The sequence below is a fragment of the Winogradskyella sp. 3972H.M.0a.05 genome (assembly GCF_040493455.1).
Taxonomy (GTDB): domain Bacteria; phylum Bacteroidota; class Bacteroidia; order Flavobacteriales; family Flavobacteriaceae; genus Microcosmobacter.
In genome coordinates, this window is sequence record NZ_JANFDA010000002.1 from 589,281 (window position 1) to 646,951 (window position 57,671).

Annotated in this window: 62 protein-coding genes (2 of these 62 cut by a window edge); 24 read left to right on the forward strand and 38 right to left on the reverse strand. The window is 34.8% G+C overall.

The genetic code is table 11. The features are described from left to right. From NCE97_RS06180 to NCE97_RS06195, 4 genes are all read right to left on the reverse strand, one after another. A protein-coding gene (locus NCE97_RS06180; protein ID WP_353778084.1) for a hypothetical protein crosses the window boundary here: on the reverse strand, positions 1-760 show its beginning. 1,625 nt of this gene lie to the left of the window's left edge; 760 of the gene's 2,385 nt are visible here — the first part of the coding sequence; it begins with the start codon at positions 758-760; the stop codon falls past the left edge of the window. A 148-nt stretch (positions 761-908) separates the two neighbouring features. Further along, the gene (locus NCE97_RS06185; RefSeq protein WP_353778085.1) at positions 909-2,633 is read right to left on the reverse strand and encodes a TonB-dependent receptor; all 1,725 of its coding nucleotides are present in this window, start codon (positions 2,631-2,633) and stop codon (positions 909-911) included. A gap of 23 nt (positions 2,634-2,656) precedes the next feature. Further along, positions 2,657-3,184: a T9SS type B sorting domain-containing protein gene (locus NCE97_RS06190; RefSeq protein ID WP_353778086.1), complete on the reverse strand. Its 528-nt coding sequence runs from the start codon at positions 3,182-3,184 to the stop codon at positions 2,657-2,659. A gap of 60 nt (positions 3,185-3,244) precedes the next feature. Continuing rightward, on the reverse strand, positions 3,245-6,265 hold the full coding sequence (locus NCE97_RS06195; RefSeq protein WP_353778087.1) for a tetratricopeptide repeat protein: 3,021 nt from the start codon (positions 6,263-6,265) through the stop codon (positions 3,245-3,247). Between the two features lie 222 nt (positions 6,266-6,487). Between NCE97_RS06195 and NCE97_RS06200 the strand changes: the two genes are divergently transcribed. Then, positions 6,488-7,186, forward strand: coding sequence for a cell division ATP-binding protein FtsE (locus tag NCE97_RS06200; RefSeq protein ID WP_353778088.1), 699 nt, complete (start codon positions 6,488-6,490; stop codon positions 7,184-7,186). Here the strand turns inward: NCE97_RS06200 and NCE97_RS06205 are convergent. Then, entirely contained in the window at positions 7,167-8,735 is a 1,569-nt protein-coding gene (locus NCE97_RS06205; protein WP_353778089.1) for a right-handed parallel beta-helix repeat-containing protein, read from the reverse strand. The genes NCE97_RS06200 and NCE97_RS06205 overlap by 20 nt on opposite strands. A gap of 78 nt (positions 8,736-8,813) precedes the next feature. On the opposite strand from NCE97_RS06205, the gene NCE97_RS06210 reads away from it, so the two are divergent. After that, positions 8,814-9,707 (forward strand): glycosyltransferase family 2 protein, encoded by an 894-nt coding sequence (locus NCE97_RS06210; RefSeq protein ID WP_353778090.1) that lies wholly within the window; start codon positions 8,814-8,816, stop codon positions 9,705-9,707. Continuing rightward, positions 9,707-10,642 carry a glycosyltransferase family 2 protein gene (locus tag NCE97_RS06215; protein WP_353778091.1) on the forward strand — a complete coding sequence of 312 codons (936 nt, stop codon included), beginning with the start codon at positions 9,707-9,709 and terminating at the stop codon, positions 10,640-10,642. Before NCE97_RS06210 ends, NCE97_RS06215 begins: the two co-directional genes overlap by 1 nt. Here NCE97_RS06215 and NCE97_RS06220 read toward each other — a convergent pair. Together NCE97_RS06220 and NCE97_RS06225 are read right to left on the reverse strand one after the other, a co-directional pair. After that, positions 10,631-11,020: a sugar 3,4-ketoisomerase gene (locus NCE97_RS06220; RefSeq protein ID WP_353778092.1), complete on the reverse strand. Its 390-nt coding sequence runs from the start codon at positions 11,018-11,020 to the stop codon at positions 10,631-10,633. The two genes, NCE97_RS06215 and NCE97_RS06220, sit on opposite strands and share 12 nt — an antisense overlap. After that, positions 11,010-11,840 carry a glycosyltransferase family 2 protein gene (locus tag NCE97_RS06225; protein WP_353778093.1) on the reverse strand — a complete coding sequence of 277 codons (831 nt, stop codon included), beginning with the start codon at positions 11,838-11,840 and terminating at the stop codon, positions 11,010-11,012. Before NCE97_RS06225 ends, NCE97_RS06220 begins: the two co-directional genes overlap by 11 nt. Before the next feature lie 61 nt (positions 11,841-11,901). Here NCE97_RS06225 and NCE97_RS06230 point away from each other — a divergent pair, with 61 nt between their 5' ends. Next, positions 11,902-13,047 (forward strand): glycosyltransferase, encoded by a 1,146-nt coding sequence (locus NCE97_RS06230; RefSeq protein ID WP_353778095.1) that lies wholly within the window; start codon positions 11,902-11,904, stop codon positions 13,045-13,047. A 1-nt stretch (position 13,048) separates the two neighbouring features. Here the strand turns inward: NCE97_RS06230 and NCE97_RS06235 are convergent, their stop codons facing one another. The 6 genes from NCE97_RS06235 to NCE97_RS06260 all read right to left on the reverse strand — a co-directional run bounded on the left by NCE97_RS06235 (position 13,049) and on the right by NCE97_RS06260 (position 20,506). Next, positions 13,049-14,344: an O-antigen translocase gene (locus NCE97_RS06235; RefSeq protein ID WP_353778096.1), complete on the reverse strand. Its 1,296-nt coding sequence runs from the start codon at positions 14,342-14,344 to the stop codon at positions 13,049-13,051. A 19-nt stretch (positions 14,345-14,363) separates the two neighbouring features. After that, the gene (locus NCE97_RS06240; protein WP_353778097.1) at positions 14,364-15,656 is read right to left on the reverse strand and encodes an O-antigen translocase; all 1,293 of its coding nucleotides are present in this window, start codon (positions 15,654-15,656) and stop codon (positions 14,364-14,366) included. Then, complete coding sequence (locus NCE97_RS06245) at positions 15,657-16,757, reverse strand: DegT/DnrJ/EryC1/StrS family aminotransferase (RefSeq protein ID WP_353778098.1); 1,101 nt, start codon at positions 16,755-16,757, stop codon at positions 15,657-15,659. It abuts the gene before it with no gap. Next, complete coding sequence (locus NCE97_RS06250; RefSeq protein ID WP_353778099.1) at positions 16,754-17,626, reverse strand: GNAT family N-acetyltransferase; 873 nt, start codon at positions 17,624-17,626, stop codon at positions 16,754-16,756. Before NCE97_RS06250 ends, NCE97_RS06245 begins: the two co-directional genes overlap by 4 nt. Positions 17,627-17,749: 123 nt before the next feature. Further along, the gene (locus tag NCE97_RS06255; RefSeq protein WP_353778100.1) at positions 17,750-18,697 is read right to left on the reverse strand and encodes a glycosyltransferase family 2 protein; all 948 of its coding nucleotides are present in this window, start codon (positions 18,695-18,697) and stop codon (positions 17,750-17,752) included. Positions 18,698-18,754: 57 nt separating this feature from the next. Next, positions 18,755-20,506, reverse strand: coding sequence for a hypothetical protein (locus NCE97_RS06260; protein WP_353778101.1), 1,752 nt, complete (start codon positions 20,504-20,506; stop codon positions 18,755-18,757). Between the two features lie 136 nt (positions 20,507-20,642). Here NCE97_RS06260 and NCE97_RS06265 point away from each other — a divergent pair, with 136 nt between their 5' ends. From NCE97_RS06265 to NCE97_RS06280, 4 genes are read left to right on the forward strand one after another with little or no spacing between them, the layout of a single operon-like run. Continuing rightward, on the forward strand, positions 20,643-21,257 hold the full coding sequence (locus NCE97_RS06265) for a class I SAM-dependent methyltransferase (RefSeq protein WP_353778102.1): 615 nt from the start codon (positions 20,643-20,645) through the stop codon (positions 21,255-21,257). A gap of 48 nt (positions 21,258-21,305) precedes the next feature. Then, complete coding sequence (locus tag NCE97_RS06270) at positions 21,306-22,274, forward strand: fatty acid desaturase family protein (protein WP_353778103.1); 969 nt, start codon at positions 21,306-21,308, stop codon at positions 22,272-22,274. A 3-nt stretch (positions 22,275-22,277) separates the two neighbouring features. Then, positions 22,278-23,201: a class I SAM-dependent methyltransferase gene (locus tag NCE97_RS06275; protein WP_353778104.1), complete on the forward strand. Its 924-nt coding sequence runs from the start codon at positions 22,278-22,280 to the stop codon at positions 23,199-23,201. A gap of 1 nt (position 23,202) precedes the next feature. Next, positions 23,203-23,943, forward strand: coding sequence for a class I SAM-dependent methyltransferase (locus tag NCE97_RS06280; RefSeq protein ID WP_353778105.1), 741 nt, complete (start codon positions 23,203-23,205; stop codon positions 23,941-23,943). Here the strand turns inward: NCE97_RS06280 and NCE97_RS06285 are convergent, their stop codons facing one another. Both NCE97_RS06285 and typA read right to left on the reverse strand, forming a co-directional pair. Further along, positions 23,944-24,174, reverse strand: a complete 231-nt coding sequence (locus NCE97_RS06285) for a uroporphyrinogen decarboxylase (RefSeq protein WP_353778106.1) — start codon at positions 24,172-24,174, stop codon at positions 23,944-23,946. It lies immediately after the preceding gene. A gap of 1 nt (position 24,175) precedes the next feature. Then, entirely contained in the window at positions 24,176-25,975 is a 1,800-nt protein-coding gene (typA, locus tag NCE97_RS06290) for a translational GTPase TypA (protein ID WP_353778107.1), read from the reverse strand. Positions 25,976-26,168: 193 nt separating this feature from the next. Between typA and NCE97_RS06295 the strand changes: the two genes are divergently transcribed. Beyond that, a complete protein-coding gene (locus tag NCE97_RS06295; protein ID WP_353778108.1) occupies positions 26,169-26,531 on the forward strand; it encodes a hypothetical protein in 363 nt (120 codons plus the stop codon). Positions 26,532-26,538: 7 nt separating this feature from the next. Here NCE97_RS06295 and NCE97_RS06300 read toward each other — a convergent pair whose 3' ends face one another. Further along, entirely contained in the window at positions 26,539-29,982 is a 3,444-nt protein-coding gene (locus tag NCE97_RS06300; protein WP_353778109.1) for a methylmalonyl-CoA mutase family protein, read from the reverse strand. A 263-nt stretch (positions 29,983-30,245) separates the two neighbouring features. On the opposite strand from NCE97_RS06300, the gene NCE97_RS06305 reads away from it, so the two are divergent. Further along, positions 30,246-31,346 (forward strand): OmpA family protein, encoded by a 1,101-nt coding sequence (locus tag NCE97_RS06305; RefSeq protein WP_353778110.1) that lies wholly within the window; start codon positions 30,246-30,248, stop codon positions 31,344-31,346. A 31-nt stretch (positions 31,347-31,377) separates the two neighbouring features. On the opposite strand, the gene NCE97_RS06310 is transcribed toward NCE97_RS06305, so the two are convergent. Beyond that, the gene (locus NCE97_RS06310) at positions 31,378-32,514 is read right to left on the reverse strand and encodes a TlpA family protein disulfide reductase (protein ID WP_353778111.1); all 1,137 of its coding nucleotides are present in this window, start codon (positions 32,512-32,514) and stop codon (positions 31,378-31,380) included. A 151-nt stretch (positions 32,515-32,665) separates the two neighbouring features. On the opposite strand from NCE97_RS06310, the gene NCE97_RS06315 reads away from it, so the two are divergent. Then, positions 32,666-33,373, forward strand: a complete 708-nt coding sequence (locus NCE97_RS06315; RefSeq protein ID WP_353778112.1) for a DUF4197 domain-containing protein — start codon at positions 32,666-32,668, stop codon at positions 33,371-33,373. 6 nt (positions 33,374-33,379) lie between these two features. On the opposite strand, the gene NCE97_RS06320 is transcribed toward NCE97_RS06315, so the two are convergent. Then, complete coding sequence (locus NCE97_RS06320; protein WP_353778113.1) at positions 33,380-33,898, reverse strand: hypothetical protein; 519 nt, start codon at positions 33,896-33,898, stop codon at positions 33,380-33,382. A gap of 261 nt (positions 33,899-34,159) precedes the next feature. Between NCE97_RS06320 and NCE97_RS06325 the strand changes: the two genes are divergently transcribed. Continuing rightward, on the forward strand, positions 34,160-34,354 hold the full coding sequence (locus NCE97_RS06325) for a Lacal_2735 family protein (protein WP_353778114.1): 195 nt from the start codon (positions 34,160-34,162) through the stop codon (positions 34,352-34,354). A 70-nt stretch (positions 34,355-34,424) separates the two neighbouring features. After that, positions 34,425-34,649, forward strand: a complete 225-nt coding sequence (locus tag NCE97_RS06330) for a Lacal_2735 family protein (protein WP_353778115.1) — start codon at positions 34,425-34,427, stop codon at positions 34,647-34,649. Here NCE97_RS06330 and NCE97_RS06335 read toward each other — a convergent pair. Genes NCE97_RS06335 through prfA form a run of 4 tightly spaced genes read right to left on the reverse strand, consistent with a single transcriptional unit; the run spans position 34,618 to position 37,752 of the window. Next, on the reverse strand, positions 34,618-35,412 hold the full coding sequence (locus tag NCE97_RS06335) for an ABC transporter substrate-binding protein (protein WP_353778116.1): 795 nt from the start codon (positions 35,410-35,412) through the stop codon (positions 34,618-34,620). The two genes, NCE97_RS06330 and NCE97_RS06335, sit on opposite strands and share 32 nt — an antisense overlap. A 6-nt stretch (positions 35,413-35,418) precedes the next feature. Next, positions 35,419-36,231, reverse strand: a complete 813-nt coding sequence (gene pyrF, locus NCE97_RS06340; RefSeq protein WP_353778117.1) for an orotidine-5'-phosphate decarboxylase — start codon at positions 36,229-36,231, stop codon at positions 35,419-35,421. A gap of 37 nt (positions 36,232-36,268) precedes the next feature. Beyond that, positions 36,269-36,622 carry a four helix bundle protein gene (locus NCE97_RS06345; RefSeq protein WP_353778118.1) on the reverse strand — a complete coding sequence of 118 codons (354 nt, stop codon included), beginning with the start codon at positions 36,620-36,622 and terminating at the stop codon, positions 36,269-36,271. A gap of 53 nt (positions 36,623-36,675) precedes the next feature. Further along, a complete protein-coding gene (prfA, locus tag NCE97_RS06350) occupies positions 36,676-37,752 on the reverse strand; it encodes a peptide chain release factor 1 (RefSeq protein WP_353778119.1) in 1,077 nt (358 codons plus the stop codon). 243 nt (positions 37,753-37,995) lie between these two features. On the opposite strand from prfA, the gene NCE97_RS06355 reads away from it, so the two are divergent. Further along, entirely contained in the window at positions 37,996-38,283 is a 288-nt protein-coding gene (locus NCE97_RS06355) for a hypothetical protein (protein WP_353778121.1), read from the forward strand. A 46-nt stretch (positions 38,284-38,329) separates the two neighbouring features. Next, complete coding sequence (locus tag NCE97_RS06360) at positions 38,330-38,890, forward strand: Crp/Fnr family transcriptional regulator (protein WP_353778122.1); 561 nt, start codon at positions 38,330-38,332, stop codon at positions 38,888-38,890. Position 38,891: 1 nt separating this feature from the next. Here the strand turns inward: NCE97_RS06360 and NCE97_RS06365 are convergent, their stop codons facing one another. From NCE97_RS06365 to NCE97_RS06390, 6 genes are all read right to left on the reverse strand, one after another. After that, the gene (locus NCE97_RS06365) at positions 38,892-39,743 is read right to left on the reverse strand and encodes a DUF5777 family beta-barrel protein (RefSeq protein ID WP_353778124.1); all 852 of its coding nucleotides are present in this window, start codon (positions 39,741-39,743) and stop codon (positions 38,892-38,894) included. Positions 39,744-39,777: 34 nt separating this feature from the next. Next, complete coding sequence (locus NCE97_RS06370) at positions 39,778-40,167, reverse strand: hypothetical protein (protein WP_353778125.1); 390 nt, start codon at positions 40,165-40,167, stop codon at positions 39,778-39,780. Beyond that, positions 40,145-40,690, reverse strand: a complete 546-nt coding sequence (locus tag NCE97_RS06375; RefSeq protein ID WP_353778126.1) for a YceI family protein — start codon at positions 40,688-40,690, stop codon at positions 40,145-40,147. The genes NCE97_RS06370 and NCE97_RS06375 overlap by 23 nt, the downstream gene beginning before the upstream one ends. 65 nt (positions 40,691-40,755) lie before the next feature. Beyond that, positions 40,756-41,112 (reverse strand): hypothetical protein, encoded by a 357-nt coding sequence (locus tag NCE97_RS06380; RefSeq protein ID WP_353778127.1) that lies wholly within the window; start codon positions 41,110-41,112, stop codon positions 40,756-40,758. A 4-nt stretch (positions 41,113-41,116) separates the two neighbouring features. Continuing rightward, entirely contained in the window at positions 41,117-42,280 is a 1,164-nt protein-coding gene (locus tag NCE97_RS06385; protein ID WP_353778128.1) for a hypothetical protein, read from the reverse strand. Between the two features lie 11 nt (positions 42,281-42,291). After that, a complete protein-coding gene (locus tag NCE97_RS06390; protein WP_353778129.1) occupies positions 42,292-42,678 on the reverse strand; it encodes a hypothetical protein in 387 nt (128 codons plus the stop codon). A 146-nt stretch (positions 42,679-42,824) separates the two neighbouring features. On the opposite strand from NCE97_RS06390, the gene NCE97_RS06395 reads away from it, so the two are divergent. The 6 genes from NCE97_RS06395 (at position 42,825) to NCE97_RS06420 (ending at position 46,970) form a co-directional block, all read left to right on the forward strand. Further along, the gene (locus NCE97_RS06395; protein WP_353778130.1) at positions 42,825-43,145 is read left to right on the forward strand and encodes a hypothetical protein; all 321 of its coding nucleotides are present in this window, start codon (positions 42,825-42,827) and stop codon (positions 43,143-43,145) included. A gap of 8 nt (positions 43,146-43,153) precedes the next feature. After that, positions 43,154-43,999 carry an ABC transporter six-transmembrane domain-containing protein gene (locus tag NCE97_RS06400; protein WP_353778131.1) on the forward strand — a complete coding sequence of 282 codons (846 nt, stop codon included), beginning with the start codon at positions 43,154-43,156 and terminating at the stop codon, positions 43,997-43,999. A gap of 1 nt (position 44,000) precedes the next feature. Beyond that, the gene (locus NCE97_RS06405; protein WP_353778132.1) at positions 44,001-44,240 is read left to right on the forward strand and encodes a hypothetical protein; all 240 of its coding nucleotides are present in this window, start codon (positions 44,001-44,003) and stop codon (positions 44,238-44,240) included. Between the two features lie 71 nt (positions 44,241-44,311). Then, complete coding sequence (locus NCE97_RS06410; protein WP_353778133.1) at positions 44,312-45,511, forward strand: aromatic ring-hydroxylating oxygenase subunit alpha; 1,200 nt, start codon at positions 44,312-44,314, stop codon at positions 45,509-45,511. A 5-nt stretch (positions 45,512-45,516) separates the two neighbouring features. Further along, positions 45,517-46,587: a 2Fe-2S iron-sulfur cluster-binding protein gene (locus NCE97_RS06415; RefSeq protein WP_353778134.1), complete on the forward strand. Its 1,071-nt coding sequence runs from the start codon at positions 45,517-45,519 to the stop codon at positions 46,585-46,587. 113 nt (positions 46,588-46,700) lie between these two features. After that, the gene (locus NCE97_RS06420) at positions 46,701-46,970 is read left to right on the forward strand and encodes a hypothetical protein (protein ID WP_353778135.1); all 270 of its coding nucleotides are present in this window, start codon (positions 46,701-46,703) and stop codon (positions 46,968-46,970) included. A gap of 22 nt (positions 46,971-46,992) precedes the next feature. On the opposite strand, the gene NCE97_RS06425 is transcribed toward NCE97_RS06420, so the two are convergent. The 4 genes from NCE97_RS06425 to NCE97_RS06440 form a co-directional block, all read right to left on the reverse strand. After that, complete coding sequence (locus tag NCE97_RS06425; protein WP_353778137.1) at positions 46,993-48,171, reverse strand: AIR synthase related protein; 1,179 nt, start codon at positions 48,169-48,171, stop codon at positions 46,993-46,995. Positions 48,172-48,230: 59 nt separating this feature from the next. After that, positions 48,231-48,920, reverse strand: coding sequence for a putative outer membrane beta-barrel protein (locus tag NCE97_RS06430; RefSeq protein WP_353778138.1), 690 nt, complete (start codon positions 48,918-48,920; stop codon positions 48,231-48,233). A 238-nt stretch (positions 48,921-49,158) separates the two neighbouring features. Continuing rightward, positions 49,159-49,299, reverse strand: coding sequence for a hypothetical protein (locus NCE97_RS06435; protein ID WP_353778139.1), 141 nt, complete (start codon positions 49,297-49,299; stop codon positions 49,159-49,161). 244 nt (positions 49,300-49,543) lie between these two features. Continuing rightward, positions 49,544-51,727, reverse strand: a complete 2,184-nt coding sequence (locus NCE97_RS06440) for a glutamine synthetase III family protein (protein ID WP_353778140.1) — start codon at positions 51,725-51,727, stop codon at positions 49,544-49,546. A gap of 176 nt (positions 51,728-51,903) precedes the next feature. Between NCE97_RS06440 and NCE97_RS06445 the strand changes: the two genes are divergently transcribed. Beyond that, positions 51,904-52,926 (forward strand): glutamine synthetase beta-grasp domain-containing protein, encoded by a 1,023-nt coding sequence (locus NCE97_RS06445; RefSeq protein WP_353778141.1) that lies wholly within the window; start codon positions 51,904-51,906, stop codon positions 52,924-52,926. A 56-nt stretch (positions 52,927-52,982) separates the two neighbouring features. On the opposite strand, the gene NCE97_RS06450 is transcribed toward NCE97_RS06445, so the two are convergent. Continuing rightward, complete coding sequence (locus NCE97_RS06450; protein WP_353778142.1) at positions 52,983-53,924, reverse strand: calcium/sodium antiporter; 942 nt, start codon at positions 53,922-53,924, stop codon at positions 52,983-52,985. A gap of 153 nt (positions 53,925-54,077) precedes the next feature. Here NCE97_RS06450 and NCE97_RS06455 point away from each other — a divergent pair, with 153 nt between their 5' ends. Both NCE97_RS06455 and NCE97_RS06460 read left to right on the forward strand, forming a co-directional pair. Further along, positions 54,078-54,437 (forward strand): BlaI/MecI/CopY family transcriptional regulator, encoded by a 360-nt coding sequence (locus tag NCE97_RS06455; protein WP_353778143.1) that lies wholly within the window; start codon positions 54,078-54,080, stop codon positions 54,435-54,437. A 2-nt stretch (positions 54,438-54,439) separates the two neighbouring features. After that, positions 54,440-56,473 (forward strand): M56 family metallopeptidase, encoded by a 2,034-nt coding sequence (locus NCE97_RS06460; protein ID WP_353778144.1) that lies wholly within the window; start codon positions 54,440-54,442, stop codon positions 56,471-56,473. A 48-nt stretch (positions 56,474-56,521) separates the two neighbouring features. Here the strand turns inward: NCE97_RS06460 and NCE97_RS06465 are convergent, their stop codons facing one another. The 5 genes in view from NCE97_RS06465 to NCE97_RS06485 are tightly spaced (at most 1 nt apart) and all read right to left on the reverse strand, a layout consistent with a single transcriptional unit that may run on beyond the window. Next, positions 56,522-56,689 (reverse strand): type II toxin-antitoxin system antitoxin, encoded by a 168-nt coding sequence (locus NCE97_RS06465; protein ID WP_353778145.1) that lies wholly within the window; start codon positions 56,687-56,689, stop codon positions 56,522-56,524. A 1-nt stretch (position 56,690) separates the two neighbouring features. Further along, entirely contained in the window at positions 56,691-57,194 is a 504-nt protein-coding gene (locus NCE97_RS06470) for a DUF1648 domain-containing protein (RefSeq protein ID WP_353778147.1), read from the reverse strand. A 1-nt stretch (position 57,195) separates the two neighbouring features. Further along, positions 57,196-57,354 carry a DUF4177 domain-containing protein gene (locus tag NCE97_RS06475; protein ID WP_353778148.1) on the reverse strand — a complete coding sequence of 53 codons (159 nt, stop codon included), beginning with the start codon at positions 57,352-57,354 and terminating at the stop codon, positions 57,196-57,198. Continuing rightward, positions 57,351-57,542, reverse strand: coding sequence for a hypothetical protein (locus NCE97_RS06480; RefSeq protein WP_353778149.1), 192 nt, complete (start codon positions 57,540-57,542; stop codon positions 57,351-57,353). The genes NCE97_RS06475 and NCE97_RS06480 overlap by 4 nt, the downstream gene beginning before the upstream one ends. 1 nt (position 57,543) lies before the next feature. After that, a protein-coding gene (locus NCE97_RS06485; protein WP_353778150.1) for an SPFH domain-containing protein crosses the window boundary here: on the reverse strand, positions 57,544-57,671 show its 3' portion. The gene runs 733 nt beyond the window's last position; 128 of the gene's 861 nt are visible here — the last part of the coding sequence; its start codon lies beyond the right edge, outside the window; the stop codon is at positions 57,544-57,546.

The following is a 57,671-nucleotide window of genomic DNA, read 5'->3' on the forward strand; positions in this document are numbered from 1 at the left end:
TAGACACACCTTCTCTTTTGGCTACTGGCAGTTTTTTTTGGTGTTCGCTGTCATCTTCTGAACGAATATTGGCTGTATAGGTTTTACCGCGTTCGGGCAGGAATAAAAACTTACCCATCCCGAAACTTCCCGACTTAAAGGTCACCACAGCATTACCAGCATCGTCAACAATGCTTCCTGTGGCTTTGACGCCATTTCCATGACTATCAGTGGATTTAAACCCAATTACATTTGTCGTCTCAACAATTAAATGTCCGCCTTCTGGCAAGAACTGAAAATCAAAGTCTTCGTTATCTTCAGGCTTGGTGATGTCAATGGAATTTTTAGGATTCAATATGGTAACAGCTTGTACAAAAGCATCACTCTCCTTAAAGTTTCGCATCCAATTTGTAGAGGCTTTTACGTAATAGGTTCCTTGGGTAAGTTCAGGATTTAAAGCTATACTCCCTTCGGTGATGCCTTTTTCGGTATAATACAGTTTCTTATCAATTTGCTTTCCTTCGGAATCGTATAGCCCAACGTAGATGTTTGTCGTTCCGTTTGAAGGTAAATCGTTCCATCTATCATATACATAACCTTTGAACCAAATCTTATCATCGGTTGTAAAGGTGGTTTTATTGAGATGAAGGAAAATAGATTCTCTAGGCAATTGAAAGTAACTAGAGTAATGTGCTTCTGAGCTTTGCGTGTCTTGCGAAAACACATTAAAGCTAGACACTATAAATAAGGCAATAAAAAAATGAGACGTGATCGATTTCATGCTAAACTTTTTTGAGCTATACTCTGCCCAAAAACAGCATATACTAACAATAATACATAGTCCTCCGGAAAGGTCTAGAATAGTGCGTTTTGAATGTAGTCTTTAAGTAGAAATAACCACACCCAAGTTAAGAAAATTTATCAATTACTTAGAAATCGAATTGGTAGGTCAACCCAGCTAAGAACTGAATGCCTTGCACTGGGAAATTCTGCCATTTCTGATAATCCTGATCAAAAAGGTTATTCGCTTTTGCAAACACCGAAAACTGATCGTTGATTCTGTAACCCAAATGTGCATTGGCATCGAAGAAACTATCTAATGTTACAATCATAGGTGCTACAGGTAATAATGTGCCTTCTTCCCAGAAGAAGTCTTTTCGCTCGCCAACATAATAGACACTTGCTCCTGCAAACCAGTTTCTATTGATCTGAACATCGACAAATGCTGATCCTGTAATGTCTGGTAAGTTCCAGGCTTCTTCTTGTGTATCTGTATTGTAGTTAAAATATTCCCCTTTAATACCTAAGGTGAAGTTTCTGTTGACATCGACATTCAACTCACCAGCTACTGAGAACGTTTTTACATCATCATAAACCACTCTAAAGGAATTCCCATACTGATAGTCTTCCGTTGCACCACCAAGCACACTATTAGCTCTAAACAATGGCTTAGCTTCATCTGCATGATAATGTCCACTCACTTTATAACTCACCGCATTAGATAACTTTCCTTTGATTCCAAGTGAAGCATTGTAGCGTTGATCTGTTGGCGCTACCACAAGTGTCGGAGACAAGAATGGATTGATCTGCACAAAATCGTAATACGAATTCTGAATTAATCCACCTTCAATACCTCCAAAAGCAATAACAATATCGCTAACTAGTCGATACGATGCCGTTATGTTTGGATAGATAAAGAACTTATTTTTACCTGCTTCGGTATCGTTAAGGTAAACCAGATTCACGCCAAGGTTCACTGTAAGATCATCCTGAATCAGTTGGTAGCTTGGTGCTAAACCAACATTTACATTGCCGTATTTCAATTCATCTTCGGTGTAATAATTTCTGTTGAAAGTTCCACCGATATAGTCTAAAGTGATTTCAGTATTAATCGTTTCACCTTGGATAGGAATATCCAACTCGGTATTGGCTACGAAACGATTTTCGCCTGAGTCATCACTATCGTAAAAACGTCTGAATCTTACTTTTCCTGAATTGATGAAACTGTCTTCAAAATTCAGTTTACCGCCTGCATAAAAGCTGCTGTAGACCTGTTCTGGGTCTATCATAGCAGCTGTTGTTGCATCGAACATTGGTTGAGGAAGCCCATACCAATTAGCCACTTGTCTAGAGAACCCGAGGTCTACTTTCCACGAGAAATCTCTAAGCTTTTTGGAGTAATTGGCGTTGAGTTTTGTTAATGAGAAATTATCATCGAGCAATAAGTTTTCTATACCTCCAGTAGAGGAATGATGACTAAAATAGCCACCAACACTTTCGGTTCTATTAATCGCATGATTGAGGTATACTTCTCCTAATATTGTCGTGTACGTTCCTACACCTACTGAAGCGTAATTATCAAATAGTTTAGCAGGTTGTTGCTTCTCTACATCTGCAGCTTTTCCTTTTGCTGGTGTAAAGGTTGATGCTACAGGAATGGAAAATATATTGTAACGTACAGGTCGCTTTTTCAGTACTGTATCCTGATCAACCGAAGGTACTTCTTTCACCTTAAACGCATCAGAAATTGTAGGTGTATATGGCTTAACTACGTTGACAACTTGTGTATCTATCGTGTCCTTTTCCTTTTCTTGAGCTAGGACTGAAAACGTACATCCAAAAATTGATAATATAACTAGTGATTGCTTAATCATAATTTGTCTTTTGATGATGAAATTTAATTCGGCACATTAGATATTACTGGGTCAAACCCACCTAAATTACAGCCAGTAAAGTCAGGTTCTGGATCTGGAAAAGTAAACATACAGAAGGAGCCTGATAGTCTAAACGTTTCTTCATTTTCTATAACGATTTTGTATCTGTAAGTCCCATTTGGGAAGCTAGCATTTCCATTACTATTATTTTGCGTATGGTCAGGAAAATTATTTGGGAATGCATAATTGGTGGATTCAAAAATTTGTTCATTATCAGAATTATAAATCGTCACAGTATGATTTGGATACAACTCTATATTTCGTATTCCAAAACCATCATTAACCGCATCATTATTTGGCGTGACAATAGTAAATACCTCAATTTCTCCAGCAGATTGATCTAAATTATCCACGTTTGCCCCAAATACTGGATCGGTTGAACAACAACCAAAATATTCATTCTGTTCATTTTGATTATCATCGTTATTGTTACAAGACAGTATCATGGTAAACACCAAAAGGCTTAAAATGGATTTATTAATTCGGGTCATGTTGATTTAGGTTTTATAATAGATGCTGAATCATGTTCAGCTTGTTTAGTTGTATTTAGATTAATTATCAGATTCAACCGATGAATTTGTCTTTGCTTCTTCTGCTTTTATTTTAGAAAGTTCTGCTTGTGCTTCTTCAACTACATCATCAAATTCAGGGAAGTTAGAAATCACACTCTCTAAAATATAGGTCGCCTGGAAGGCATCATTTAGTGCATAATAGTTCTTTGCCATTACGACAAGACCTTTGGCACTGTAATATTTATAACTTGAATAGTCTTGCGCTAGCTTCTGTACAACATTATTCGATGCTTGGAACTGCCCTTCTTTATTCTTGAAATACGCGTTGTAATACAAGGCTTCAGCAGCTACGACTCCAGTTGCAATCTTTTCAACTTTAGCATAAGCTTCTTTTGCTTTTGCTTCATTACCAGTTTTTATTGCTGAACGCGCAATGATAATCTGTGCATCACTCTTCACTTTGTTATCCAGCTTCGTGTTTTGTAATACCTTTTCGGCATAAGTTTCAGCTTTGCTATAATCTTCTAACTGGTAGTAAGCATTCATTAAGTTGGATTGCGCATATGTGACATTCTGTGGATAATCCGCTTCTGCTTCTAAGCGTTCTAATACAGGTATTGACGCTGACCATTTGGAGTTATTCAGATAGATTTCGGATAATCTCACCAAAGCTTGTTCTGTATACTCGCCATTTGGTTTGGATACTACATATTCGTAATGCGGTTCGGCATTATCGAACAACTCTTTCTTATAGTACAGCTGTGCTAAATAGAAATGCGATTTTAAAGCATGTATACCATTCGGGAATTCATTCAAATACTTATTGAACTGTCTTATGGCTTTCTCTGTGTTACCATCTAAGTACTGCTTTTCTGCTGCCAAATAAGAGGTATTATCTAGTTCAGCATCTGTAACTTCGATGTAGTCCAGTCCTTTTACCCAAGCTGCATATTCATCTGTACGACCAAGGTCAATGTAAATTAATCTGGCTGTCCCAACCGCTTGAACTGCTTCCTCTGTACTTGGGAATTGAGAGGCTACCCTTTTGAATTTGCTCAGTGCGCTTTCATTATCATTGGCATTATAATACACAAGTCCTTGTCGTAACAGTGCTTTTGGCACAAACTCACTCGACTTATATTCAGAATTGAGATTGTCGTACATGGTCATTGCTTCACTTACATTACCCGATTTCACATAAGAATTACCGAGTTCGTACATCGCATCATCTCTAAGTGACGATCTCGGATATCCGATGATAAAGGTGTTCAGCTCACTTTGCTTTTTTGGTACTTGTCCTATATATCCGTAACTCATTGCCTTTTGGAAATAGGCATAGTCAGATTCAATCTCATTGATGTTTATAGCTTTGTCGTAGGCATTTATAGCGTCATTGTACTTACTGCTTACAAAATAACCATCACCCAATCTGAGGTAGGCATCATTGCGTCTTAGGTTGTCATCAGTATTCGCATTGATAAATTTCTCAAAAGACGCTGTAGCACTTGGATAATTTTTTAGTTTGAAATAGGTATAGGCAATGTTATAATCTATGTTCTTAATCTCTGATGTATTCTGAGCTTGTGATTGCTGTTGAAACTGCTTGAAGCCAATCAAAGCATCATTGTAATTGGTTAAGTGGTAATCGGTTTCGGCTTGCCAAAACGTGGCTCTAGATGTGAATAAAGGATCTTGAGGTTCTTTTAAAGACTTCTCAAACATCTCATAGGCATCAGCATAATTGCTTTCGTTATACAACTCTATACCTCTATAAAATGCCACTTTCTGATAGGCTTTTTTGTTCTCGAAACTATTTCTGCCTTCTAATAAGACTAAGGCTTCTTTGTAGTTCTTTGATGTGATGTAAGAATCAATCAACAGGGTTTCTATTTCCTCTTTGTATGGTGTCTTTGGGTATTTATCCAAATATCCTGAAAGTACTTGTGGTACGGATTGATATGGGTTTCCTATTTCGTAACTAATCTTAGCATAGTTGAGCCAAGCATCTTCTTGGATTTTCTCATCAAAATCCATTTGGGAAGCATATCTAAAAGCATTAAGTGCTTCCTGCTTTTTATCTAAATTGATATAGCTTTCTCCTAAATGATAATAGGCATTTTGAGCTACAGCATTTCTTCCGTCTACAATCTTATTGAATTCTGCAACGGCATTTTCAAAATCATTCTGCTTGTAATAGGTGTATCCTAGTTGGTAGTAATCTGTATTGTTCCAACGACCACGCTTGCCTTTGTATTCTTTCAGATACGGTAAGGCTTCAGCATAATTTTCAAGATTAAAATAGCTTTCTCCTATAATCTTATTGAGTTCGGACTTCTCATTATCATCACTTTTTGGGAGTTGCTCTAAAGCCAACTCTATAGCTTTTTCGAACTTACCTAGTTTGAAATTAAGGTCTGCCTGATAATATGCTAGCTTCTCCTTGTAACGCTCTTCATCACTCACCTGATCGAAATACTCATTGGCCTTATCGTAATCATCACCTTCGTAAGCCATATAACCAATGTAGTACTTAGCTTGTGAGCCATACTCCTTGGAGTCTACTACTCTATTGAGAAATTTTTGTGCTTGTCGCTCACTTCCTGTAGCGTAGGCAGCATAACCATATTGAAAGTAGAATCGCTCTCTTTCGCCTCTCGATAAACCTGTATCATCTACCTTATCGTACCACTTTCTGGCATAAGAATATTTATTGTTCTCGTAGTAGTAATCACCAACATCCAAAAAAGCAGTATTTCGCTTGGTGCTTGTTGGGTAAGTATCCACAAACTCCTGAATAAGATCATCGGCATTCTGCTGATTGAGACGTACAGCACAATTGGCTATATAGTAAGAACAGTCGGATTGCAGAGCTTCATCTTCTGTCTCTGTTTTAATGTCATCAAAGAGTGATTGTGCAGCTAAATATTGTTGATTGTTGTATAGCGTTAGCGCTTTCTGATAATCTACCAGATCACTAGTGTATATAGCTGTTTGTTGCGAATTAACTACGAGTCCTAAACAAAGACTCAGACCCAAAAGTCCTTTCTTTAAGTTAGTCATTGCTGCCGTTTTTTGTTGAAGTCCAAAAATAATTGAATCTAATTCTATTAACGACAGAAATCATCGATAATTATACACTGACTTATTAAATGTTAAAATTATATCCTTCATCTTTGGAGTAATACTTATGATTTTTAATCGTTTAGTCAATAACCATTCCATATTTGAATTTTGGGATTTAATATGATACTTTTACATCAACTATTAATGTCTTTCTAATACATGTCTGAAACAATCCTTCAACTAAAAAATGTCACCATTTATCAAGGTGGTAATATGGTTTTAAACGAGGTTAACTTTGAAATGAAAAAAGGAGATTTTGTGTACCTCATCGGTAAAACCGGAAGTGGAAAAAGTAGCTTTATGAAAACCTTGTATGGCGATTTGGAGTTGACTGATGGTGAAGGTTCTATTGTTGACTTTAATCTAAAGGGTCTTAAAGAGAAAGACATCCCGTTTTTGAGACGAAAACTGGGAATCGTTTTCCAGGACTTTAAATTACTTCCTGATCGTACCATAAACCAAAACCTTGTATTTGTATTGAAAGCCACTGGCTGGAAGGATAAGACAAAAATTGAAGAGCGTATTGAAGCCGTACTCGATAAAGTAGGTATGAAAACTAAAGGTTTTAAGTTTCCGCACGAATTATCTGGTGGTGAGCAACAACGTATTGCTATTGCTAGAGCGTTGCTCAATGAGCCTGAACTTATTCTAGCTGATGAACCTACAGGAAACCTGGATCCGCAAACAAGTATTGAAGTGATGGAAGTTCTTAGAGATATTAATAAGAATGGCAATACCATTTTGATGGCTACACACGATTATGCTTTACTACTTAAGTATCCTAGTAGAACTTTAAAGTGCGATGAGAATAAGGTCTTTGAGGTGGTACAGAAACAGACTAAAACCCAAGCCACCTAAAAAATTTTCCTAAGGCTGTTTTTCGTTTGGTTTCAATTTTTGGTGATTCGAACTCAATGAAGAACACACCAAAGTTATCATGAGTATTATTATAGGTTCCTATTGGGATCTCAATCTGGTTATTCTTTAGTATTCCTGAAGTAATTATCGCATTGGTTTCAATATTTTTTATTTTGAACGTAGAGCCATTTTTTATATCTCCATATTCCGAAAAATCAACCATTACATTATTCCCGTCTTTATTGAAGATCGCTAGTGTAAACGTGTTATTATTGTTTTGGTGTCTTTTTATACTCAATACGTTTCGCGTACTAAAATCTTTTAGATGTTTCCATTCACTATTAGCATCTGAGGTAATATTTGTGTTCCAACCATCTAAATCATGAAATCCTGGTTTTCCAAATCGGAACGCCTTCTTCTTTTTGGTAAAATACCTATTGCTACTAAAATCCCATTGCGATTGTCTGGCCTGATACGTTGGATCAACATATACATAACCACTATACACTACATTATTTTTAAAGGTTAGAGATTTAGCGTGCAATAATCGCATTGCATTGTTTCGCCCAATGATGTGGTTCCCTTCTATCACAATATCTTCTAATGGTGCTTTCTTACTAAACCCAAGTGTAAGTGCAGGTGCATCACCATTGATCTGGCTATTTTTAATATCGGTATTATGATAAAATAAATTGCCTCTAACATTGATATTTCTGGCAATATTGGCACCTTTTCTATCATCAGTTCCAATAATAAGATTGTCAAACAATCTTCCTGAAGGCAAGCCATTATTGAAGACGATATTGTTATCGATATCGATATTCTTAACGTATGCTGATTTGGCATTTTTGTTTGCCGACCAAACTTCTATGCCTTTGTAATAGTTATTGAATATCACATTATCTCTAATAACTCTAATCGCTTCACTTTGATTCTGAACATAAATACCTACACCTCTACCTCGTTTCTTGCCAAAAAAACCATTATTGAAAATTGTACAGCCAATAATTTTAGAGCCTCCAGCTTTCTTCCAGGAACCAATACCCGATCCAGGATTATTATGAATCTTCAGGTTTATAAACTCACATTCTTTTCCTCCGAGATGGTTTATTCCTAATACTGGCTTGAAGTTTTCGTTCTTTTCGTCTCTTAGAAATTTCCCAATAAAAGTAATCTCAAGGTTTTCAAACTTCACTCGCTTTCCTCTGACCTCAAGAACAGCATTTCTGGTAGAAGGCACATTACCATTAATAACTACTTTCCCACCTTTATAATTTGATATAGTAATCAGCTTATCATCGGTACTGCTGATAGTGCTTACGAAACGACCATTGTATGTCCCTTCATGAACCCAAATAATGTCTCCACCATTGACTTTATCAGTAGTAAGTTCTAGAGCTGTTTGTAGGTCGAACGGTTTACCTAAGCTTCCATCACCATGTTTAGTTCCTGGTGTGGTACTATGATTTTCTGGAAAGACATGAAGCTCCTTTTGGCTAAACCCAAAAAGACCAATAAAACATATTACTATGGTTATAAATGACTTCATATACTTCAAAATTCAATTACTGTGCCAACGTACAATAAATAATTAATAAAACTGTATTTTTGAGCCAATATCAACAAAGTGCTTTCCATACTCATACCAACATATAATTACGATGTTTTTTCTCTAGTTCAATCGTTGCATAAGCAAGCTATTGACTCTGGGAAAGTGTTTGAAATATTGGTTTTTGATGATGGTTCTAAAGATTTTATCGAGGAAAACAATAAGATAAATACTTTAGATAATGCCTCATATACTGTACTTGATGAGAATATAGGCAGAAGTGCTATTAGAAATCTCTTAGCTCAAGAGGCAACTTATGATACTCTACTTTTTTTAGATGCGGATGTTGCGGTACTCAACGATAATTTTCTTATGAATTATCTTGAAGCTATTACAGATGAAACTCAAATTATTTATGGCGGTATTGTGTACTCTGAAAAGTCTACGGACAAGGATCATGTGCTTAGATGGGTATATGGCAGGCAAAGAGAAGCACTTCCTTTAGGGGAACGTCTAAAAAATCCTTATCTAAGGTTTTTAACACTGAGTTTTTTGATACAAAAAGATGTTTTTAAAACTATATCATTTAATGAAGAGATTCCCAATCTAAGGCATGAGGATACCCTTTTTGCCATGGACGCCAAGACCAATGACATTAATATTCAACATATCGATAATCCTGTAATGCATCTAGGTTTGGAAACTAATGATGTGTTTTTGAGAAAGTCTATAGAATCTGTGGTGAGTTTAAAACTATTTGTGAATGATGGTTTAATAAACCCTGATGATGTTACATTATCTAGAGTCGCAAAGCGTCTTAGTGAAAATTACATAAGCGGAATAGTTTTGTTCTTTTATAAGATGTTTGAACCGATTATGAAGCGTAACTTGCTATCAAAAAAGCCTTCAATGTTTCTATTCGATTTATACCGACTGGGTTATTATTTAAAGCTTAAATCCAAAAACCGCTAATGCCTTATTTTTCTGTTGTCATACCATTATATAATAAAGAGCTGCATATCCAGAAAGCCTTAGATAGTGTATTGCATCAAAGTTTTGAGGATTTTGAAGTTATTGTTGTAAATGATGGTTCTACAGATAATAGTGAAACCGTAGTAAAATCATTTAAAGATGATAGAATATCCATTTATAATGTAGATAATGGAGGTCCTTCTCGCGCAAGAAATTTTGGTGTTTCTAAAGCAACATCAGAACTGATAGCATTCTTAGATGGTGATGATTATTGGAAACCTCATCATTTGGAGGATTTAAAAAATCTTTATGAAGAATTCCCAGGATGTGGTCTATATGCTAAGGCCTATGACCGAGAAAGTAAACATTATGTTACTAAGAGCATTTATAAGGATATTCCTGATAACAATTGGAAAGGTATAGTGAACGATTTCTTTCATAATTCCATGAACAATTGTATTGCTCATACATCAGCTATAATGATACCTAAGCAAATTTTCGATGAACTAAATGGTTTTAATGAAAATTTCGATTCTGGGGAAGATACAGACCTTTGGATAAGAGCTGCATTACATTATCCTGTTGCATTTCACAATAAAGTTAGCTCAGTGTATAGAATAGAACTAACGGAGAGCCTAACTAGTAAGTCCATATCTAAATGGCGTCTTTTTGATCTAAATGCTTACAAGAACTCTGAGGTTGAAAACAAAAGTTTAAAAGCTTACTTAGACCTCAATCGACTGTCATTGGCTTTTCAGTATAAAATGGCTGGGTTTTCTAAAGAAAGTTCAGAACTTATAGATGCAATAGATAACGACAATATATCAAAAGCCCAAAGGCTCTTATTAAGCTTTCCATCCTGGCTACTAAAACTTCTCTTAAGCACTAGAAATAAGTTAAGACTGCTGAATGTAGATTTTAGATTATTTAAGTGATTTAAATACTTGGTAATCTCTAATATATTCCGATTCGTCATACTCAGTCGAAGCTAAAACCAAGCACACAGCACCAGAAGAAAAGTTTTCAATTTCTCGCCAAACCAAAGTAGGTATGTACAGCCCTTGATTAGGCTTGTTGAGCATGAAACGTTGTTTACTTTTCCCATCATCACAGATTATCTCAAAGCTTCCGCTTAATGCTATAACTAAAGACTCTTGATCTTTATGAGCATGCCCTCCTCTATAAGTATCTGTCGGCACATCATACAAATAATAAACACGTTTAACTTCAAAAGGTAAATCATCCTTCTCCAAAACAGCAAGGCTGCCTCTTACATCATGTACCTTGGGTATCTCTATAATTTTAATCGACATAGACTTGTTCTATTTCTCCTGTGCGTTTTAATTCTTTATATTTTGAAATTCCAGCTAATCCAATTTTGAATTTCCTTGGCATTTCTGAAAACTTTATATAACCATCTTTCCACATAAACAATGTGTACTTCAGTAGCCAAAAATAACTTAATTTCCCATAGAACCTATGTGTTCTGGCAGAACTTGCAAAAAAAGCTTCATCACTTCCCATATGTCTGCCTGAGCTTTCTTCGGGGTGCATAACAATGGTCTTAGGATAATGAAGCATTTTCAAGCCCTTATCAAAAGCGTTTCTTAAGAACACATATTCTGTTGAGCCCTTAAATGTTGATCCTACGCCAAAGTGATGATTAAAAAAGATTGATCTTTCTTTAAATACTTCTCTTTTGAACGTAATAATCCATGTGTAAATTTCATAAAGACTCTTCTCATCATGCACACCTTCATCCGGATAATTGGCCTGTAGCTTTTCATGCTCATTAACAGCTTCAAATGAAATGAAATCTACTTCTGGATGCTTATCATAAGCCTCTAGTATAGTCTTTTTTAGGTTTGGCTTATAAACAATATCATCATCAGCCATAAGGCAGATATCACCTTTTGCATTGGCAATAGCTAGATTACGACTTGCTGGCGATCCCCTTTCAAAAGAATTAATCACCCTTACATTAGCCAAATCAGATTTCAGTTGTTTATCCTCATCGGTTTGATTCACAATCAATATCTGAAAATCTGAAAGATCATTGTCTGCAAAAATTGGTTCGAGGAAGCTCAAATCTTCCCTAAACATTGTTGCCATTAATATCTCTATGACTTTCATAACCTAATAACGAGCAATTGTTATTGAAATAATTACTTTTGCGTTAAATGTACTATTTTTCATGCGAATATTACTTGTTGGCGAATATAGCAGACTTCACAACTCTCTTAAAGAAGGATTAGAAGAACTAGGCCATGAAGTTACAATTATAGGTAATGGGGATGGCTTTAAAGCATATCCTGTTGATATTGAATTGAATCATTCTTTCAACAACTATTTATCAAAAAAAATAAGAGTCTTTTTTTATAAGTTCTTATTTACTGATTTAGCATCTATAGAAATTTATCTAAAGACGCTTTTCCTTTCTAAACGGTTAAAGAATTATGATGTCGTGCAATTAATCAATGAATCTTCTATTAAATGCACTCCAAAGTATGAAATAAAGTTCCTTAAACGCTTAAAGAAAAACAACAAATCATTGTTCTTGCTGTCTTGTGGTGTTGATTATACTTGTATAAAATATATGATAGAAGAGAAATTTAGGTATAGCATACTAACGCCATATATTAACGATAAATCATTGTATAACACTTATCGATTCATGCTTCAATATCTAAATGATGATTATAAAAAGTTGCATGATTACTTGTATGAAAACGTAGATGGTGTAATTGCTTCAGACATGGATTACCACTTGCCGCTTCTTGGCAACAAGAAATATTTAGGTTTAGCCCCAAACCCAATTAATCTTGATAAGTTAGCGTATATAGCTCCAGATATCACTAAGAAAATAAAGATCTTTCATGGTGTAAATACAGAAGCGTCTTTCAAAAAAGGCAACAATGTTTTTTCTGATGCTTTAAAAATTATAGAACAAAAGTATAGTGATAAGGTAGATATTATAACGACTTACAGTGTTCCATACAATGAATATATTGAGAAATACAACAGTTGTCATATCTTATTGGACCAAGTGTACAGCTATGATCAAGGGTTTAATGCTTTGGAGGCAATGGCTAAGGGCAAGGTAGTTTTTACTGGTGCGGAGAAAGAATGGTTAGAATATTATAATCTTGAAGAAGATACAGTGGCTATAAATGCCGTACCAAGTGCTGAAAGCATAGCCAATAAACTAGAGTGGTTGATATTGAACCCAGACAAAATACTTGAAATCTCAAGAAATGCTAGAAATTTTATAGAAAAAGAGCATCATTACTTGTCTTGTACAGAACGATACGTGAGCTATTGGAAAAGTGCAAAGCATTAGTCTATGCCATTTCTAGTTTTCCAAACAATTGTTTTCTGAAAATGATTAGTAGTATAAAGAGGTAAATACCATAATTTATACAGTAAGCTAAATTAGCACCTTCTACTCCATACTTATCAATTAAATTAATACTGAATACATAAAGTAAAACAACTGAAACAATTTCCGTCAGCATAAAATGTACTATCATTCGCTTTGCTATAAATTGATATGAAAGCACCAATGAAATCACTTTCAATAAATCTCCTATTAATTGCCACTTGAACAAGTCTGCAGTTGGTAAAAATTCTTCAGTAAAAACTAATTGTATTATAAAAACCCTAAAAAAGTATATCAAAAGTAAGCCAATGGAGAATATAGGAATTATCGTTTTGTAAAATAATTTTACTTCATTCCTAAATTCATAATCAGTTTTAATTTCGGAATATTTTGGCAATAAGTAAAGCAAAAACAGTGTACTAACAAACAATAGATAATACCCAGATATTCTATTCATAGCCTCCCAATGGCCAGCAACATCAGTACCTTCAACATTAATAATATAATTTCTAATCATTACCATAGTTAATGGTAGTACTATAGCAGAGAACAGAGTCATCATGGAATATGCACTCAAATTTCTGATATTATATAAATTGATTTTTTGGAATTTTACAAGCCTCAAAAAACTACTATCCTTTCTTACCCAAAACAGTACAACTATAAACAATGTAGCTTCTCCTATGGCTAATCCTAGTAAAGCTCCTTTTAGTCCATATTGCCAAATTAAATACAATACTAGTACTGTTACCAGTAATTGTCCTATAATACTAATGTAAAGCACTGTACTAAATCGGGACATGCCGTTGTTAATAGATAGTACTAAAAACTGAAATGAATAAAATGGGAGTGCAATTGCTAGAGCTTTAAATACAAAAGTATAATCTCCTTGACCAGAAAATACTAGACCATTAAAAAACTCCGCTCCAAACCAACAACAAAAAGCGGCAATTAATGTAGAAAACAACACTAAGTAAACTGACGAAGATATTGCTTTACTTAACTTAAAAGTCTGATACTTGAACTCAGAAACGTACTTTACAATTCCGTTATATAAGCCAAGAGTAGATATGGACTGAACAGGCGCTAAGAAATTCTTGAAATTACCGATTAGTGCTAATCCTTCTGGACCAACGAAAATTGCAATCGCCTTCGAAGTCGCAAACCCTGTAATTAGCCTTACAAAAACCGATACTGAATTTAACGATGCAACTTTGAGTAAAAGATTGGTTCTAATATAGTTTATAAGTCGCTTCAAGTAATAGTTGGTTAAATGACTATTCTTCTTGTATTACTCCAAAAAGGGAGCTTCCAAAAATTAATAATACAATACCATAGTACATTAGATAGGTTACAAAGTGTCCAATAACAGCGCCTTGAACACCAAAACTGTCTATCAAGAAAACACTAGATACATAGAGCACTACAAATAAGAAAATCTCCAGTATGATAAAATGCCAAAACATTCTCTTAGCTAAAAATTGATATACAATAACAGCCGAAAGAACTTTAACAAAATCACCTAAAAGTTGCCATAGAAATAGCCCTTCTATTGGTTGGAATTCCTCAGTAAATATGAGACGTATTATTAACGTTCTTAATACGTAGATTAGTATTAACCCTCCTAAAAAAAATGGTATAACTGACTTATAAAATCCAAAAACCTCATCTCTAAAGGCTTTCTTTGTTTTCAACTCTTTAAATCTAGGTAAAATGTAAAGTGCTAATAATGAATTTACAAACATAAGATAGTAATCCGATATTCGATTCATTGCTTCCCAAAAGCCCGCTTCCTTAATACCTATAGTTTGAATAATATAGTTTCTGATAAGTATATAAACAATTGGCAATGCTATAGCAGAAACCAAAGCCATAAGTGCATAAGGACTTAAGGTATTTAGAACACTAAGGTCAATAGATGAGACCTTTAAATGCTTCATAAAGTTTCTTTGATTGGCTATTCCAACTAATGTAATAAGGAAAGCTAATGAAGGCGTTATTACTGCTGCTACCAAAGCGCCATCAATATTATCTTGCCATATCAAGAATAGTGTTACTACCAAACCAAACACTTGTCCTACTATACTAATGACCAATAACATTCTGAACTTGGAAAATCCATTCATTATGGAAAAAGTGAACATGTTCAGCGAATAAAATGGCAATGCTATAGCCAATACTTTTATGACATATGCGTAATTAAGATCTAAGAACAAAAAAGAGTTTATCCAATCTGCTTGATAATAACAAAAGAAGGATAATAAAATCGTAGCAAAATAGCCTAAGTAATAAGTTGTAGAAAGCGTTTTGCCTAATTCTACGATATCAGACTTTACTATGCTAATTTGCTTCACTACGCCTTTGTATAAGCCCAATACTGCGAATGATTGTGCAGCATTGATAAAGTTTCTAAGGTTACCGATAAGTGCCATACCTTCTGCTCCAATAAAAACAGCTATAGCTTTTGAGGTCAGTAAACCAGCAAAAATGCGCGTGAATATTGTGGCAGTGTTGAGATTAGCCACTTTAAATAGCACATTATCGTTTATGTAATTCTGAAATCTTTTCAACTAGTAGGCATTAATAACCTGAATTACCTTATCTATCTCGCCATTGGTCATTAAAGGGCTCATAGGGATACTCACACATGTATCATGAATCTTTTCCGTAATAGGTAATCTAAGTTGGTTAAACATAGTTAGGGCATTTTGTTTATGAGGCGGTTTTGGATAATGGATATGAGACTCTATATTGTTTTGCAAAAGATAATCTCTAAAATCATCCCTTTGTTCCACCCTAACCATAAATACGTAAAATACATGGTCTTTGGTTCTATTATAGGTTGGCAATATAACCTTTTTGTTAGTTATCTCATCCAAATATCGCAATGCTATACTTCTACGTTTTGCATTATCTTCATCTAGTTTTTTTAATTTGAAATTTAAGAAAAGTGCCTGAATATCATCTAACCTACTATTAAAGCCTATAATTTCATTTTCATATTTTTTCTCACTTCCATAATTATGAATAGACCTCAATACATTCATCAAATCTTCATCATTCGTAGTGACGGCTCCTCCATCTCCAAGAGCACCCAGGTTTTTACTAGGATAAAAACTAAATGCCGCAGCATCAGATAAATTCCCTGCTATTGTTCCACTGCTATCTAAGGCGCCATGTGCTTGTGCAGCGTCTTCTATCAGTAATAAATCATGTGTTTTTGATAATGCTTGTAATGCATTCATATCCGCCAACTGACCATACAAGTGTACAGCTATAATAGCCTTAGTATCATTTGATATAGCTTCTTTTACAGCTTTAGATGAGATATTATATGTATCGGCATCGGGTTCAACCAAAACTGGTTTGAGTCCTGCATGTAAAACTGATAAAATTGTTGCAATAAATGTATTAGCTGGCACTATAACTTCATCATTAGGTGCTAACCTTCCTAAATGGATATATGACTTTAGAATTAATGTCAAGGCATCTAGCCCATTGGCTGTACCAATACAATATTTAGTACCACAATAGTCTGCAAAGTTAGTTTCAAACGATTTTACATAATCTCCAAGAATGTATTGCCCTCCATCAAGAAAACGACCTAACTCGGCTTCAAAATCTGCTTTAAACCTTTGATTAACCTTATGTAAGTCTAAAAACTTAATCATGTAAAAACAGTATTTAATTTATGATGTTTTGAAGTCTCTAATCGATAAAAATCTTGAGTATAGCTCCTCGCTCCAAAACCTTCTTTCCAGTACATTAGCCCTTCATTGATCGTTCCATCTCTTTCATGAGAAGTTCCAAAATCAAAATATCTCTTTTCTTTGAAAACACTATTGATTATGTAATCATGGAGGAAGTCTAAACTTCCTAAATTATTCTTGTCCTGGTTTGCAGATATGTATTGAGAATGAGCAACCAATTCGGTTTCAAAAACTGTCGTCCCGGCTACAATAGTATCATCTTTATAAACATTGAATTGCCTTATATTTTTCGGGAAGCGCTGCTTTAGTAATGTTATTTCTTCTAAACTATGTACTGGTTGCACATTATGCTTTTGATTTAGGTTTGGCACCAAAATATTATTCCAAAACTCATCAAACGTATCTACTTCTCTGACTATAAGACTATTCTTTATTCCTCTTTTTATGCCATCTCGTCTATCCTTAGAAAGTTTTAATCGTGGTGAAGCCAAATCTATGGCAGAGATTATATCCTTTCTATATAGTTCTGCTTCTAATTTATACATCAAGAACTCCGCTTCATTACTTGGATATGCATTATATATTTCTGGCACCAGTTTTACATAAATATCTTTAACTCCTTCTGATTCAAAATGCATTAAAAGTGTTTTAAAACATCCTACTACATGCTTAAACTTAACATCTTTTGAAAGCACAAGGCTTCCATAAGTCAATCCTTGGTGTGAAAATACTTTGTCCCCATCTCTATTGGCAGGGAATACAGCAACTAAAGTTTCGTCTTTAAAGATCATTACAGAACAATCTATAAATCGGTCTTGATGGTACTCCATGAAATCTCTTTGAAAAAGAAATGTCCCATTTTTGGATTGAAGAACAAAATCATCCCAACTCGTTTTTTGGTCTCTGTGATATGTAATAGCTTTAAAAATAAATCTCAGGTTTAATTATCGATATTATTTATTATCAATCGTTAGGTTAGTCTTATCTACAATGTAAAGTGGTCTATTCTTTACATCTCTGTTAATTCTACTTATATACTCTCCAATAATACCTATGGAAAACAATTGAATCCCTCCAATGAACATGACACTCACGATTAGAGAAGTCCAGCCTGTAATGGTCTGCTTAAGAACAAAATGAGAAAAAATAGCAAACAATATTATAAGAAACGATAAAAATGAAATGAAAAAACCAAGACGTCTCACAAAAGTCAACGGCTTATCCGAAAACCCAGTAATAGCATCAATCGCTAGTGTAATCATCTTGCCATAAGAATAACCTGATCTCCCCTCCTTTCGGCTATCTCTGTTATAGGTTACCTTTGTATGTTTATACCCTAACCAAGCCATTTGCCCTCTTAGAAATTTACTTTGTTCGCTCATGTTTCTCAATGATAGAACTATCTTCCTGTCAAAAATTCTAAAATCTCCAGCATCTAAAGGAATGTCGAACGATACTATGCGATTAAAAAGTCTATAAAATATTTTAGCAGTAAGTTTCTTTAAGAACGATTCGCCTTTTCGTTGCTCTCTTTGGGCATATACTATATCATACCCTTCATTATATTTTTTATATAGTTTAGGTATAAGCTCTGGAGGATCTTGAAGGTCACTATCTATAATAACCACAGCTTTTCCACTACAAAAATCCAATCCGGCCGTCAGTGCAATTTGATGCCCAAAATTTCTGCTAAAGTCAATGTAAAAAACTTTGTCATTAGTTGTCGACCATTCTATAATCTTAGACAATGAATTATCTAGACTACCATCATTTACAAAAATCAATTCATAATCATCAGTAATTTCCTTAAGTGAATTGAGGGTTCTTGAATAGAATTCTGGTAGATTATTCTCTTCATTATAAACTGGGATTATAATAGAAAGCGTCTTTAAGCTATTCATACATCTATTAACTAAGTGCTAAAGGTAAATAATTCCATAATATTTAGCATAAAAATACTATGGCTTAGGTTTTGAAGCTTTAAGTATGTTGAAATATGGGTTACTCCAAACAATCTCATAATCATTCCTTTCAAGAAAATCCATCATTGCCTTTGATCTCACCTTATTATAATGCCTGCCTGTTGGTTCTTCAGAATTTAAATAGTTAGGGATTGGATCAGAAAATGATGCAACTGTATTAAACTTTTGCTGTACTACTATGGGTAATTGCTCTCTTTGAGCTTCTGCCTTTGTCAATTTTTCAACAAAAGAGTTTTCATCATATACCATTACCCAAGGATTATACATGTAAGGTTTTGTGTTGGTTAAAAAATGTACCAAAGGAATGTTATCGAACGTAAGAAGGTAATCATTGGGCATTACATAATCATCTAAATTAATCAATAGCTCGTTAATGATATCTGCACGTTCCTTTGTTGTATAGACGAGCTTTGTATAATTGTTATTAACCAAATATGTTTTCTCCAGCCTACTACCTGGATCAAAGTAAGCCTCTTTTGAAACATGATATGCCTTCACACAAAAGAAAGCTAATATCATAACACTTATAACTTTGTGTAGCGTTTCTTTAGAAAACTGTTTAGATATGTCAAAGTTTTCAAATCCAAAAGATAGTCCTATAGTTTTTAATTTGAACAAATATCCAATTGCTAAAGGAACTGCTAGCCAAATACACATATATCCACTACTATGAATTCCCCCGCCACTTCCTAATGGAAGACAGACCATTACTAAAAAGGCTATAAAAGCTAATAATTTCGCTTCCTTCTTTACCGCATTAAACTGTAATAATATCAGACCAAAGAATGAGATAGCGTATACGGCATAAATACCTCCACTCCTAAAGAACAGAAAAAATACTGCGAATATAACTATAGCAAGAACATAGATAATTTTCCTTCTATTTTTAAGGTATTCACTAATAAGCAAGAATATGATACTCATTAATAAAAATGCACTTGAAAAAAGTAGCACCTTCTTATAGTTGTAAATAAAGACGTAGACTAAATCTATTATACTGTGCCCACTACCTCTTGTTTTACCTAAGTTGAACAAGGTGTTAATAGCATCTGAAAAAATTTCAAACTGCCCAAGCAATATCATTATCAACAGAATAACTCCTATACCTATTACAATTCCCAAAACAAAAAACAATGAAGGTTTGAAGGCTTCTACTAATCTTTCCTTTTTCAAAAAAACCATTAGAGGTATTGCCAATATCAAAACGGATAGCGATAAGTTTGGCAATCTTGTAAACACATTAACTCCTACCAATAATCCTGACAAAAAAAGCAGGGTAAGGTTTTGTCTAAGGATACCTCGATGTAATAAGAATGCAATCCATACAGAAAAAAAAGCAGTAAGTTGATTATGGTAGAACACCAAAAAACCATAATCGTTAACAAAAAGGACCATTGCTAAACCTATCAATGCGTGCTGTGGTTTCATGTAGTCTTTTAGCAATTTATAGGCAAGCACAAAAGTTCCTGTGTTTACAATAATAGCTAAGATTTTAAACCAAAGTACACCCCCATTTGGGAACAACAAATACCAAAATCCTCCTAAAATTGTAGATAACCAATAGACAAAATTATATTCTACTGATTCTGGTGCATTAAAAATTTGCTGATATCCAGATAACACAAACCCATCGTCACAGACATCTAACCCTTGAAACGCTAAGAGCAATTGCACTAAAACAATTACAATAATTGTAATGGAAAATACTTTAGATTCAGATAGTTTCAATTTTCTTATTGATTTGGCAGTCCCACAAAAAAAAGGAATATTTATAATAACGCACAAGCCATAAGCAATTTTTTATTGAGCTATCTCTTTTCTTTTATAAAAGAACTATCTTGGTCGTTTCAAGCCAAAAGCACTAATGACTATTAATAAAATAGCTGAGTTTTTCCTTAAAAACCCTTTTGTATATTGGTCTTATCAAGGTTTAGTCGGAGGACATAAAGCCCGCAAGCACTTTGTAAAAAATGATGTACGCCCAAGACCAAATATTAAATTATTGGATATGGGGTGTGGTCCGGGGAATATGATTGAATATTTACCTAATCTTGACTATACAGGATTCGATGCCGACAAGAAATACATAGATGCTGCTGTTAAAAAGTATGAAGAAAAAGGACTTTTCATTCATTCCGACATAGAAAGTTTTGAAATCACTGAACCAAACTCATTTGATATTGCCATGGCTTCTGGTCTGTTACATCATCTAGATGACAATAATGCCAAACGCTTCTTTGAAATTGCTAAGACTGCATTGAAACCTAATGGTAGATTAATAACTGTTGATGGATGCTATATAAAAGGTCAATCAAGAATTGCCAAATTTCTATTAGACCAAGACAGAGGAGAATATATTAGAACACAGTCAGCTTACGAAGCTTTGGCTGAAACAAGTTTTGACAAAGTAAATATCTCTATAAAACATAGTTATTTCAATGTGCCTTACACATTAATCGTCATGGAGTGTATTGCATGACACATCGCAAATTATACTTAAATTCGCCTAATAAGAAACAACTACTCTTTGGTCAACGTTAATAATATAGAAGGTATTAAATTTGGAGATGTAACAAATTTCGATGGAGTCAGCTATCAGGAATTTCGGAAACATCTTAACCCAAAGTATAGTATGGTGTGGAGAGATTTAAGTATTGGATATGTACTTTTTCTATCTACTATTGTATGTTTCGCATATCTAGAAGCTCAAATTAGTAATGTTTACACTTTAATCTTGTTGGCACTATGTTTTGGTATAATAGCTGCATTTTGGCTCGCAAATATTCAATTATTTATTCATGAAGCGGCACATTATAATATCCACCCAAATAAAAAAACTAATGATATACTTGCCAATATCTTTGTTGGCCTTATAGTCGGTGTAAATATCAATGCCTACCGCAAAACTCATTGGAAACATCACTTGAGACTTGGTAATACTGATGATACTGAGCATAGTTATTTTGAAGCTTTATCGTTATGGTATATCATTAAAATGCTTACAGGGCTTCATGTCCTAGCAGTGCTTAAAGGCAGAAATAAGTTAGAAAATGCTCAGACTAGTGAATCCCTTAAACAACAAAAAATGGCGTTGCTTTACGGTGCCCTTTTCAATATGATAATAATTGCCTTTTTAGTCTTAAATAGTCTGTACTTTACAGCTTTAGTTTGGATCATTACAATTGGTGTTTTTTATCCTTTTTTTGCATCCATCAGGCAAATTATGGAACATAGAGATGAAAAAGCTGACAAGAATGTGGATTTCCGTCAAATAAACCATGGTAAGGTAAGTCGGTTGTTTAGAGAAGGTGTTTTTTCATATTTTTTTGGAGGCGCAGGCTTCAACAGGCATTTAATACATCATTGGGATCCTCAAATCTCTTATACCCGATTAAAAGAAGTTGAAGCTTTCTTGGAGCAAACAGATGCTTGTGGCACAATAATCAAAGCTTCTAAGACTACATATTTCAAAACTTTTCTAACATTAATTAGATAGGTTATGGAAGAACAAAAACCCTGTGTAATCTGTAATTCTAGCCAAACATCCTTATGGTGTCAAAGTAAGGATTTAGAATATCATACAACGGATGAAATATATACATTTTATAAATGTGGCCAATGCAGTACAATCTTTATAGCAGATTTTCTAGTAGATCAACTTCCAACAATATACCCATCTAATTACTACTCGTTCAGCAAACAAAAAAAGACCTTAGGACTTAAAGTAAAAAACTACTTAGACCGTCGTTTATTTAAACGTCTATTATCCAAATTTAATAATAGACCAATAAATGTTTTAGATGTTGGAGGCGGTTCTGGATGGTTGCTAAATACTATAAAAGAAATCTATCCAAACATTAACGTTAGTCAAATCATTGATATTGATTTAGAGGCAAAAAATCAAGCTGAAAAAGATGGTCATGAATTCTTCCATGGAACAGTAGAAGAATTTGAAACTGATGTTTCTTTTGATGTCATATTAATGCTCAATTTAATAGAACACATAAGTAATCCTGAAGAAACACTAAACAAGCTTTCTAAAGTTTTAAAACCAGACGGTACTATCTTAATAAAAACTCCAAATGTAGATAGCCTAGATGCTAGATTATTTAGGAAGAGATATTGGGGAGGCTTGCATTGCCCAAGACATTGGATTTTATTTTCTGAAAAAAGTTTCAGGCAATTAATTTCTCGAACACCTTTATCCGTCAAAACTTTAAAACACACACAAGGGGCTCCTTTTTGGGCCTGGAGTATCTTAGCACTATTGAAACAAAACAAGCTTATTAAAACCTCGAAAGAAAAGCCTATGATTTATCATCCTTTAGTTCCAATTCTTAATGTCCTTTTTGCTGGTTTTGATTTTTTGAGAGGAGCTTTAGGCTTTAAAACTTCCCAAATGTTCGTTGAATTAGAAAAATAAGATGAAAGCTACATTTGAAGACATATACCATAACAATGAGCAATCACATTTTTGGTTTAAGGCTAGGCGAAAATTGATTTTACAATTCTTAAAATCTTATCAGAAGGATATTAAGATATTAGATGTCGGATGCTCTTCGGGAATTTTATTAAAAGAGCTTATAGAAGAAGGGTTTGATCCAAAATTGCTGTACGGTATTGACATTAGTGAAAAAGCAATTAATAATTGTAAATCGAATGGACTTAAAAACGTGTTTGTAATGGATGCACAAAATATCACTTTGAAAGAAAAGTTCGATGTCATTATTGCTTCCGATTGCTTAGAACATTTGCAAGAAGATGAAAAAGCACTAATTGATTGGGAAAATCTAATGCATGATAATGGAACTCTGATGGTTTTTGTACCTGCTCTGAAAGTACTTTGGAGTAAACACGATGAGCTCAATATGCACTATAGGCGTTATACCAGAAAGGAATTATCTCAAAAAATAAAACAAACTGGATTACGTATTGAAAAAGCCAGTTACTGGAACACCTTTTTGTTTCTACCTATTTATTTTATAAGAGTAGCAGGAAGAGTGATTAACAAGAAATCTAAAGATGACTCTGGAGATATCAAACCTATACCTTTAATAAATAGCATACTATATCTACTACTATTAATGGAAAACAAACTACTTAGATTTATGAATTTCTTTATAGGTGTAAGCACATTTTCTATTGCCAAAAAGCAATCTAAATAGCTAATCTTGCTTCTTAAGCAGATAATACAAATTAATACCAATAATAGCAGCATTGGTAATAATGATTGGCCAAGACGTTTGCAACATAATACCATATACTACAAACAATAATGCGCCTAAAGAGTTTACAATACGTAGCTTATTGACTTCTTTCATCATAAAGGATACCAGCAATACTGCTGATGCTAGATACCCAACCCATTCTGTTATTGTAATGCCTAAAAACTCCATCTTATAATGCTTTTGAACGTTTACGATCTACTTCTTTCAATAGTATTTTTCTAAGTCTAAGATGATTTGGAGTAACCTCAACATACTCATCTTTTTGAATATATTCTAAAGCTTCCTCTAATGAGAATTTTATTGCAGGTACAATTCTAGCCTTGTCATCTGCTCCTGCTGAACGGACATTACTCAACTTTTTAGTTTTAGTAACATTGACAACCATATCATCTCCTCTAGAATTCTCGCCAATAACCTGTCCTTCATAAATTGATTCTCCTGGGTCAATAAAAAACTTGCCCCGTTCTTGTAGTTTATCAATCGAATAAGGAATCGCAGTTCCATTCTCCATGGATACTAAGGATCCATTTTGACGCTCAGGAATACCTCCTTTTATAGGCTGATATTCTTTAAAACGATGCGCCATGATTGCCTCTCCGGCTGTAGCAGTAAGCAATTGATTTCGCAAACCTATTATTCCTCTAGAAGGTACTATAAACTCGCAAACCATACGTTCTCCTTTGGCTTCCATGCTTAGCATCTCACCTTTTCGCATCGTTACCATTTCTATAGCTTTCCCAGAAACATCTTCTGGTAAATCAATCGTCATTTCTTCAAAAGGTTCACATTTTACACCATCAATTTCCTTGATGATTACTTGAGGCTGTCCGATTTGTAATTCGTAGCCTTCTCGTCTCATGGTTTCTATCAATACTGAAAGATGCAATACACCACGACCAAAGACCATAAACTTATCAGCACTATCAGTAGCTTCTACTCGTAATGCTAAATTCTTCTCAAGCTCTTTCTCTAAACGCTCTTTGATGTGTCTAGATGTTACAAACTTTCCATCTTTACCAAAAAACGGTGAATCGTTAATGGTAAACAACATACTCATTGTAGGCTCATCAATAGCAATAGTTTTAAGACCTTCAGGATTTTCGAAATCTGCGATAGTGTCTCCAATTTCAAAACCTTCAAGACCAACAATAGCACATATATCACCTGCTTCAATGGCATCTACCTTCTTTCTTCCAAGACCTTCAAATGTATGAAGCTCTTTTATCTTCGATTTTAAAATACTTCCATCTCGCTTTACTAATGAGACCTGCATACCTGCTTTCAATTGTCCTCGTTGCAAACGCCCTATAGCAATTCGACCTGTAAATGATGAATAATCTAAAGACGTGATTAACATTTGCGTAGAACCTTCTTCAACTTTTGGTGAAGGAATATGCTCAATAACCATATCTAGTAATGGCTGGATAGAATCTGTTTCTTGCTGCCAATCTTCACTCATCCAATTGTTCTTTGCAGAACCATATACTGTAGGGAAATCTAACTGCCATTCTTCTGCTCCCAATTCAAACATCAAATCAAAAACAGCTTCGTGGACCTCATCTGGCGTACAGTTTTCTTTATCCACTTTATTGACTACAACACAAGGTTTAAGTCCCAAATCGATAGCCTTTTGCAATACGAATCGTGTTTGTGGCATTGGTCCTTCAAAAGCATCAACCAATAATAACACACCATCAGCCATATTCAACACACGTTCTACTTCTCCTCCAAAATCGGCGTGACCAGGTGTATCAATAATATTAACCTTGGTATCCTTATAGGTCACAGAAACATTCTTGGACGTAATTGTAATACCACGTTCGCGCTCTAAGTCATTGTTATCCAGAATCAACTCTCCTGTAGTTTCATTACTTCTGAACAATTGACAATGATGCATGATCTTATCTACCAAAGTGGTTTTACCATGATCGACGTGCGCTATAATTGCTATATTTTTTATCTGAGCCATGAGCTATCTAATTTGAGCGTGCAAAAGTACGCCTTATTTACCTCAAATAGTTAAGAATATGTTATTATTTATGTTTTTGATACTACTAGCGACTAACTTGCGTTAAAATATTGATTGATTAATAGTAAATGGTTTCGTAAACCAACCTTCAGAAAGCATTTACAATAGTTCTTAACCCCTCAAATTTTAGTATATGAGAATTATTAGTAAATATTCCAAGTTCACGCCGTATCTATATTTTTTAGCGATGATTGCGTATTGGTTTACTGATGTAAACAGAGCCGAAGGCATCTCAGCTTATCCAATATTATTATTTGGAATTCCTTTCGTATGGCAATTAATTAGACCTAGCAAAAAGCTCAACTTTTCATTAGGGATAGTCTTTGTTTGCTTATCCTCCTATTTGATATTAGCGTATTTATTTGATGCGCTACACATCGTTGAAATCACAGATCGTGTAAAACGTTTCTTAATTCTAGGTGGCTTCTTTGTACTAGGAAATTTCATCATGTCATTATGGATGATACGAAATAGTATAAAGAAAGAATTTAGCTAATAAGCAACTACATATTCCTTCTGTACTGTCCTCCTACTTCAAATAGCGCTGATGTTATTTGACCTAAGGAACAGTATTTAGTCGCCTCCATTAATTGTTCAAAGATATTCTGATTATTTATGGCTGCCTGCTGAATAATCGTCAACTGCTCTTTAACAATAGCTTCATTACGTTTATTCAAATCTTGAAGCGTATCAATTTGAGCCTGCTTTTCTTCTTCTGTTGCTCTGATGACCTCAGCTGGAATAACAGTTGGCGACCCTTTACTACTCAAGAATGTATTTACACCAATAATTGGGAATTCTCCTGTATGCTTAAGCGTTTCATAATATAAACTCTCTTCTTGTATCTTACTGCGTTGATACATTGTTTCCATAGCTCCAAGCACACCGCCACGTTCTGTAATTCTATCAAATTCTAGTAATACAGCTTCTTCAACTAAATCGGTAAGCTCTTCAATAATGAATGCACCTTGAATTGGGTTCTCGTTTTTAGCTAATCCTAATTCTTTATTAATAATCAACTGAATTGCCATGGCACGACGTACAGATTCTTCCGTAGGCGTTGTAATCGCTTCATCATAAGCATTCGTGTGCAGTGAATTACAGTTATCATAAATAGCGTATAATGCTTGAAGCGTTGTTCTAATATCATTAAAATCAATCTCCTGAGCATGCAATGAACGCCCTGAAGTCTGGATGTGATACTTCAACATTTGTGCTCTTGGATTGGCACCATACTTATGCTTTAAGGCTTTTGCCCAAATACGTCTTGCCACACGACCTATAACAGCGTATTCTGGATCGATACCATTAGAGAAGAAGAATGATAGGTTTGGACCAAACTTATTGATATCCATTCCTCTTGAAAGGTAATACTCCACATACGTAAATCCATTAGCCAATGTGAATGCCAATTGCGAAATTGGATTGGCACCAGCTTCTGCAATATGATATCCTGAAATAGATACAGAATAGAAGTTTCTTACCTGGTTTTCTATGAAATACTCCTGTACATCTCCCATTAATCGCAATGCGAATTCTGTAGAGAATATACAGGTATTTTGAGCTTGGTCTTCTTTTAAGATGTCAGCCTGAACTGTACCACGAACTTGAGCAATGGTTTTCGCTTTGATATCTTCGTAAACATCCTTAGGTAATACTTGATCTCCCGTAACTCCCAATAACATTAAGCCTAAACCGTCATTACCTTCAGGAATGTCTCCAAGATATTTTGGTCGCTCTTTTCCTTTATAAATCTTAGCAATCTTAGCTTCAACTTCTTTTTCTAAGCCGTGTTCTTTAATGTATAACTCACATTGCTGGTCAATAGCAGCGTTCATGAAGAATCCTAATAACATTGGTGCAGGACCGTTGATGGTCATACTCACCGAAGTCATAGGGTCAGCTAAATTGAAGCCTGAATACAATTTTTTGGCATCATCCAAACAACAAATTGACACACCTGCATTACCAATCTTTCCATAGATATCTGGTCGGTAGTCTGGATCGTTACCGTATAATGTCACTGAATCGAAAGCCGTAGATAAACGCTTAGCTGGCATTCCAAGACTTACATAATGAAAACGTCTGTTGGTACGTTCTGGACCACCTTCTCCTGCAAACATACGTGTAGGATCTTCTCCTGTTCTCTTGAAAGGGTACAATCCTGATGTATAAGGAAATTCTCCTGGAACATTTTCTTGTAAGCTCCAACGTAAAACATCTCCCCAAGCTTGATACTTTGGCAATGCCACTTTAGGAATTTGAGTATGAGATAATGACTCAGTATGTGTTTCTATTTTTATCTCTTTATCTCTTACTTTGAAAGAATATACTGGTGCTTTATAACGATTTACCTTTTCGTCCCAATTGGTAATGATTTCCCAATTGTAAGGATCAAGGTTCATTTTGACACGGTCAAACTCTTTAATCAACAATTCCATGAACTCCTTACTGTCATCCTGAACTTGATTCAGAATTTCATCATCATTTAACCCTCTCTCGTTAAAAAGAGACTTCTCGCCTGTGCTCGAAGTGATATTAGCAACTGAGCAGATTGTCTTATAAATTCCATATAACTTTTGAGCGACATCAACTTGTTCGGTGGCCTTTTTGTCGTAAGCTCTATTATTTTCTGAAATTTCAGATAGATATCTCGTTCGTGCTGGTGGAATCACAAAAATCTTCTCACTCATTTCTTTCGAGATTTCGAAAGTCGATTTCAAATCAGTATCAGTTTTCTCAACCAATTCGTCCATAATCGCTTTATAAAGCGTATTCATTCCTGGATCGTTGAACTGAGATGCGATAGTTCCAAACACTGGCAAATCGTCTTGAGGTGTATCCCAGAGATTATGATTACGCATGTACTGCTTCTTCACATCACGTAAAGCATCTTTGGCGCCTCTTTTATCAAACTTATTGATCGCTACTAAGTCGGCAAAGTCAAGCATATCAATCTTCTCAAGCTGAGTAGCAGCACCAAATTCTGGTGTCATCACGTAGAGTGATACATCGCTATGTTCTAATATTTCAGTATCTGATTGTCCAATCCCTGAAGTCTCAAGAATAATGAGATCGTACTCTGCAGCCTTAAGAACTTCAACTGCTTCATTAACATATTTAGACAATGCTAAGTTAGATTGACGAGTTGCCAAGCTTCGCATATATACTCTTGGAGAATTGATAGCATTCATTCGAATACGATCACCTAGCAATGCTCCTCCTGTTTTTCTTTTTGAAGGATCTACAGAAATAATCCCTATAGTTTTCTTCGGAAAGTCTATCAAGAAACGACGCACTAATTCATCTACCAAGGATGATTTTCCTGCACCTCCTGTTCCAGTAATTCCGAGTACTGGTGTTTTAGACGTTTTATTTTTATTGTGAATGGTGTCTAATGCATCTTTGGCTACATCTGGAAAGTTCTCAGCAGAGGAAATCACTCTTGCAATAGCCTTTGGATTCTTACCAGGTAATATTTCAGCTTCACCGTTTAAGGATTCACCAATAGCATAGTCTGATTTTTCAACTAAATCATTGATCATACCTTGTAGTCCCATTTCTCGACCATCGTCTGGAGAATAGATTCTGGTAATTCCATAATCCATCAAATCTTTGATTTCTTCAGGAAGAATAACTCCACCTCCGCCTCCAAAGATTTTTATGTGGTCGGCACCTTTTTCTTTAAGCAAATCGTACATGTACTTAAAATACTCATTATGACCACCTTGATAAGATGTCATTGCTATGGCATTGGCATCTTCCTGAATGGCTGTATTTACAACCTCTTCCACACTGCGATCATGTCCAAGATGAATTACCTCTACACCTGTAGATTGGATAATTCTACGCATGATATTAATGGCTGCATCGTGCCCATCGAAAAGTGATGCTGCAGTTACAATTCGTACTTTATGTTTTGGTTTATATGGCGCTACTTGCTTCATTCGTAATCAAACTAGGTTTTTGTGCTGCAAAATTACAGAAAATCTAAAAATTTTGCCCTATTAATAATAAATCATTAACAATCTGATTCTCTAATAAAATTCATACTTCTTCAACATTTTTCACCTAAAAAAGCCTCTTGATTTTCTATTCTCAATCTTTTTGAAATGTGACTAATGTTAAAATTGAGTGTCTAAATCTTTGGTATAGCGGCAAATATCTTCCGCATTTATAGATACCATAACCATTAACTGATTTTTATTACATGAAAAAACAATTATTTTTTGGCTTGTTCACATTATTAGGAATTAGCCTTATTCAAGCACAAGGATTACCTGAAAATCCAGAACCGGGAAAATGCTATGTAAAGTGTATTACTAAAGATGAGTTCAAAGAAGTTGAAGAGACACTTCAAACTTATCCTGCTTACACTAAGCTTAAGGTAGTTCCTGCTACTTACAAAACTGTAGAGGAAACTGTATTGGTAAAAGAAGCTACTAAGAAGTATGTCTATGTACCAGCTACGTATGAAACGATTGAAGTACCTTACATCAAAAAAGCTGGTCGTACAGATTTGAGAACCGTTCCTGCTACTTTTGGAAATGATTCTAAAACTTTTGAAATCTATCCTAAAACGTCTGGATGGGAGTATAAAGTTCTTGAGGACTGTCCTTCTGTAAACAAAGAAGATTGTGTTGCTGCATGTTTTGTTGAGTATCCTGCTCAATCCATGGATGTACCATTTACAACTCTAGCATCAGATGCTTCTACAAACTCAATTCCTGTTGGAGAGCAAAACGCTACATACAAAAAGCGTGTTATCAAAACTCCTGCTAGAATGGATGAAATCGAAATCCCTGCAGAATATACAACTATCAGAAAACAAGTTGTGGATCAGCCATCACATACGACTACTGAGACTGTTCCTGCAAAATATACTACAGTAACGAGAACTGTTTTAGCTAAAAAAGGTGGAATTACTACTTGGGAAGAAGTTGATTGTGAGCTTTTGAATCCTAATGTTTTACCTGTATTCTACGAACTAGCAAGTGCAAGATTAACTCCAGAGTCTAAAAGAATTATCGATGAAACGTTATTGCCTATCATGAAAGATTCTAACGTTAGCGTAGAGATTATGTCTCATACAGATTCTAGAGGTGATGATGACTACAATATGTCTTTATCTCAAGCTAGAGCAAATTCTGTTGTAAACTATTTAGTTTCTAAAGGTATCTCTAGAAGCCGTTTAAGAGCGAGAGGATTTGGAGAAAGTAGATTGACAAACCGTTGTTCTAATGGTGTGGATTGTTCTGAATCTATGCATCAAAGAAATAGACGTACTGAGTTTAGAGTGATTAATAATTAATCTGAACTGTTGTCGTGAGAAAGCTCCTTTTTTAAGGAGCTTTTTTTGTTACAGAAAAAACTGTGTAGCTGGTTTGCTTTTTTTCTGCCTTAATGCCATAACTATCTTGAAGTTCACCTTGCATTAAATTAAAGTACTTGTAATGAATTTGCCAGTCGTGCTTACCACTAGTATCAAAACCTGAAGGCTCTATAATAACTGGCATTTCTATAGCTTTAGCAAGTACGTTAGAGACTTCATACAAGCTAACATTATCGGCTTTAATTTCTGAATCGCCAACCATAAAAGAAGGACTTCCTGTTCCCCAATTAATTTGAGTTGTATCCCAAAATGTTGGTGTTTCTACCTTGAGCACTAAAGCTTCTCCTTTAGATTGTTCGGTGGTATATTGTAGGTTTAAATCAGATAATATGGTGTCTTCAATATTTTTGTAAGCATTTGAGTCTTTCCTTATAAATATTTGATAGTACTTATTCATGCTTTCAGGGACTTCAATTTGCTCACTATACACATTGGAAGCATAGCTTAATATATTGCTTAACTTCCCTTGTAATTTCAAATATCCATTTTGCTCATTGACTTCTATATTAGTATTCATTGTATCATTGAGCTCTTTAATTTCGAAATCGCTAGTAGGTATATAAGAAGTTACATCGGTTACTGCGATGTCTTTAATTTCAAATATGTCTTTGAAGCTGGCTCTCTTTTTATACTGCTTCAAAAACTTTTCGATATGATGATTCTTCAAATCCGCTGGAGCACCTTCCCAAACAATATGTCCATCAGCGTTGACCAAAATAGCATGTGGTAATACTCGTATCTTGTTTTTATTAAATGTTTCGCCTTCAAAATCTATAGCTACTGCTAATGTGGTAGGATTCTTTGAGAGGAACTTTTTTACTTTTTCTGGATTTTCCTCAGAAATAGAAACAATATAGAAGTCTTTTGGATATTGTTTTTGAAGCGAACCTAAATACTTTTTTACATGAATGCATGGCGCACACCAAGTTGCCCAAAAATCTATTAAGTACAGTTTGTTTTCGTTGCTTTCGGCGGTCTTGGAGTACTGAATTACTTCAGAAACCTTCACCTGACTATTTATAACATTTAAAGGCAGCAATAATACTATTATAAAAAGGGTGCTTGTCTTTAAAATCTTTTGTTTCATGCTTTCAATGTTAGGATAATATTGTTAATCAAATACTATGCTAAAATTTTGTTACCAACAATAGTTTGTTAAAAACGTGAAAGCTAGTAAAAAATTACACTAATTTATCATAGTTAAAATTATCTTTGTACAATATTGAAATCCAAACATCATGACAAAAAGAATTCTTGCCTTAATTCTAATATTCAATCTTACAGCTTGCGCAGAACTGCAAGAAGTGGTGAAACAATTACCTCAATCTGGAGGTGTTCTTAGTAATGCAGATATTGCAGCTGGTTTAAGACAAGCTCTCGATTTTGGAATCGACAAACAAGTATCCAAGCTTACTCAAAAAGATGGATTCTTTAGAAATGAATTGGTAAAAATTCTATTACCTGACGAATTGAAAAAAGTTGATAAGGGCCTTAGAGATATAGGTTTAGGAAACTTGGCAGATGAAGGCTTAAAAGTGCTTAATAGAGCTGCTGAAGATGCCGTAAAAGAGGCGACACCAATTTTTGTCAACGCTGTTAGGGATATTACTTTTGCAGATGCAAAGAATATTCTTTTGGGTGAAGATAATGCAGCAACACAATACCTCACTGGAAAAACTCAAACAGATTTGTACAATAAGTTTAAGCCTGTAATTAATAGCTCGTTTAGCAAGGTTGGTGCAGATCAAATCTGGGAAAACCTCATCACTAAATACAACAACCTTCCTTTTACCAATGATGTTAATCCTGATCTAACGGATTATGTAACTGGTGAAGCACTAAAAGGTGTGTATACAATGATTGCCGTTGAAGAGAAAGAGATACGAAATAAAGTTTCTTCAAGAACAACAGACTTATTAAAGAAGGTATTTGCTTTACAAGATTAGCCTAGTCTATTTAGATTTTTTATAAAGTCCATCAAAAGCAACGACTACATCTTTTCCTTCGGTATAGGTTTCCCATAGTTGTCGAACCGTTCCGTCTTCATTATCGGTCCAAGTCACTTGATGATAAAAGGTTTTGCCTTCATTGTTTTTGGCATCATCTGTTCTTAGAATCATCTGATTGCCTTTTTTATGACCTTTTAAGTGAAGATTTCCACCTTGGTTGTCTACCCAAAGTTGCTCCCATTGTTTCTTTTGTGCGTTATAAAAACTAAAGCTGGTTCCTGTATAACCACTAGTTGCACTTGTCCAGTTTTCCCTAAGAATGCAATCATCCTGAATCTTGTCTAAACTATTTGTGCCAGCTGGTGAGCCATTAGGCTGAGTTACTGTCCATTCTCCAACCCAAAAATCGAATTGCGAATGTGTTTCGGTGCAACAGTTACAATTGGCTTTAGCAGTTGCGTCTTGTGCTGTTAGTGTTAATGAACCAATTGAAAAAGCTAGAATAAAGAAGATGGTTTTCATATAGTTGATAGATTAGTTAAGTACTTAAATATATTAAACCAAGCTTAATTTAATGCTAATATTAACATAACATTAAAACCAACAATAACGCGCATCTTTGTTACTCAAAGTAAAGAAGAGTCATACATCTTTAATTTGGATTAGCAAAAGTTGGTTAGTAAAAAAGTCGGATCTTCTACCGACTTTTTTTATTAACAATATTGCAATTTACCTTCCTGAATTGCAATATTTTAAATATATTTATGGGACAATGTTGTAGTGATGAAAAATATATCTAAAATCAAGAACCACCAAATTAAGCTACAGCTTCGGTATAAACAGTTGATTGAACAGGCCTACAACTTGCGACAAACCGATCATGCACTGAGTGATGTCTCTGAGTATAGAGCCATCAAACTTCTCAACAAGATCAATCGTCTTAAATATTTAGAGAGGGAAGCACAACCTATTGCTTAAAACACTTCCAGGATACTTAGCTTTTAGTCTAGTCTTTGAAAACCTTTTATCAATTTAAAATAAAAGGCTTATGACACATTTTTGTAAAGTAAATCGTAACAACCACTTTTATGAGGATATTGAGTACCTCAAATTTCTAGAACAAAAGTACTTATTGTATATTGAACAAGCTTATAATCTAGCACAAACAGATGCTAGTCTAAGTGATATTTTATACTTTGAAGCTAAAAAACTTAAAAAGTCTATTTTAAGCTTTAAGTACATCAACTCACCAGCTCTTGATGTAGTTTTTTAAAATACTTAAACGCTTTAGTAAGCCTGGATCCATACCAAGAAAAGGCTTCACCATCGACAAGTAATACTTTGGCATTGGAATAATACTTCTTAAGTTCTTCTTTGTGTATTTCCTTGAACGGGTAGGGTTCGCTAGATAACAAGACCAATTCTACATTTTCATTCTTATTCGAATCTAGATCAACTTCAGGGTATCGGTCTAAGTTTTCATAATAATTCTGAAACTTATTCAGGCTAAGCAAATAATTGATAAATGTATCTTTACCTGCTACCATCCAGGGGTTTTTCCAAATAAAATATGCTGTTTGTATTGATTGTTTATTTGAAATAAACTTTTCAAAGTCTTTCTGTTCTTGTTTGATTGTATCGGATATTAACTTAGCCTTATCTGAACAATCAAATAAGTCAGCATACATGGTTATAAGTTCGTGACAATCTTCAACTGTATAAATATCACTGACATGTGTTTGTGCTATTTGTTCACAACTTTCAACAATAGCTAGTGTATTCTCCTCTTTGTTACAAAGTATAATGTCTGGATTAAGTGCTTTAATTTTGTATATATGAACTTGCTTTGTGCCACCAACAACGGTTTTCTCCTTTCGTAAATGCTTTGGGTTAATGCAGAATTTTGTTACGCCTACAATCTTGTCTTCCAAACCTAAATCAACCAAAAGTTCGGTAAGACTAGGCACTAAAGACACAATACGTTTTGGTTTATCTTTAAAATGAAGTTTACGTTGAAGTTGGTCTGAGTACTCCATGACATGCTAAGACATAATATCTGCCATCTGCTCCTGTAATTCTCTAGCTTTAGAGGCAGCTGCTTCAGCAAAATCTTTACCATTGGAAGCATAAATGATTCCACGAGAGGAATTAATAAGTAACCCAACATTGCTATTCATGCCATACTTACAAACCTCTTGCAGGTTACCTCCTTGTGCTCCTACTCCAGGAACTAATAGAAAACTTTCTGGAATTATCTGACGAATCTCAGCTAGGTATTCTGCCTTAGTAGCTCCTACAACATACATTAGGTTTTGGCTATTTGTCCATCCTTTTGAAGTTTCTAAAACTTGCTTATACAGTTCTTGACCTTCAACTGTTTTTGTTTGAAAATCAAAAGCACCTTGATTTGAGGTTAGTGCCAACAGAATTGTATGTTTATCTTCAAAAGCTAGAAATGGCTCTACTGAGTCTTTCCCCATGTATGGTGCTACTGTTACACTATTGAAGGCTAAGTCTTCAAAAAAGGCTTTAGCATACATGGTACTAGTATTTCCTATATCACCACGTTTTGCATCAGCTATAGTAAAGATTTCAGGGTGGTTTTCATTAAGGTAATTAATAGTCTTTTCTAAAGCTTTCCATCCTTTTATACCATAGGCTTCATAAAATGCCGTATTTGGTTTATATGCTACACAAAGATGGTGTGTTGCGTCTATTATTGCTTTATTAAAGGCAAATATTGGATCCTCTTCTTCCAATAAGTGCTTTGGAACTTTATTAAGGTCTACATCCAATCCTATGCACAGAAAAGATTGCTTTTGTTTGATTTGGCTGTATAGCTGGTGTTTGGTCATAGGTCTTTGGTCTTTGGTCTTTGGTATGATATTTAGACTATACTTGGCTTTTTGAATATTTTAAAAGTGCATTTATTCTTTTTTGAAGAATATTTATGTCTTCAATAATAGTATCTGTTTCGAAAATATAAGATAATTCTTTACAAATAATAAGATGTGTCTCTAATTCAAATGCAGAACCCAAACTCATTTGTAAAAATCTAACAAAATCTTTTTGGGAATCTTTAGCACAGCCTTCAGCTATATTTGCAGGAATAGAAACTACTGCTCTAGTGATTTGTGATCTCAATCCAAACTTTTCCTTTTCTGGGAGGTTTTCTACTAGAGCATAAACTTTTTTCACTAACACGATAGCATCTTTCCAAACATCTAAGTCTCTAAAATTTCTCATATAATGCGAAGATCAATGCTAATTACCAAAACCTAAAACCTTATACCTAAATCCTAAATATGTTCTTCACTAGCTTTTAGTTTTTGAGTGTTTTCTGCTAGCATTAATTCGTCTATAATCTTTTGCAAGTCGCCATTAACGATATTTTGCAAATCGTATAAGGTCAATCCTATTCTATGATCTGTAACACGCCCTTGAGGATAGTTGTATGTTCTAATCTTAGCACTTCTATCTCCAGAGGTCACCATGGAACCACGTTTTGCAGCATCTTCTGCTTGCTTCTTCTCTAGTTCTAAATCATACAAACGAGAACGTAATACCTTGAATGCCTTCTCTTTGTTCTTATGCTGTGATTTTTGATCTTGACATTGTGCCACTAATCCTGTTGGAATATGTGTTAATCGAACTGCAGAATACGTCGTGTTTACTGATTGTCCTCCAGGACCTGATGAACAGAAAAAGTCTATTCTTACGTCTTTAGGGTCGATTTCTACATCAAACTCTTCTGCTTCAGGAAATACCATACATGTTGCAGCACTTGTATGCACTCTTCCTTGGGTTTCGGTTTGTGGAACACGTTGTACACGATGTACACCAGCTTCAAACTTCAATGTACCGTATACATCTTCGCCTGTAACTTCAAACTGAATTTCTTTAAAGCCACCATTAGTCCCTTCGCTGAAATCTACTGTACTCACTTTCCAACCTCTACCCTCACAATACTTAGTATACATTCTGAACAAATCTCCAGCAAAAATACTAGCCTCATCTCCTCCTGTTCCTGCTCTCAATTCTACCACAGCGTTCTTTGCATCTTCAGGGTCTTTAGGAATCAACAGGAAGCGTATTTCGTCTTCTAACTTTGGAATATTAGTTTTGGCTTCGTCGAATTGCATCTTGGCCATTTCAACCATTTCCGCATCGCTCCCATCTGAAATGATTTCTTCAGCTTCGGCCAAATTGTCTAAAAGTGTAGTGTATTCATTACTCTTTTCAACCAATATTTTCAAATCCTTGTACTCTTTGTTCAATTGCACATAGCGTTTCTGATCTGAAATAATATCTGGTTGAATAATGAGATCGCTTACCTCATCAAATCGTTGCTTTATTATCTGTAACTTCTCTAACATCTAGGGTAAAAAATTGTGTGGCAAAAATACAATAATTTATAAATTGGCTAGTCTACTACTAAGTTAATCCAATTATCGATTACTATTGAAAAATAAAATCGAAAGATTTCCGTTAAAAAACTATTACCCATCAACATTGTTAAACCAGAAACCAATTATGACCCTATTGTAAGGGCAACAATCATTTTTTGAAATCATAGCATAAAAGAGCATTACTAGTATTCATTTTTAAATTTTAAAATTATGCAACGTATTGCCGCTATATTGTTGTTTTACAAGCCAATGTTTGTATGGTCTTTTGCCGTCACTCTGGTCATTACAATTTTCAATCCCCTTATCTTTTCAGCAATCATTACCAAACTCTTTTTAACGTTTTTTGCTTGGTATTTGGTCAATGAAACTAAAACACGACAAAAACTAATTGCTTTAAAAAATATTGGTGTATCAACTTTTAAACTGTTTTCCACCATATTCTTTATTGACATCGTTATAACCATTGGGTTTTTGATCGTCATTAAAGAATTTATATAGTCTCTCAATTTTTAATTACTTTGCTGAACTTTCCAAAGTAAATAATATGGATAAGTTCATCGACTATATAAAACAATATGTTCAGCTATCTGAAGAGGCTGAAATTGCTATAAGAAATGTTTTTTCTAAAAAAGAATATGCTAAAGGCGAATTGCTGTCTGAAGAGGGTAAGACTTGCAATCATCTTTATTTTTTACAAGAAGGTGCAATACGCTCATTTTTCTACCTAAACGGAAAGGATATCACACATTGGATTTATCTTGAAAACTTTGTTCTTACTTCTTGGACGAGTTATATCATGAGAAAACCTTCAACAGAATATCTTGAAACTACAGAAGATTCTGTTATAATTTCTATCAATTATGATCAGATGCAGGAGCTGTACAAACAATATCCTGAACTGGAACGATTTGGTCGATTAATTCTAGAGGAACAAATTGCTATGATGGACGAGTTCTTTAAAGGGTATTATTTCCTTTCAGCAAAAGAAAAGTATGAATTGCTCACTAATGCCATGCCTCAAATAACTCAAAAAGCCAATCTAGGCCATATTGCTTCTATGCTTGGTATTTCTCAAGAAACGCTCAGCAGAATAAGAGGAAAGTAGTTTAGAACACTCTTACAATATTAAATCCGAAGAACACATCTTTGAACCATTTTCCTTCAGCATTACTAATAAATCCAGGTTCATTAGTAGATTGTGCATTAGAGAACAATAATTGAAATACATGACCTCCTGTTTCAATATCAACACCTATTGTAAATGGATCATTGAAGATTGAGTTTTCATCTCTGCTAAAATTGAAAACATAGTCTGCATTGATGCTCATTCGTTTGCTTATTTTAATTCTCCCTCCTGCTCCCAATGCAAACTGATTATGGTCTTGAAACGGCTCTAGGACTAAATTCTGACGTACAATCGTTGGCGCAATTTCAAAAGAAAAACTATTTGTAAATCGCCTCGAAATCAATAGTTGCGCAGCATAGCTCATACGATCTGCAAATCGTAGCAATGGAAACTGTTCTTCTCTAAGGTCAGTTCTCACATTTGCTGTTCCATAGGCAACAAGATTTACAGGAAACTCCTGAGTTTGAGACTTAATTCGTGCTTTTATATGTGCCGAATAGGTTTGTCTTATAGATTCTCTACCAACGCCTAGCTGTACACCATCCAGTATACCATAAACGAGTTGAATTTTGGTGTTGGCATTATCAAAGCCAAAGAACGTAGTAAGTCCATCATCTAATGTTCCAAAGCGATGAGAGACATAGAGATAGAAGTCTTTTTTTGCAGCTACTTTGGTAGATTGCAGGTTTCCAATCTTCATGGCTTTGAAAGCTGGCTGTTGAAAAACTTGTTCCTCGGACTCAGCCTCTAGCTCGTCCAATAAATCATCTTGCGCATAGATTGTATTGACGGCAAAAAGTGTACAAATTATAATTATGATGTATGGTTTCATTAGTTTGAATGTTTTAGGTGACTTTGACTCGCTCCTATTCTATGATTTTGGTTTGATCTAATTTTAATTCCTCCAGCAGGTCATCAAAACCTATCATTCTGGCTTTGATGGTTATGGTTTGTCCTTGTGCTAGGTTCTCTAGTTGTGCTTTATCCTGAAGTTGGCAAAAAACAGATTCTTCTATAGTTAATCCTTGTTCATCTTTTGCTGTAACACTTCCAGATAATTCTACAACTACATCTTGCCATATGGTAGCATCTTGTTTTACGGTTTTAATGAAGTCTTGCGCAGTTCCTGAAAACTTCACTTCGCGTTCATCAATAGTCTTATGTGGCTTGTATGCGACTTTATAGGCGTAAACACCTCCAAGTATGACCAATACTAAAATTGAGAGTGCTATTTTACTTCTTTTCGATAAGTTCATAGTTGAGTCTTACATTAATGGTTTTTGCAATCTTATCCTTAACTATTCCAGGAATCTTTATATCGAAGTCCTGAGGCTCTACACTAAATGTGGATGTTACCTGTATCTTATCTCCAACCTTAGTTAGCTTAGCAATGGTACTGATTGCTTTATCTTTTCCTCTGAGGTTTAACACGCCATCCAATTTTAACAGCTTTCCGTCTTCTGTAAGTTCATCAAAACTGAAATCTAAAATTCTTCCTTTGAAAGTGGCTTTAGGATATTTGTCCGAATCCATGTAGTTCTCATTGAAATGTTCTTGCATTAACGCAACTTTAAAGTGAAACGCTTTCAAGAACAAAAGACCAGCTATGTCTCCATTCTCAACATTAAGAATCGCTGTTGTGCTTTTGTTTACAGCTTCAACAGGCTCGAAGGCTTCGACTGAAGCTTTAAACTCTGTAATTCCTGTCTTAGTAAAATACTTCTGGGCAGATACAGAAATGGTCATTAATAGAACCACACTAAATATTAGGTTTTTCATAAGATTCTCGTTTTAGATATGAATAGCATTTTTTAATACAACAACTTTGAAGTTGATTCTCCTGATTAATTTTCGGGAAATCCATCCGTTACCCACTTATCTATAATCTGAAGAATTTGTGGCGATAGTTTTCCACTGGGTGGCATTGGGTTGTTTAGATTATTCATTCTAGTGACCAAACTACCTTCCTCTGCAGAAAACCTTGTGTTTTGGTAATTAGATAAATCTAACCCTGCATTTGGTGCTGGTCCAGCATGACAAGTAATACAGCTATTGGTCATTATAGATTGAATATCGGATTGATAGGTAACCGTACGATTCAAAGGTGGCAATGTGGATTTATTACCTTCATCAATGATTGCTGCGGTACAAGAATTTAGCAATACTGCCAATAATCCTATTTTGAAAATGCGTTTCGTCATGGTATTAATTTTCAACATTAATATTGTCAATCGTTATTTCTATTCCTCCTAAAGGGTTTAGGGTTATCATTCGTTGTGGATGTGTGATATCGCCTTCCGAAATCGAAAGATCACCATCCATATCTGCAACCACAGTTACATAATAATCTCCAGGATGCATATAGGTCATTAAGAATTGATTTTCACCAATAGTCAGTACTGGAAAATGTAGTATCGAATTATAAGCTTGTAAGTCTGCTGAGAAAAAACCATACTCATCAGTCAACGGGTCTTTTGAGAAGTATAGTTGTAATGGTTGATCAGCTGGAATATCACCTCTATCTATATTTACTAAAACATATCCCAATTGTGGATGGTCAGTAATGATGTATGGATCTCCAGATAGTGGTGCTAGTTCAAATAAGTCATTGGTTTCTTGTACAGCTAAAAATGTGGCTGAATTTGCTTCACCTAAACCGTCTTTAACAAATAAATAATCTTGATTAAACCCATTAGCAAAGTCTAATCCTTCGTCTACCGTATTTTGCGGATAACCTACAACTTGTGCAGCTTGTTCTGCAAGTTCAGGATGCATCTTTACACCCTTAAACGTCATGTGCCTGTTCGGAATCCTATCTCCCAATCCGCTTGTATACGAATTAAAGTATAAACTATCTGTAGCATTAGGGAACCTTAGTTCCATATACATAATCCCGTCGCCTCCAACTGCATCTACTAATCTGTAATAGCGACCATTTTCTCTATTTTCTACCTTATCCATTACGAAATAGCTGGTTCTATAAATACCATTTAATAAGCCTCCATTTCGCGCCATGATGGTTCGTTTCCCTTTGTAATTAGTGACAAAAAACGAAGTGAATAAATTCCCTGCTGATCCACCTTCATGAATTCCGAAAGTATGCGAAGGAGATATCGCTCTGTAATCCCATGCGAAGAATGGATAATCTTGATTAATCACAAGGTTATTTCCAACCCAATGGCCTTGCATTTTCTCCATAAAATCAAAACCGTCTTCAGTGATATCAACAGGAATTACTTCAGTGGTTTGCCCTGGATTTGTTCCTCCGTTTGTTGGATCTACATTCCCAGCAATATTCCTGACATTTTCTACACTACAGCTTTGAATTGCCATAGCCACAATAGTTAAAGGAGTTATCATTTTCTTCATATTAATTATATTTATTTGTGTCTTATCCATAACTCTTCAAGGGGTTTTTTCATGATGTACTTTGTTACCTCTAGAGTATCTTTATGTTTAATGTGTATTGAAATTTCCACGTTAGAAGTATCCGCTTTAGTTGCTCCAGATATAGCATCCACAAATAGTCCATCAGATGCTTTAAGATTTTTGAAGACATAATAAGGCTTACTATCTTCAGCTTTGATAAAAGTGGTTCCATCGTTATAATACAGTACCTTTGCCTTGATAAAATCATTCTCCTTAAGAATCTTGTATGTAGCACTATAATGCTTGCTCAAAACATCCCATTTACCATATAAGTCATGCTCATTATTTGCACAAGCAAACATTAATACTGGTAATAAAAAAAGAGTCAACTTCTTCATAACAAAATTTCTTGAAGCAAAGCTATAGTGAGCTAGAGAGACTTTTTTTGACCTATATCAAAATGTAAAAATGAAGTTGATTTTGACTTAGGTCAAACTTTACTTAAATCCTTATATTTAGTTTTGAACTGTATTAATTTTTAATCATGAGCAAATCATCCAGATTGAGACATTTAAGTAGTAACACTACCAATAATAGTGCTTCATCAAAGCAAAGCAATATCAAATGGCGTACGATCTTTGCTATTGTTTTAATGTATATAGCCATCGTTATGAATTGGGAATGGGTATGGGGAATTTTATTTCTTATTTGGGTTGTTCCAGACTTATTTAGAGGTGTTACCTATTTTATTGAACCCATAGCTAAAGACGAAAATCCTGTCTTGTATTGGATTATTGTTTTGACTTGGTTGTTAATGTCGGTATACTCATTGTCAACTTTGTTTATTGATTGGAATAATTACTGATATTAGTTATGACAGATTTTTCTATTAAATCCATTTTCAAACAGTATAAATGGAAAATTTCACTTACGTTTTTATTATTAGTGTTAGAAAACGTTACCAAAGTATTACAACCACTAGTTCTCGGAATTGCCATAAATGACCTCATCGAAGGTAAGAATGATGGTTTGTGGCTGTTTTGTATCCTATACGTTTTAGGATTCATCATAGGAACGATTCGCCGTTATTACGATACACGCGCCTACACATCGATATACACTAATGTTGCATCGGATGTTGCAAAAATTCAAAATGAAAAAGGCATTGAGGTTTCTGCAATCGCTGCAAGAAGTGCACTCATAAAAGAACTAGTTGATTTCTTTGAGCACGATATCACTCAAGGTTTCACCTCAGCAATTGGTGTTATTGGAGCGCTAGTGATGCTAGCATTGTTCGATTGGTGGATTTTTGTAGGTTGTCTTATTTCAATAATCATAATTCTACTGATTTATACATTTAGCACTAAGCGTATTTACAATTATAATATTGGGTTAAATGACGAACTCGAGCATAGAATCAATGTCCTTGAAGCTAGGGAGCAAACAGGGATTTTTAATCATTTCAGGAATATTGCCAAATGGTTAGTAAAAATGAGTGATTTGGAAACCATCAATTTTTCAATCATTGAAATCGTCCTATTTGTCTTGGCAATTTTTGCATTGTATGCTTCTGCGAGTGCTGTAGATGCCACAGCTGGAAGTATTTTTGCTGTGCTGACCTATGTGTTAGAATTCTCTACTGGAGTGTTTATGCTGCCTATTATCTTTCAGCAAATTATACGATTGAGAGAAATCAGTTCTCGTTTAAAAACCATTTAACATGAAACACTGGAAAACTCTTCTGGCTTTAGCACTTATGGTTTTTGCTATTTATTTCAAATGGAATTGGTTTTGGGCATTACTCATTTTTCTTGGCTTGGTAAATGTTTTAGCTACAAATGAGATTCATTTCGTAGAAACTATAAAGCGCAAAGAATCGCCAGCAATGTATTGGGTCATGGTTGCGGTTTGGACACTAATAACATTTGCAACGATGCTACCGTATTTGCTTGTAGAATAGATTTTGATCCATATCAAAAGAAAGTTTTGATATCTTTAAGAGATTTGCACTATTAACATACAAACACAATTATGAGTAAACAAAATATGATGCATGCACTTCCTGTAGAAGCTTACACTTCCAAGGATTGGTTTGATTTAGAAATGAAGCATTTGTTTAGTACTACTTGGCAATTTGCTGGCTTAGTAGAAGATGTGGCAAATCCAGGCGACTTTATTTCAGTGCAGGCAGGATTGAATAATATTTTCATTGTAAAAGGAAGAGATAATCGTCTTAGAGCATTTCATAATATGTGTCGCCACAGAGGCACACAGTTATTACGTGCTGTTGGAAAAGGCAAAAAAGCTATTACCTGTCCTTATCACGATTGGACTTATGATTTGGAAGGTAAATTGATTAGTCTCCCAAAGCAAGAGCAGGAGTTTCCTGAACTAAAGAAACCATTACACGAGTGTGGATTGAATTTGCACGAAGCTTCTGTAGATATTTTTAAGGGTATGTTATTTGTTCATCCTGAAAAAGATGCACCAAGCATTATGGAGTTTTTTGGTGAAGTTGAGCCGTATTTAGGACCTCATATTGTAGAAGAGCTAGTAGAGTTTAGCGAAAATGAAGAAGAACCATTCTATGCAAAAGAAATCAATGCTAATTGGAAAATTATCGTAGAGAATTATATAGATCATTACCATCTAGCACACTTGCACGAAGGTACTTTGAACATGTACGATCATGCCAATGCTGAATTTGGTTGGAAGGGTCCTCATTATTGGTTTTATGAACCTTTAGTAGACGACTATATGGCTGATCTAAAAAATGCTGCGCCTTATCCTTTAATCGACTCTGTGCCCGAAGACAAAATTGGAGCTTATGTGCCTTGGTTGTTTCCTAATATTGGCATTACCGAAGGAGAAAGTACTTGGAGTACGTTTCATGCTATACCTCTGGCTCCAGATAGAACCTTAATAGTTATTCGTTCTAAGACCATGAATGTGAGCGAATGGGAATACACAAAACAGTATACCAAATCAGCTATGAGCAAAGTTTGGCAGCATTACGGCAACAAAGGAAAATACGATGGAGATTCCGAAACAGATCCAATGTCGTCTGGAGATTTTATGGCTGAAGATATCTTTGCTTGTGAGCAACAGCAAAAATCCTTAAGTTCGCCAAAATTTAGTGTTGGTGCTCAAGCGCAACGAGGAGAATACGCTGTACAGCGTTTTCAAGAAGAAGTAAAGAAATGGATGGTTGCACACGGAGCTAATATTTAATATTCATGAGTAAATTCTATCAGCTAAAAGTCTTAGAGACCAAACAACAGACTCAAGATTCTGTTTCTGTGTCTTTCGATGTTCCTCACGATCTGTATGAGACTTTCAATTATAAACCTGGTCAATATCTAACGCTTAAGTTCAATTTGAATGGTGAAGAAGTTCGTCGTTCTTATTCGCTATGTAGCACACCAGTTTTAGAAGAACCACTTCAAGTTGGTGTTAAGCGCGTCGAGAATGGATTGGTTTCTAATCATATCAACGATCATGTATCAGCTGGTAGTGTAGTACAAGTAATGCCTCCAGATGGCCGTTTCTTTGCCGATGTAAAAAAGGATAATTACAAAACTTACTATTTGTTTGCTGCTGGTAGTGGTATCACACCAATACTTTCAATTTTAAAAACAGTATTGCTTACTGAAGAAAAAAGCTTTGTTCACATGATCTATGGTAACAGAAACCAAGATTCGATCATGTTCAAAGATGAATTAAATACCCTTCAGGAAGAGTACAAAGACCGATTGGCGTTAGTACATACATTGAGTAAACCTAAAAGCAGTTTCTGGTCGAGTAAGCAAAAAATGGAACACAGAAAAGGGCGAGTAGATTCTGATGCTGTAAAATGGTTTGTAGATGAATTCCCTCCTTATGCACAAAATGCTGAATACTTCATTTGCGGCCCAGGAACCATGATAGAAAACACTAAGCAAGCGCTGCAAAACATTGATGTTCCTGAAGAGCGCATCCATATTGAAAGCTTTGGTGATACCAAAAATGAAAGTGCAGACTCTAATACTGCGGTTAAAGCTAAACTTACGGCAACCTTAGATGATGAAACAGTAGAAATTACAGTTCCGGAAGGAAAAACAATTCTAAGAGCTTTAATAGACAATAAATACGACCCTCCTTATTCTTGTGAAGGCGGTGTATGCTCTACCTGTATTTGCGTCCTTAAAAAAGGAAAAGTACACATGCACAATAACATATCGCTTACGGATAAGGAAATTGAGCAAGGTTACATCTTAAGCTGTCAAAGCGTTCCTCTGACTGACGAAGTCGAAGTAGAATATGAGTAAGTGTTCATTTTTCAGCTTTTTATATTACTGAAAATCAAAATTTTACACTAATTTTATATAGAATTAACTGAGCAACCTTTTCATGTGGTGCGATGTGCTATTAAAATTAGAATATGAATAAAACTCGTTCGACTGTATTGTTGATAATATTCGCTTTTATCACTTATAAATTTTGGGATTTTGATATTAAGTGGTATTGGGTAATACTGCTAAGCTATATAATTACTTCAATACTTTTCGGAATCTTTGCCTTATCAGAAAATGCTAAGGAGCCTCCTTTACAAACATCTATCTTTTGGGTGGGCTTTGCATGGCCAATTTATGTGATTGGAGGGTTTGCAAATATAAAGAGCGATCATAATAGAACAATAGATGACCATTAAATCAAATGGTTAATCTAGTACTTTAATACTTAAACTCACCATATTCGCTGCTTATTGTGAGTTTCTTTTCTTCTGAAGCGTCTACACGTCCAACAATTTGTGCGTCTACGTTAAAGGATTTGGATATGGCGATAATATCTTCAGCGATTTCAGGATTAACATACAATTCCATTCTATGCCCACAATTGAAGACTTGATACATCTCTTTCCAATCTGTTTTTGATTGCTCTTGTATCAATTTGAATAGTGGTGGAATAGCAAACATGTTATCCTTCACAATATGTAAATTATCAATAAAATGAAGAATCTTTGTTTGTGCTCCACCTGAACAATGCACCATTCCATGAACATCTTCGGCAGTATACTTAGATAATATCTTCTTGATTATTGGAGCATAAGTTCTAGTTGGTGAAAGCACCAATTTACCAGCATCTAACGGTGAATCCTCTACAGAGTCGGTAAGCTTAGTGTTTCCAGAGTAAACCAAATCTTCAGGAACAGAAGCATCAAAACTTTCTGGATATTTGTCAACTAAATACTTATGAAACACATCATGTCTAGCAGATGTTAATCCATTACTTCCCATGCCGCCATTGTATTCCTTCTCGTAAGTTGCTTGACCAAATGATTCCAAACCAACGATAACATCTCCAGCTTTAATGTTAGCATTATCGATAACATCACTACGCTTCATACGCGCTGTAACGGTAGAATCCACAATAATAGTTCTAACCAAATCACCAACATCTGCAGTCTCTCCTCCTGTTGAGTGAATGGTGACTCCAAAACCTTTCAGTTCGTTAATTAATTCTTCAGTACCATTGATAATAGCAGAAATTACTTCACCAGGAATCAAGCTTTTATTTCGGCCAATAGTAGAAGACAACATAATGTTATCTGTAGCTCCCACACAAAGGAGATCATCTACATTCATTATTAAAGCATCTTGAGCAATACCCTTCCATACCGATACATCTCCAGTTTCTTTCCAATACATATAAGCCAGAGACGATTTAGTACCTGCACCATCTGCATGCATAATGAGGCAGTAATCCTCATCATTAGTTAAATGGTCTGGAACAATTTTACAGAACGCCTTTGGAAATAATCCTTTATCGATGTTCTTAATTGCATTATGGACATCTTCTTTGGCTGCCGAAACACCGCGTAATGCATAGCGTTTACTTACGTCTTGACTCATGCTTTAATTTTGAAGTACAAAAATAAACATTGTCGCGATGTAGATTTCAAAAAAAAGAATTATTTAGTGACTCTATCTTTCTTAGGGTAAATTAAATTGGAATTGATCACTGTCCTTCCTCCCATTAGCTTAGCTTTCTTTTTTGCACCGCCAAAATAGAAATTAACACCAAAGCCTATTCTGAAATAAGTATCATCTGAGTCTCCAGCTTCTAAACCATCTAGTGTATCATCGAATACATAATTGTAATCTGTAAAGAGTGATACCGCCAAGCCATCGGCAATAACACATTCTATACCTCCACCTGCTTGTGCCTTGGTTGCTGTCTCTTCAAAATAATTTGAAGCATTGTAACCTGCTCCTCCAAAAATGAACGGTGAAACTCTTTTGTGCGGCAACATGAGATATTCCAAATTTAAATCGAAAGACATATAACCAAAATTGAAAACATCTTCATAGGCCAGATTAAACTTATGGTAGCTAATACTTATTCCGAAGTGAGGAGTAATAAACCTTTTATAACCGCCTTTGAAATAAATCTCGAACATTGGGTCTTGAAAATCGCCATTCATTACTGCTGTTCCTACACCAGTAGTGATAGTGTTCGTTCCTCTGAGGTCATAAAAATCGATAAACTTATTCCAGGACGTAGATTCTTGTATGGAATCATTTTGTGCAGAAACGACGTTAAACATCATTACTGCAGAGATTAAGATTAACACCTTAATCAACGAAGTTTTTGCTATCATCAATTTTGAGTTTAATTATACATTAAACAATGCATAACACTCGCCTGCGAAGCTCAAGATTAAGGGTTCTAGAATCGCAATATAAAAAATTAAATATCAACGGGTTATAATGAGAAGTGAATTCCTACAAAGCAAAAAGACAAAACAATAATGGAATTATTATTTTGTCTTTTCCGATTTTCTTAAAGTAGTTTTTACTAAACTTTAAAAAATCCAAAGTTACCTTTTAACCTAATTCTTAAGATTCGGTTTCTAATCTTTTTTCGACCTTAAGCGAATCGTCTTGAGTAATATTCTCTTTGACATTGTTAGAATCATCCAAAGATAACAACACGGTAGCAAGCAATAAAGCTGCTACACTGAGTAGTAACTTTTTCATTTTTAGAAACATTGATTAATAGCATTTCAAATTTACTAAATTAAATTACTGTTAATAAATGATTAATAAGTTTTCTTTAATGTTAACTCAGGAATTTCGATTAGAGGTAAAATATAAGGGTTGAATTACAATTCGTTACCCGTTTTTCTGCATCTAAATACGTATGATTACGTAGTAAAATTTCGACCTTTTTTGAAAAAAGAAAAGTAAATCTTACAGTTTTGTAAGTAAATACATTCTTATCCTATCGCGTGAACAACAACTCTCTATATTTAGTCAGTGGCCAAAGCTCGTCATCTACAAGTAATTCCAGCTTATCGGAATGGTATCTGATGTCATCAAATAAAGGTTTCACTTTTTCGCAATAAGCCTTTGCTTTCTTCTCTACATCATCTATAGCATTTGCTTTTCTTCGTTCATCTGTCATCAGCGTAACACCAGAATTGATAGCTTCGATATGGTATGAAATTGCTTCAATAAGTTTAAGCTGTTCGTTTGCAAACTTCTTGTAATCTTTATCATAGATTGCCTTCAAACCTTTCACATTATCAATCAAAATATTCTGATAACGAACAGCAGTTGGTACCACATGGTTACGAGCAATATCACCTAAAACCCTACCTTCTATCTGAATACGAAGTACATATTCCTCTACCTCTATTTCATATCTGGCTTTAGACTCAACTGCATTCATCACACCTAAATCTTCAAATAGACTTATCGCAGATTTAGAAACTCTTGCTTTAAGTGCTTCTGGAGTTGTTTTATTGTTACTTAATCCTCTCTTTTTGGCTTCTTTTTCCCAGGCTTCGCTGTAACCATTACCTTCAAAAAGTATAGCTTTAGATTGTTTTATATACTCTCTAAGCACATTAAAAACGGCATCATCCTTCTTCATGCTTTTAGAATCAATAAGCTTATCTACTTCTTGTTTGAATTCGGTCAATTGCTTAGCAACAATAGAGTTTAGCACTGTCATTGGGTTAGCACAATTTGCCTTAGACCCAACAGCCCTGAATTCAAATTTATTACCAGTAAATGCAAAAGGCGATGTTCTGTTTCTGTCCGTATTATCCAATAATATCTCTGGAATTTTCCCTACTACATTCAACTTAAGATCTGTTTTTTCTTGAGGTGATAACTTTCCTTTAGTGACACTTTCCAGATCTTCCAATACTTTGGTTAACTGATCACCAATAAACACTGACATTATCGCTGGTGGAGCTTCGTTAGCTCCTAAACGATGATCATTACTTGCAGAAGCGATTGATGCTCTTAATAATTCCTCATAATCATGAACAGCCTTAATGGTGTTTACAAAGAATGTCAAAAACTGAAGGTTGCTCATAGGTGTTTTTCCTGGACTAAGTAAATTCACTCCTGTATCTGTACCAAGACTCCAATTATTGTGTTTACCTGAACCATTTACTCCAGCAAAAGGCTTTTCGTGAAATAATACTTTGAAGTTATGACGCTCTGCCACTTTATCCATTACATCCATCAATAATGAATTGTGGTCCACAGCTAAATTGGCTTCGTCATATATCGGTGCAAGTTCAAACTGATTTGGCGCCACTTCATTATGCCTCGTTTTTACTGGAATGCCAAGCTTCATGCACTCAGTCTCCAAATCGCGCATAAATGCCATTGCCCTATTTGGTATGGTTCCAAAATAATGGTCATCTAATTGTTGCCCTTTGGCTGAAGAGTGTCCGAGAAGTGTTCTTCCCGTCAACATAATATCTGGTCTGGAATTCGCCAAAGCACTATCTATTAAAAAATACTCTTGCTCCCATCCTAAAGATGCATTTACTTTTCTAACATTCTTATCGAAATATTTACACACTGCAACCGCAGCTGTATCAACAGCTTGCAGTGCTTTTAACAATGGTGTCTTGTAATCTAGTGCTTCTCCTGTATAGGATACAAAAACTGTTGGCACACAAAGTGTAGTGCCATATATAAATGCTGGCGATGTCGGATCCCATGCTGTGTAGCCTCTCGCCTCAAAAGTATTTCTAATGCCTCCACTCGGAAAACTCGACGCATCTGGTTCTTGCTGTACTAACTGTCCACCTTCAAATTTCTCAATAGCCAATCCATTTTGAACAGGTTCAAAAAAAGCATCATGCTTTTCTGCTGTGGCACCTGTTAATGGCTGAAACCAATGTGTATAATGTGTAGCGCCTTTTGATAAAGCCCATTCTTTCATCCCTGCAGCTATATGATCTGCGGTAATACGATCTATTTTTGCACCATTTTTCGCCTCTTTAATTGCAGTATATGCAGCTTTGGTGAGATGTTGTTGCATAACAGCATCATTAAAAACATTACTCCCAAAAAGCTCTGATCTTCGGTGAGATTCTTTAAATGGAACTGGTTTATTATTTAGAGATTCTTTTAATGCGTTAAATCTTAATACAGGCATAACATATATTTTGGGGTAAAATTAATCATTTTATATAATTTATCACTTTTACCCCTAAATTTTTAGGGTATTAACACCTGTTAATAACATTTTATCCAATTTAACCCTATTTTTTTTGAGGTTAAATGTAAATTATTAATATTTGCAGGGTGAAATTTTAAACTAAACAACACATCATGAGCAAGTCTAAGTTAGAATACATTTGGTTAGATGGTTACTTCCCAACTCAAAACATGAGAAGTAAGACTAAAATCGAAGAAGATTTTAGTGGAAAATTAGAAGATTGTCCAATATGGTCTTTTGATGGATCTTCCACAAAACAAGCAGAAGGTGGTTCTTCTGACTGTTTATTAAAGCCTGTGGCAATTTTTCCAGATCCTGCAAGAAAGGACGGTTACTTAGTAATGACAGAAGTACTTAATGCAGACGGTACGGCGCACCCAACAAATGCAAGAGCAAAAATCGATGATGACGATAATGATTTTTGGTTTGGCTTTGAGCAGGAGTATTTTATCATGGACACTCAAACTCAACTTCCTCTAGGATTCCCTGTAGGTGGTTACCCAGGGCCTCAAGGACTTTATTATTGTTCTGTAGGTGGAAGAAATACTCATGGAAGACAGCTTGTTGAAGACCATGCAGATTTATGTATCGCAGCAGGAATCAATTTTGAAGGTATTAACCAAGAGGTTGCTTGTGGACAGTGGGAGTTCCAAATCTTTGCTAAAGGTGCTAAAAACGCTGGTGACCAAGTTTGGGTAGCACGTTACTTATTAGATAGACTTACTGAAGATTATGGATATTATATAGAATATCACCCAAAACCTGTAAAAGGAGATTGGAATGGTTCTGGTATGCATGCAAACTTCTCAAATACCTTACTTAGAACTTGTGGAAGTCAGGAAGTATATGAGCAAGTATGTGAAGCTTTCAGACCTGTAGCTAAAGAACATATTGCTGTTTATGGTCAATATAATGATCAACGTTTAACTGGTCTGCATGAAACTGCTTCCATAAATGATTTCAGTTATGGTGTTTCTGATAGAGGTGCTTCAATCCGTATTCCAATTATTACTGTTGAGAAAGGTTGGAAAGGATGGTTAGAAGACAGAAGACCTGCTTCTAATGCTGATCCTTATAAAGTTGCCGGACGAATTGTAGAAACTGTTAAAAGCACTAACGTTACTGTAGAAGCGTAATTAATTATTAAATATTAATCCTGAAAAACGGCCTATAGATTCTATAGGTCGTTTTTTTATCCTTTAAATACTAAGTAGATAAATAAGCTATAAGCAAACACCAAAACAAATCCTTTGTATCTGCTTATTTGAAATTTTTTAGGAATAAATATCATAGGTAATAATACTGCTGCAAAACCTATCATCCAGAAGATATCTCTGTTTAAAATCTCAGCTTCAGTAACTGGTATCGTTTTTATAATAGATGTAAGTCCTAAAACTGAACCAATATTAAAGATATTAGACCCTATAAGATTACCCAATGAAATTGCTTTCTCTTGTCTTGCAGCTGCAATTACTGAAGCTGCTAATTCTGGAACACTAGTACCAATGGCTATCATGGTAACCGAAATTACTGCCTCGCTTACACCAACACTTCGCGCTATATCTTTAGCACCTTCAACAAGCCAATCTGATCCAAAATACAATGCCACAGCACCTAGTATTAGCCAAATGATTATTTTGAAATATGACACCTGAGCTAAGGCATCATCCACCTCTTCAATAACTTTATCTTTCTTAGTTCTTCGTATTAGCAGTATTAAAAACACTACTAATGCTGCAACTAGCACACCACCTTCTGCAGGGGTAAGCTGACCATCATTTTTAAGGAAGTAATACATCCCGAGAGAAAACAGCATCATTACAGGCCAATTAAAACTGTAAAACGATTTGTCTACCGAGATAGAACCAATAAGCGCAGTGATACCTAGTACTAGCCCAATGTTAGCAATATTAGAGCCTACTACATTATTGATAGCTATAGCAGGAGAACCACTTAGTGCTGCATTCAAACTTACTAGTAGTTCTGGTGCAGAAGTTGCAAAAGACACAACGGTCATTCCGATAACCAACTTAGAGATGTTGAACTTAAAGGACATCGCTACTGAAGAACGCACCAAAAACTCACCTCCTACTACTAACAGTATAAATCCTAAAATGACCCAAAGAATACTCATCTATATCAACTTCAAAAAAAATAATTCATACGAAAGTGCGAAGATAAGATTTAGTTTGGATTACTAATAAAACTAAAAATTTCGTTAAAAAACTATATATCTAGTTGTATAACTACAAAAATAGTTATATGTTTGAAATGAAAATAAATAGTTATGCAAAAACTCACCAATAAAGAAGAAGAAATCATGCACATTCTCTGGAAGCTAGAGAAAGCTTTTGTCAAGGATGTTTTGGCAGAAATTGAGACAGACAAACCACATTACAACACCTTATCTACAATCATTAGAAACCTTGAGGATAAGGGTTATGTAGGTTATACTGCCTATGGAAAAACACATCAATACTACCCTATTATAAAAAAGGAAGACTACAAAAAGCGTTTTATGAGCAATGCTATAGAACACTATTTTAATAACTCTTACAAAAACGTTGTCTCCTTCTTTGCTAAAGAAGAAAAGATAAGCGTAGAAGAACTAAAAGAAATCATTGCTTTAATCGAAAAGAAACACTAACCATGGAATATTTATTAAAAGCATCAGCTGTACTCATCATTTTTTATGTCTGCTACAGAATATTTCTGCAACGCGACACCTTTTTTCAATCTAACCGTTGGTTTTTGTTAACTGGTTTTTTCATAGCAATATGCATTCCTTATTTAGCAATTCCGATTTACGTAGAATACACACCGAGAGAAATCAACACATCAATCATTACGGGCAGCGTAATACCAATGACTCAAGATAATATTGAGCCTACAGTAGACTTAATCACTCTTTTAACCTGGGGTTATTTATCTGGTCTTATCTTTTTTAGTGTGCGGTTTTTTATTGAAATCACCTCCCTTTCACAAGTTATATATGGAGGCACAAAGGAACGATCTGGTAAGTACAGCTTTGTAAAAACACCGTCACAAATGCCACCTTTCTCATTCTTTAACTGGATTGTTTTCAACCCAAAACAATTTAATGATAAAGAATTGGAACTGATTATTAATCATGAAAAGGTACATGCTAACCAGTGGCACTCTATAGATATCATTTTATCACAATTAATTACAATAATTTTTTGGTTCAATCCTTTCGTTTGGCTGTATAAGAAATCGCTTCAGCAAAACTTGGAATACATTGCAGATCATAATGCCCAAAGTGTTTCTAGCTGTGATTCTAGCTACCAAAAATTATTACTAAAGACCAGTGTTAAAGGATTAAAACTCTCTTTGGTCAACAATTTTTACAGTTCATTAATTAAAAAACGTATCGTTATGTTACACAAAAACAGATCTAACAAAAAAAATCAGTGGAAACCTTTATTAGTATTGCCATTACTTGCAGTATTCTTAATGAGTTTCAACACTAAAACTATATATATTGAAAAAGAAGCTAGCCTAAAATCCAACAACTTTGTAGGAGATTATACGCTCAATATGGAGAAGGCGTTTCATTCTTACTTGGGTAAAGAAGAAACACCAAAAGTAGCGAACAAGGTTGCTCCTAAAAAAGTCAAAACACAACCTCGCAAGGCTACTACAACTGTCAATGCAATTGGAAGCGCTAAACCTACTGTAGCTTTCACAGAAGTTGTAAAGATTACCAAAGATTTCTCTAAGGCAGATTTTGAAAGCCTTAAAGCTGAGCTTAAGGAGAAAGGTATTACTATAAAATTCAAAGGCATTAAAAGAAATAATCAAGGCGAAATAACTGCGATTAGTATCAATGCAGAATCTGGTAATTCTAAGGTAAAATATTCGGCAAATGATGACGATGCTATTGACCCAATCACAATAAAGTTCGATAAAAACAATATCTCAATTAGTGACAGCAAAGAATTGCATTTTGTTAATGGACATAAAGTTAAAGTTGTAGGAGGCAAACATAGAAGTACTGGTAGCGCCAATGTATACTTTCATTCAGATGATGATGACGATCACGACGTAGATATCATTATCAAACAAGATGGGAAAAAGCATAAAGTAAGATCTTCTAATGGTTTTACATATAGAATCCATTCAGATGATGATACAGACATAGGCAAGTACACAGAGTATTTATTCATCAAAGACGGAAAGGAAATCTCTGTTGAAGAATTAGAAAAGATTTATCCTGGTCTTGTGAAGTCGAAATCTATTACCACTTTCGATATTATTAAAGGAGATAAAGCGCTCAAAAAATATGGTGACAAAGCCAAAAATGGTGTTATAATTTTGAACACTGGAAAATCTGGAAGCGGAAATGTTTTCTTCCATGATGATGGCGAAGTAGAAGAAATTATCATTAAAGGTAGTGGTGCAAGAGTTTGGACTGATGACGAAGATGTCACTGTTGGTAAAATAGGTAAAGGAAAAGGAAACTACTTCTTTATCTCAGGAAACGAAGATGGAGAAGAGCCATTATTTATACTGGATGGAAAAGAGATAAAGAGAGATGAAATTGTAGATTTAGATACTGACAGTATCGAAAAAATCAATGTTATCAAAGGTGACGAAGCGATAAAAAAATACGGTGACAAAGCTAAAAATGGTGTTGTAGTCATCTACACGAAAAAGGAGTAATGGTTTACTTTTTAAGTATGGTAAAAGAGTAGTTGTTTTACTTTCCAACTACTCTTTTTCTTTTTTCTTAGGGGCTCTGTTGTGTTCTTTTAAAAATTGCATAAGCATCCACTCAATCTGCCCATTGGTGCTACGAAACTCATCAGCCGCCCATTTTTCTACTGCCTTGAGCATCTCTTCATTGATCCGTAATGCAAATGCCTTTTTCTTAGCCATATTAAGACTTATTCAATTTTTTATTCCAAATAATCAACCCAATTGGTAATAGCATACTAATTGCAATGACAATGATAACAAAACCTGTACCAAGGCTAGATTGATTGTCTCTAGCGCCTTCTATCATTTTGAAAACAATGTAAGCAAATAATAATACACATAAAAAATTTACAATCCGCAACATTCGTATACTAAACCTATAATTTTTTAGTGCATTCTCCTCAGTAATATTCACCATGTAATTATGTATATGTGGATACTTAGTCAATATTAATAATCCTACATAGATTAGTGTGGATAATCCAGGAAGCAACCACAATACAATTTTACCACTATATCCATCTGCTTCTCCTTCTGCGTTAAAATGAGATGCTATAGTTTCTGGTAAATCTGCATATTGAGAAATCACGTAATACCATGTCAATACTAGAAGTGTTATTGAAATCAATTCAATGATATAATCGAAATTCTCTAAGGGTACTTTTATTTTGGGTCTATTACTCATATTAACGATTCTTATCGCGTTCAAAAACAACACTAGCCCAACCCTGACCTATATGCTTCACTTGCCAACCTTCACGTCCGTATTGATTGAGCAAATCTTCAAACTTCTCATCTCTCTTGGTAAAACCAAGCTTAGTTACAATTACTTTATATTCTTTCATAGTTCTTCTTCTGAATTATTGTCATCTTTAAAAACAACGAGCGCTAGTATAACACCTATGGCACTGCCAATTACTGACCCATATACTGTTCCCATTGCAATACTTCCCAAAACGACTCCCATAGCTACTCCTATACTTGTTCCAAGAGCACTGCCAATACCAATGCTCATAACTTGTTTAGTATTCATATTAATGACTTAACGTTCCGGTGTTTACAACTGGAGAAGCATCTTTATCTCCACAGAGTACAACCATTAGGTTACTCACCATAGCAGCTTTTCGTTCTTCATCTAGATCTACAATGTCGTTTTTATTCA

Bases quoted from the DNA above. Each gene is read 5' to 3' on its own strand.
- NCE97_RS06185 (WP_353778085.1), bottom strand. From the start codon at position 2,633: ATGATTAAGCAATCACTAGTTATATTATCAATTTTTGGATGTACGTTT.
- NCE97_RS06190 (WP_353778086.1), bottom strand. From the start codon at position 3,184: ATGACCCGAATTAATAAATCCATTTTAAGCCTTTTGGTGTTTACCATG.
- NCE97_RS06195 (WP_353778087.1), bottom strand. From the start codon at position 6,265: ATGACTAACTTAAAGAAAGGACTTTTGGGTCTGAGTCTTTGTTTAGGA.
- NCE97_RS06200 (WP_353778088.1), top strand. From the start codon at position 6,488: ATGTCTGAAACAATCCTTCAACTAAAAAATGTCACCATTTATCAAGGT.
- NCE97_RS06205 (WP_353778089.1), bottom strand. From the start codon at position 8,735: ATGAAGTCATTTATAACCATAGTAATATGTTTTATTGGTCTTTTTGGG.
- NCE97_RS06215 (WP_353778091.1), top strand. From the start codon at position 9,707: ATGCCTTATTTTTCTGTTGTCATACCATTATATAATAAAGAGCTGCAT.
- NCE97_RS06220 (WP_353778092.1), bottom strand. From the start codon at position 11,020: ATGTCGATTAAAATTATAGAGATACCCAAGGTACATGATGTAAGAGGC.
- NCE97_RS06225 (WP_353778093.1), bottom strand. From the start codon at position 11,840: ATGAAAGTCATAGAGATATTAATGGCAACAATGTTTAGGGAAGATTTG.
- NCE97_RS06230 (WP_353778095.1), top strand. From the start codon at position 11,902: ATGCGAATATTACTTGTTGGCGAATATAGCAGACTTCACAACTCTCTT.
- NCE97_RS06245 (WP_353778098.1), bottom strand. From the start codon at position 16,757: ATGATTAAGTTTTTAGACTTACATAAGGTTAATCAAAGGTTTAAAGCA.
- NCE97_RS06250 (WP_353778099.1), bottom strand. From the start codon at position 17,626: ATGGAGTACCATCAAGACCGATTTATAGATTGTTCTGTAATGATCTTT.
- NCE97_RS06255 (WP_353778100.1), bottom strand. From the start codon at position 18,697: ATGAATAGCTTAAAGACGCTTTCTATTATAATCCCAGTTTATAATGAA.
- NCE97_RS06265 (WP_353778102.1), top strand. From the start codon at position 20,643: ATGACTATTAATAAAATAGCTGAGTTTTTCCTTAAAAACCCTTTTGTA.
- NCE97_RS06275 (WP_353778104.1), top strand. From the start codon at position 22,278: ATGGAAGAACAAAAACCCTGTGTAATCTGTAATTCTAGCCAAACATCC.
- NCE97_RS06280 (WP_353778105.1), top strand. From the start codon at position 23,203: ATGAAAGCTACATTTGAAGACATATACCATAACAATGAGCAATCACAT.
- NCE97_RS06285 (WP_353778106.1), bottom strand. From the start codon at position 24,174: ATGGAGTTTTTAGGCATTACAATAACAGAATGGGTTGGGTATCTAGCA.
- typA (WP_353778107.1), bottom strand. From the start codon at position 25,975: ATGGCTCAGATAAAAAATATAGCAATTATAGCGCACGTCGATCATGGT.
- NCE97_RS06295 (WP_353778108.1), top strand. From the start codon at position 26,169: ATGAGAATTATTAGTAAATATTCCAAGTTCACGCCGTATCTATATTTT.
- NCE97_RS06300 (WP_353778109.1), bottom strand. From the start codon at position 29,982: ATGAAGCAAGTAGCGCCATATAAACCAAAACATAAAGTACGAATTGTA.
- NCE97_RS06305 (WP_353778110.1), top strand. From the start codon at position 30,246: ATGAAAAAACAATTATTTTTTGGCTTGTTCACATTATTAGGAATTAGC.
- NCE97_RS06310 (WP_353778111.1), bottom strand. From the start codon at position 32,514: ATGAAACAAAAGATTTTAAAGACAAGCACCCTTTTTATAATAGTATTA.
- NCE97_RS06315 (WP_353778112.1), top strand. From the start codon at position 32,666: ATGACAAAAAGAATTCTTGCCTTAATTCTAATATTCAATCTTACAGCT.
- NCE97_RS06320 (WP_353778113.1), bottom strand. From the start codon at position 33,898: ATGAAAACCATCTTCTTTATTCTAGCTTTTTCAATTGGTTCATTAACA.
- NCE97_RS06325 (WP_353778114.1), top strand. From the start codon at position 34,160: ATGAAAAATATATCTAAAATCAAGAACCACCAAATTAAGCTACAGCTT.
- NCE97_RS06330 (WP_353778115.1), top strand. From the start codon at position 34,425: ATGACACATTTTTGTAAAGTAAATCGTAACAACCACTTTTATGAGGAT.
- NCE97_RS06335 (WP_353778116.1), bottom strand. From the start codon at position 35,412: ATGGAGTACTCAGACCAACTTCAACGTAAACTTCATTTTAAAGATAAA.
- pyrF (WP_353778117.1), bottom strand. From the start codon at position 36,231: ATGACCAAACACCAGCTATACAGCCAAATCAAACAAAAGCAATCTTTT.
- NCE97_RS06345 (WP_353778118.1), bottom strand. From the start codon at position 36,622: ATGAGAAATTTTAGAGACTTAGATGTTTGGAAAGATGCTATCGTGTTA.
- prfA (WP_353778119.1), bottom strand. From the start codon at position 37,752: ATGTTAGAGAAGTTACAGATAATAAAGCAACGATTTGATGAGGTAAGC.
- NCE97_RS06355 (WP_353778121.1), top strand. From the start codon at position 37,996: ATGCAACGTATTGCCGCTATATTGTTGTTTTACAAGCCAATGTTTGTA.
- NCE97_RS06360 (WP_353778122.1), top strand. From the start codon at position 38,330: ATGGATAAGTTCATCGACTATATAAAACAATATGTTCAGCTATCTGAA.
- NCE97_RS06365 (WP_353778124.1), bottom strand. From the start codon at position 39,743: ATGAAACCATACATCATAATTATAATTTGTACACTTTTTGCCGTCAAT.
- NCE97_RS06370 (WP_353778125.1), bottom strand. From the start codon at position 40,167: ATGAACTTATCGAAAAGAAGTAAAATAGCACTCTCAATTTTAGTATTG.
- NCE97_RS06375 (WP_353778126.1), bottom strand. From the start codon at position 40,690: ATGAAAAACCTAATATTTAGTGTGGTTCTATTAATGACCATTTCTGTA.
- NCE97_RS06380 (WP_353778127.1), bottom strand. From the start codon at position 41,112: ATGACGAAACGCATTTTCAAAATAGGATTATTGGCAGTATTGCTAAAT.
- NCE97_RS06385 (WP_353778128.1), bottom strand. From the start codon at position 42,280: ATGAAGAAAATGATAACTCCTTTAACTATTGTGGCTATGGCAATTCAA.
- NCE97_RS06390 (WP_353778129.1), bottom strand. From the start codon at position 42,678: ATGAAGAAGTTGACTCTTTTTTTATTACCAGTATTAATGTTTGCTTGT.
- NCE97_RS06395 (WP_353778130.1), top strand. From the start codon at position 42,825: ATGAGCAAATCATCCAGATTGAGACATTTAAGTAGTAACACTACCAAT.
- NCE97_RS06400 (WP_353778131.1), top strand. From the start codon at position 43,154: ATGACAGATTTTTCTATTAAATCCATTTTCAAACAGTATAAATGGAAA.
- NCE97_RS06405 (WP_353778132.1), top strand. From the start codon at position 44,001: ATGAAACACTGGAAAACTCTTCTGGCTTTAGCACTTATGGTTTTTGCT.
- NCE97_RS06410 (WP_353778133.1), top strand. From the start codon at position 44,312: ATGAGTAAACAAAATATGATGCATGCACTTCCTGTAGAAGCTTACACT.
- NCE97_RS06415 (WP_353778134.1), top strand. From the start codon at position 45,517: ATGAGTAAATTCTATCAGCTAAAAGTCTTAGAGACCAAACAACAGACT.
- NCE97_RS06420 (WP_353778135.1), top strand. From the start codon at position 46,701: ATGAATAAAACTCGTTCGACTGTATTGTTGATAATATTCGCTTTTATC.
- NCE97_RS06425 (WP_353778137.1), bottom strand. From the start codon at position 48,171: ATGAGTCAAGACGTAAGTAAACGCTATGCATTACGCGGTGTTTCGGCA.
- NCE97_RS06430 (WP_353778138.1), bottom strand. From the start codon at position 48,920: ATGATAGCAAAAACTTCGTTGATTAAGGTGTTAATCTTAATCTCTGCA.
- NCE97_RS06435 (WP_353778139.1), bottom strand. From the start codon at position 49,299: ATGAAAAAGTTACTACTCAGTGTAGCAGCTTTATTGCTTGCTACCGTG.
- NCE97_RS06440 (WP_353778140.1), bottom strand. From the start codon at position 51,727: ATGCCTGTATTAAGATTTAACGCATTAAAAGAATCTCTAAATAATAAA.
- NCE97_RS06445 (WP_353778141.1), top strand. From the start codon at position 51,904: ATGAGCAAGTCTAAGTTAGAATACATTTGGTTAGATGGTTACTTCCCA.
- NCE97_RS06450 (WP_353778142.1), bottom strand. From the start codon at position 53,924: ATGAGTATTCTTTGGGTCATTTTAGGATTTATACTGTTAGTAGTAGGA.
- NCE97_RS06455 (WP_353778143.1), top strand. From the start codon at position 54,078: ATGCAAAAACTCACCAATAAAGAAGAAGAAATCATGCACATTCTCTGG.
- NCE97_RS06460 (WP_353778144.1), top strand. From the start codon at position 54,440: ATGGAATATTTATTAAAAGCATCAGCTGTACTCATCATTTTTTATGTC.
- NCE97_RS06465 (WP_353778145.1), bottom strand. From the start codon at position 56,689: ATGGCTAAGAAAAAGGCATTTGCATTACGGATCAATGAAGAGATGCTC.
- NCE97_RS06470 (WP_353778147.1), bottom strand. From the start codon at position 57,194: ATGAGTAATAGACCCAAAATAAAAGTACCCTTAGAGAATTTCGATTAT.
- NCE97_RS06475 (WP_353778148.1), bottom strand. From the start codon at position 57,354: ATGAAAGAATATAAAGTAATTGTAACTAAGCTTGGTTTTACCAAGAGA.
- NCE97_RS06480 (WP_353778149.1), bottom strand. From the start codon at position 57,542: ATGAATACTAAACAAGTTATGAGCATTGGTATTGGCAGTGCTCTTGGA.